This is a genomic window from Stieleria bergensis (assembly GCA_007745635.1).
GTDB lineage: Bacteria > Planctomycetota > Planctomycetia > Pirellulales > Pirellulaceae > Stieleria > Stieleria bergensis.
This window is the reverse complement of record CP036272.1, coordinates 1,460,135-1,517,805: the sequence shown is the minus strand read 5'-3', so window position 1 is coordinate 1,517,805 and position 57,671 is coordinate 1,460,135. Positions and strand designations below refer to the sequence as shown.

General features: G+C 55.4%; 37 protein-coding genes (1 of these 37 cut by a window edge). 17 read left to right on the top strand and 20 right to left on the bottom strand.

Going from position 1 to position 57,671, the window contains the following annotated elements; translation table 11 throughout:
- Positions 1-1,175 precede the first annotated feature (1,175 nt).
- Positions 1,176-2,687 carry a sulfatase family protein gene (locus tag SV7mr_RS05030; RefSeq protein ID WP_145269805.1) on the top strand — a complete coding sequence of 504 codons (1,512 nt, stop codon included), beginning with the start codon at positions 1,176-1,178 and terminating at the stop codon, positions 2,685-2,687.
- A gap of 90 nt (positions 2,688-2,777) precedes the next feature.
- Here SV7mr_RS05030 and SV7mr_RS05025 read toward each other — a convergent pair whose 3' ends face one another.
- Both SV7mr_RS05025 and SV7mr_RS05020 read right to left on the bottom strand, forming a co-directional pair.
- Positions 2,778-5,246, bottom strand: a complete 2,469-nt coding sequence (locus SV7mr_RS05025; RefSeq protein WP_145269803.1) for a DUF1592 domain-containing protein — start codon at positions 5,244-5,246, stop codon at positions 2,778-2,780.
- A gap of 8 nt (positions 5,247-5,254) precedes the next feature.
- Positions 5,255-6,583, bottom strand: a complete 1,329-nt coding sequence (locus SV7mr_RS05020; RefSeq protein ID WP_145269800.1) for a DUF1552 domain-containing protein — start codon at positions 6,581-6,583, stop codon at positions 5,255-5,257.
- A 418-nt stretch (positions 6,584-7,001) separates the two neighbouring features.
- Here SV7mr_RS05020 and SV7mr_RS05015 point away from each other — a divergent pair, with 418 nt between their 5' ends.
- From SV7mr_RS05015 to SV7mr_RS05005, 3 genes are all read left to right on the top strand, one after another.
- Positions 7,002-7,817 (top strand): c-type cytochrome, encoded by an 816-nt coding sequence (locus SV7mr_RS05015; protein ID WP_145269798.1) that lies wholly within the window; start codon positions 7,002-7,004, stop codon positions 7,815-7,817.
- A gap of 152 nt (positions 7,818-7,969) precedes the next feature.
- Complete coding sequence (locus SV7mr_RS05010) at positions 7,970-8,752, top strand: protein kinase domain-containing protein (RefSeq protein WP_419188113.1); 783 nt, start codon at positions 7,970-7,972, stop codon at positions 8,750-8,752.
- Positions 8,753-9,176: 424 nt separating this feature from the next.
- Positions 9,177-10,208 carry an SMP-30/gluconolactonase/LRE family protein gene (locus SV7mr_RS05005; RefSeq protein ID WP_419188112.1) on the top strand — a complete coding sequence of 344 codons (1,032 nt, stop codon included), beginning with the start codon at positions 9,177-9,179 and terminating at the stop codon, positions 10,206-10,208.
- Between the two features lie 111 nt (positions 10,209-10,319).
- Here SV7mr_RS05005 and SV7mr_RS05000 read toward each other — a convergent pair whose 3' ends face one another.
- Positions 10,320-11,561, bottom strand: a complete 1,242-nt coding sequence (locus SV7mr_RS05000; protein ID WP_145269794.1) for an outer membrane protein assembly factor BamB family protein — start codon at positions 11,559-11,561, stop codon at positions 10,320-10,322.
- 400 nt (positions 11,562-11,961) lie between these two features.
- Positions 11,962-12,873: a hypothetical protein gene (locus SV7mr_RS04995; RefSeq protein WP_145269792.1), complete on the bottom strand. Its 912-nt coding sequence runs from the start codon at positions 12,871-12,873 to the stop codon at positions 11,962-11,964.
- 215 nt (positions 12,874-13,088) lie between these two features.
- On the opposite strand from SV7mr_RS04995, the gene SV7mr_RS04990 reads away from it, so the two are divergent.
- Positions 13,089-14,342 carry a hypothetical protein gene (locus SV7mr_RS04990; RefSeq protein ID WP_145269790.1) on the top strand — a complete coding sequence of 418 codons (1,254 nt, stop codon included), beginning with the start codon at positions 13,089-13,091 and terminating at the stop codon, positions 14,340-14,342.
- Between the two features lie 195 nt (positions 14,343-14,537).
- Here the strand turns inward: SV7mr_RS04990 and SV7mr_RS04985 are convergent, their stop codons facing one another.
- The 5 genes from SV7mr_RS04985 to SV7mr_RS04965 are packed head-to-tail and all read right to left on the bottom strand — an operon-like array spanning position 14,538 to position 21,262.
- Positions 14,538-15,503 (bottom strand): rhomboid family intramembrane serine protease, encoded by a 966-nt coding sequence (locus SV7mr_RS04985; protein WP_145269789.1) that lies wholly within the window; start codon positions 15,501-15,503, stop codon positions 14,538-14,540.
- Entirely contained in the window at positions 15,493-16,503 is a 1,011-nt protein-coding gene (locus tag SV7mr_RS04980) for a WD40 repeat domain-containing protein (RefSeq protein WP_145269787.1), read from the bottom strand. Before SV7mr_RS04980 ends, SV7mr_RS04985 begins: the two co-directional genes overlap by 11 nt.
- Complete coding sequence (locus SV7mr_RS04975; RefSeq protein WP_419188111.1) at positions 16,503-17,855, bottom strand: DUF1501 domain-containing protein; 1,353 nt, start codon at positions 17,853-17,855, stop codon at positions 16,503-16,505. Before SV7mr_RS04975 ends, SV7mr_RS04980 begins: the two co-directional genes overlap by 1 nt.
- Before the next feature lie 49 nt (positions 17,856-17,904).
- Positions 17,905-20,157 (bottom strand): DUF1553 domain-containing protein, encoded by a 2,253-nt coding sequence (locus SV7mr_RS04970; protein WP_145269783.1) that lies wholly within the window; start codon positions 20,155-20,157, stop codon positions 17,905-17,907.
- Positions 20,147-21,262 carry a hypothetical protein gene (locus SV7mr_RS04965; RefSeq protein WP_145269781.1) on the bottom strand — a complete coding sequence of 372 codons (1,116 nt, stop codon included), beginning with the start codon at positions 21,260-21,262 and terminating at the stop codon, positions 20,147-20,149. The genes SV7mr_RS04970 and SV7mr_RS04965 overlap by 11 nt, the downstream gene beginning before the upstream one ends.
- A gap of 211 nt (positions 21,263-21,473) precedes the next feature.
- On the opposite strand from SV7mr_RS04965, the gene SV7mr_RS04960 reads away from it, so the two are divergent.
- The 5 genes from SV7mr_RS04960 to SV7mr_RS04940 all read left to right on the top strand — a co-directional run bounded on the left by SV7mr_RS04960 (position 21,474) and on the right by SV7mr_RS04940 (position 30,973).
- Positions 21,474-23,204, top strand: coding sequence for an outer membrane protein assembly factor BamB family protein (locus tag SV7mr_RS04960; protein ID WP_419188110.1), 1,731 nt, complete (start codon positions 21,474-21,476; stop codon positions 23,202-23,204).
- Between the two features lie 153 nt (positions 23,205-23,357).
- Positions 23,358-25,091, top strand: a complete 1,734-nt coding sequence (locus SV7mr_RS04955; RefSeq protein ID WP_145269777.1) for an acyltransferase family protein — start codon at positions 23,358-23,360, stop codon at positions 25,089-25,091.
- On the top strand, positions 25,015-27,600 hold the full coding sequence (locus SV7mr_RS04950) for a DUF1592 domain-containing protein (protein ID WP_419188109.1): 2,586 nt from the start codon (positions 25,015-25,017) through the stop codon (positions 27,598-27,600). The genes SV7mr_RS04955 and SV7mr_RS04950 overlap by 77 nt, the downstream gene beginning before the upstream one ends.
- A gap of 53 nt (positions 27,601-27,653) precedes the next feature.
- A complete protein-coding gene (locus tag SV7mr_RS04945) occupies positions 27,654-29,030 on the top strand; it encodes a DUF1552 domain-containing protein (protein ID WP_145269773.1) in 1,377 nt (458 codons plus the stop codon).
- Positions 29,031-29,155: 125 nt separating this feature from the next.
- A complete protein-coding gene (locus SV7mr_RS04940) occupies positions 29,156-30,973 on the top strand; it encodes a M48 family metallopeptidase (protein ID WP_419188108.1) in 1,818 nt (605 codons plus the stop codon).
- A 124-nt stretch (positions 30,974-31,097) separates the two neighbouring features.
- On the opposite strand, the gene SV7mr_RS04935 is transcribed toward SV7mr_RS04940, so the two are convergent.
- The 10 genes from SV7mr_RS04935 to SV7mr_RS04890 all read right to left on the bottom strand — a co-directional run bounded on the left by SV7mr_RS04935 (position 31,098) and on the right by SV7mr_RS04890 (position 39,834).
- Positions 31,098-31,484 carry a F0F1 ATP synthase subunit delta/epsilon gene (locus tag SV7mr_RS04935; RefSeq protein WP_145269769.1) on the bottom strand — a complete coding sequence of 129 codons (387 nt, stop codon included), beginning with the start codon at positions 31,482-31,484 and terminating at the stop codon, positions 31,098-31,100.
- On the bottom strand, positions 31,484-32,932 hold the full coding sequence (gene atpD / locus SV7mr_RS04930; protein WP_145269767.1) for a F0F1 ATP synthase subunit beta: 1,449 nt from the start codon (positions 32,930-32,932) through the stop codon (positions 31,484-31,486). The genes SV7mr_RS04935 and atpD overlap by 1 nt, the downstream gene beginning before the upstream one ends.
- 152 nt (positions 32,933-33,084) lie before the next feature.
- Positions 33,085-33,963, bottom strand: a complete 879-nt coding sequence (gene atpG / locus SV7mr_RS04925; protein ID WP_145269765.1) for an ATP synthase F1 subunit gamma — start codon at positions 33,961-33,963, stop codon at positions 33,085-33,087.
- Between the two features lie 70 nt (positions 33,964-34,033).
- Positions 34,034-35,554: a F0F1 ATP synthase subunit alpha gene (gene atpA / locus SV7mr_RS04920; protein WP_145269763.1), complete on the bottom strand. Its 1,521-nt coding sequence runs from the start codon at positions 35,552-35,554 to the stop codon at positions 34,034-34,036.
- Positions 35,555-35,742: 188 nt separating this feature from the next.
- Complete coding sequence (gene atpH, locus SV7mr_RS04915; protein ID WP_145269761.1) at positions 35,743-36,372, bottom strand: ATP synthase F1 subunit delta; 630 nt, start codon at positions 36,370-36,372, stop codon at positions 35,743-35,745.
- Positions 36,373-36,460: 88 nt separating this feature from the next.
- Positions 36,461-37,159, bottom strand: a complete 699-nt coding sequence (gene atpF / locus SV7mr_RS04910; RefSeq protein ID WP_145269759.1) for a F0F1 ATP synthase subunit B — start codon at positions 37,157-37,159, stop codon at positions 36,461-36,463.
- A gap of 132 nt (positions 37,160-37,291) precedes the next feature.
- Positions 37,292-37,537, bottom strand: coding sequence for an ATP synthase F0 subunit C (gene atpE / locus SV7mr_RS04905; RefSeq protein WP_145269757.1), 246 nt, complete (start codon positions 37,535-37,537; stop codon positions 37,292-37,294).
- A 99-nt stretch (positions 37,538-37,636) separates the two neighbouring features.
- A complete protein-coding gene (atpB, locus tag SV7mr_RS04900) occupies positions 37,637-38,680 on the bottom strand; it encodes a F0F1 ATP synthase subunit A (protein ID WP_145269755.1) in 1,044 nt (347 codons plus the stop codon).
- 21 nt (positions 38,681-38,701) lie between these two features.
- A complete protein-coding gene (locus SV7mr_RS04895) occupies positions 38,702-39,160 on the bottom strand; it encodes a hypothetical protein (RefSeq protein ID WP_145269752.1) in 459 nt (152 codons plus the stop codon).
- A gap of 236 nt (positions 39,161-39,396) precedes the next feature.
- Positions 39,397-39,834 (bottom strand): AtpZ/AtpI family protein, encoded by a 438-nt coding sequence (locus SV7mr_RS04890; protein WP_145269750.1) that lies wholly within the window; start codon positions 39,832-39,834, stop codon positions 39,397-39,399.
- A gap of 903 nt (positions 39,835-40,737) precedes the next feature.
- Between SV7mr_RS04890 and SV7mr_RS04885 the strand changes: the two genes are divergently transcribed.
- The 5 genes from SV7mr_RS04885 (at position 40,738) to SV7mr_RS04865 (ending at position 48,579) form a co-directional block, all read left to right on the top strand.
- Complete coding sequence (locus SV7mr_RS04885; RefSeq protein WP_145269748.1) at positions 40,738-42,201, top strand: DUF4912 domain-containing protein; 1,464 nt, start codon at positions 40,738-40,740, stop codon at positions 42,199-42,201.
- A 45-nt stretch (positions 42,202-42,246) separates the two neighbouring features.
- Entirely contained in the window at positions 42,247-43,014 is a 768-nt protein-coding gene (locus tag SV7mr_RS04880) for a ThuA domain-containing protein (RefSeq protein ID WP_145269746.1), read from the top strand.
- Between the two features lie 361 nt (positions 43,015-43,375).
- Positions 43,376-43,747: a Na-translocating system protein MpsC family protein gene (locus SV7mr_RS04875; RefSeq protein WP_145269744.1), complete on the top strand. Its 372-nt coding sequence runs from the start codon at positions 43,376-43,378 to the stop codon at positions 43,745-43,747.
- 614 nt (positions 43,748-44,361) lie between these two features.
- Positions 44,362-45,948 (top strand): proton-conducting transporter transmembrane domain-containing protein, encoded by a 1,587-nt coding sequence (locus SV7mr_RS04870; RefSeq protein ID WP_419188107.1) that lies wholly within the window; start codon positions 44,362-44,364, stop codon positions 45,946-45,948.
- Between the two features lie 117 nt (positions 45,949-46,065).
- Complete coding sequence (locus tag SV7mr_RS04865) at positions 46,066-48,579, top strand: YbcC family protein (RefSeq protein WP_145269740.1); 2,514 nt, start codon at positions 46,066-46,068, stop codon at positions 48,577-48,579.
- A gap of 106 nt (positions 48,580-48,685) precedes the next feature.
- On the opposite strand, the gene alaS is transcribed toward SV7mr_RS04865, so the two are convergent.
- Positions 48,686-51,517, bottom strand: a complete 2,832-nt coding sequence (gene alaS / locus SV7mr_RS04860) for an alanine--tRNA ligase (RefSeq protein ID WP_145269737.1) — start codon at positions 51,515-51,517, stop codon at positions 48,686-48,688.
- 624 nt (positions 51,518-52,141) lie between these two features.
- Between alaS and SV7mr_RS04855 the strand changes: the two genes are divergently transcribed.
- A complete protein-coding gene (locus SV7mr_RS04855) occupies positions 52,142-54,949 on the top strand; it encodes a hypothetical protein (protein ID WP_419188106.1) in 2,808 nt (935 codons plus the stop codon).
- A 242-nt stretch (positions 54,950-55,191) separates the two neighbouring features.
- Positions 55,192-57,671, top strand: the 5' portion of a protein-coding gene (locus SV7mr_RS04850; RefSeq protein ID WP_419188105.1) for a DUF1549 domain-containing protein. It continues 79 nt past the right edge of the window; 2,480 of the gene's 2,559 nt are visible here — the first part of the coding sequence; the start codon lies at positions 55,192-55,194; the stop codon falls past the right edge of the window.

Genomic DNA, 57,671 nt, shown 5'->3' with positions numbered 1-57,671 from the left:
CAGCCATTTTTTCGGATCAAGCATTTTCGGTCAACTTTAACGATTAGGACGACGATAACAGTTCCGACACAGATGTACTGGAGCATGCGCAAGCGATCGTGGGAGGCACCAAACTCCCAGCATGGCCGCCGTCGTGCTTTGTGGGCAAACCCTCCTGAATCACGGAATGATTAAGATGTTGCGGCTACAAACTCTGCTTCCATTGGCGTTGTTGGCAATCATGCTGACCGGTTGCGTTGGACCTCGCGGCCGAAGTTTGGTTGGGCGAAGTTTGGTTGGCCGGGGTGGCTGCGATAGCCTCTGTGATGCACAGCCCGGCTGCACCAGCTGCGCGGACAACAAAGCCTGCCTCGGCTGTGGTGATCTGTACGTCGATCCTTGGATCAACGAACCGGCGGACTGCCAAGATCCTTGTGATCAGTGTGGCAACTACAACGGCCAAAGCTGCGGCAAATGCAGAGGCGTTTTTGGCGGCGTGTGCGGTTTGTGGGGCATTTACTGCGGCCACTGCAAGACACCAAACATCCACGCTTCGGATCGTCGCTTCTCCGGCCCTTGTGGCGGTTGCCTGAGCGGATGTCACGAGTGTCGTCCAGAACCAGCCTGTGGTTGCGATGGGCCTTGCTCCTGTGATGGTCTGGGGGCACCGGTGTGTGGGATCGAGCCGGCCTGTGGCTGTGAAGGAGCTTGCTCTTGCGGTCTTGAACCACTCTGCGGCACCGAACCGATCTGCGGACTGGAGCCGGTTTGTGGCTGCGAAGGCCCCTGTGGGTGCGGCGCTGCCGGCCCCGGTTGTGGACTGGAACCCGCCTGCGGCTGTGAAGGGAGTTGCAACTGCGGGTCACCTTCACTGGTGCCCGGTTCGCACATTCACAACGTCCCCATGCAGAGCGCCCCACCGACTCCTTCGGCACTCCCATCTCCACAGCCGGTCCCTTCGAACTCAAGCAGTCGAATGTTCACCCCACGTTCGAACACCAGCTACAGCGCCCAACGCCGCAGCTATCAGCCTCGCGGTGGGTTGCTAGAAAGCATCCAGCGTTGATCGCTGAAGTGAACTGCCCCCGAGCCTAATCGCTTGGTGTAAACTGTTGGCCAACGCCTTTGTCAGTCACTGACGAAGGCGTTTGCGAATTTCTCGCACAGTTTATTTGTCCCGCCAACGGTTTTCATTGATGAACAGTTTGCTCGTCCACCGGATCAAAGCTTCACATTCACTGCGTCTCGCGATTCTCTTCTTTGTCGCTGCTTGCTTGTTGGTTGGCACCGCCAGTCAAGCCCAAGCTGCCAAGCCAAATATCGTGTTCATCTTGGTGGATGACATGGGCTATGGTGACCCCGGTTGTTTTAACCCGGAAAGCAAGATTCCGACGCCGAACATCGATGGTTTGGCGGCTGCGGGGATGCGTTTCACCGACGCTCATGCCTCTGGCCCACTTTGCCACATGTCCCGATACGGCTTGATGACTGGCCGCTATCCGTTTCGAACTGATGTTGGCAAGTGGCCCAAGCAAGCTCTCATTGGACCAAACGAAGTCACGTTACCGTCCTTGCTTCGCGATCAAGGCTACGACACGGCCATGGTCGGCAAGTGGCACCTAGGCTTCAACGAAAAGGGATACGACAAACCACTCAAAGGTGGACCGGTTGACGTTGGCTTTGACTCATTCTTTGGCATTCGGGCTTCGACCGATATCCCGCCCTACTTTTACATTCGAAACGATCAAGCTGTCGATCCGCCTACCGTTCCGATCGAAGCACGCTCAACGGCAGGCTGGTCGCCAATTCAAGGCGCGTTCTCGCGTGCCGGAAAAATCGCTCCCGATCTAAAGCTGAAAGATGTGCTGCCGAAATTCACCGCCGAGGCCTGCCAAGTCATTCGCTCACACGCTGGCAATGAAAAGCCGCTGATGCTGTATCTGGCCTACCCGGCACCGCACACGCCGTGGCTTCCCAGCAAGCAGTTTGCCAGCAAAAGCGGCGCTGGTCTATATGGTGACTTTGCCATGATGGTTGATGATCAAATCGGCCAAGTACTCAAGACACTTGATGACACCGGGCTCAGCCAAGACACTCTGGTGGTCTTCACCAGCGACAACGGCCCGGTTTGGTACGAGCAAGATGTACAGCGTTTTAACCACGACAGCTCTGGCGGCCTACGTGGCATGAAAGCCGACGCCTGGGAATGCGGCCACCGCATGCCAATGGTGATCCGCTGGCCCGGTGTGGTCAAAGCAGGTGCGTCCAGCAATCGCTTGGTTAGCTTTGTCGATTTCCTAGCGACCCTAGATGAGCTGGTCGAAGCAAACATCTACCGCAACGCCGAAGCGATGGCCAACGATGTTGGCCCCGATAGTTTTAGCTTTCTCAGTGAATTGACCGGCAAGCCATCCAATGCACCAAAGCGTCAATCACTGGCCCTACGCAGCGGCAGAAGGCACATGACCATCCGCCGTGGATCTTGGAAATGGATCGAAGGCCTGGGCTCCGGTGGCTTTTCAAAATCGCCCAAGCCCTCCAAGACCGATCCAAAAGCCAACATCGATCGACTCAGCAGCATCGGTCAGCTGTATAACTTAGAAGCCGATTTAGGTGAAACCAAAAACGTCGCTGATCAGCACGCTCGCCTGGTGACCGAGCTCCGCGAACTGGTTCACCAAATTGAACACAATCCTCGCAGTCGCTAAAGCATTTCGTCGCAGTCCGCTAGCCGTGCTGGCATGAAGCGCGGCTAGCGCTCAGTGATGGTGCCAAGCGAGGCAACTGCCCGAGCGCGTTTAGCGTTGCTTGAACATCGGGCTCATCACGATCGCCTCGATCACCTGACGGGTTGGATAATCTTCTGATTCCAGCGGCTTGAGCAAGGCATCGATCTCAATGCGATCGGTAGGCTCCATGCGGCGTCCCAAGGCGTAAGCCATCATCTTGCTGGTGAACGCACGCACGAAGAATCCCTTTCGCTGAAGCAGCAATTGCTTCAATTCATTCAGGTCAGCAAACTCGCTGCCATTTGGCAACTGCCCCGAAGGATCAACGTTAACATTCCGTCCGTACGAAGATCGCATCGCACCGATGGGGTCAAAACATTCCATCGCAAAACCAAGCGGATCGATCTTGCGATGACATCCCGCGCAGGCCTCGCTGGCGCGATGCTTTTGCAACAGATCACGCACCGACTTGGCACCACGAACGTCAGGATCGATTGCCGGCACATCATCCGGCGGACTCGGCGCCGGTGTGCCCAGAATGTTTTCCAGCATCCACACTCCGCGAACCACGGGCGAGGTTTCAATCCCGTTGGCAGAGACTGTCAGCACGCTTGCTTGCCCCAGCAAGCCACCGCGCCGGCCATCAGAGAATTGAAAACGACGAAGCTCCGCTGGCGACTGCGTCCCAAACTGTTCCTGAACTCGATACAAACGTGCCAAATCACGATTGATAAAGGAGTAGTCTGCACTCAACCAACGATCAACGGGAACATTGTCAGCGATCAGATGCCGCATGAACGCATGCGTCTCGGCTCGCATATCGGCTTCCAAGGAAGATGCATAGTACATCCAAAAGCTGCCCCGATCAGGAGGCATTCCACCGAGTTCCGACAAGCCCAACCAAGCATCAGTGAAGCCCGTGATCATCGCATCACTTCGCTCGCTGGCCAGCAATCGCCGTGTCTGTTGCAACAACGCTTTGTCATCCAAACGACCTTGATCGGCCAGCGACCGCAGTTCTGAATCTGGCATCGATCCGGTCAGGAAATACGCTAAACGAGCGGCCAGTGCGTGCTGTGAAATCTGCTCCGATTCAGAATCGCAATCAGGATCCAAGTACAAAAAACTGGGCGAACAGAGAACGGCCTTGACGGTGTCCTTGAAGGCCTGAAACATCGAGTGTCCCGTTTTCACGCGCCGCTGGTAAACTCGACCCAGCGTTGCGTATTCGCGGTCCGTGATCGGACGTCGATAGGCCTTGCTGGCGAATTGCCTGATCAACTGCCCTGCGTCATCAGCACGAAACTCTCCACTGGGAATGATCGCGGCGACACTGGCGGTTGGCCAGTCCTCGACCAGGGGCCCTTTGATGGTGATCTCATGGATCCGAATCTGCGGGACCTTGCCATGTTTTAACATCGCATTTCGATTGGCAACGATCCCTTTGCCTGCACGCACCGATTCGGGCAACGTTTTGTTATAGATGCGATGCAGTCGACCATGTAAACCTCGAACCGCGTTCAAGCCGTTTTCAAACGTGAACCGGGGCGTAAACCCTTGATCCAAGTGCACGCGAAACGTGTACCACTGCAACTGATCATCAGCGACTTCGACCTCCGCCAACAAGGGCTGCAAAGACTGGAGGTTGTGTAGGCTGCCGAGCTCCAGCTTGCCAGGCCGAATCCCCATTCGAAACGGCTGAGACAGATCGATCTGCAAATCGGATTCTTTGTACGGTGTGTCTCGATGCAGTGCCTGAGCTTGCACGCGAATCTCATAGACTCCATCATGCGGCACGCCGTGTTCAAAATCATGAATCGCCCCATAAGCCCCCTCGGGCTTGTCTGCTAGCGGAGCATCGTACAGACACATGTACTGAAAGTCGAAAGCCTTGCGATGGGCACCATCAAGTTCAGGTTGTTGACGAAAGTGACCACGAAACTGCCAGCTTTGCTGCTGCGGTGGCTCGGTTGCAGACAACGCCTTTTCGACCAACTGATCAGCAGCATCCAAGTACTGATCGAGCAAGTAGCCCGAGGTCACTAAAGTGTCACCCACATTATCCAAATGCTGCACCTTGCGTTCGGCCGGAAAAGCGATGGTGGGGTCGACCATGCGAAGATCCAATGCCAGCAGATCGCGAACGGTGGCCAAGTATTCGCGTCGGGTCAATCGGCGCAAGACCGTTTGTCCGCCCGTGCTGTCGAGCTGGGATTGCAACTGCACCATTTGCGCGCTCAAGTCGTCGATCAACTCAGCTCGCTCGCCTGCCGCCGGCTGCTCGGCATCTGGCGGCGGCATGTCCTGCAACGCCAACTGATCGACCATTTCCTGCAACGCGATCAGCGTGTCTAAATGGGGCTTGCGAGGATCAAAGTCCGAAAAGGTACGCTGGCCACTTGGATCATCGTCGTGGTGACAATCCACACAGTATTGATTGACAAAGTCAACGATGCGTTTCTCGTCGGCCCTAGCACTCAGCGACCAACAGGCCATCAAGCAAGCCAACAGGTAGGCTTTGGAACTGGAAAGCAACATGATGTTTTTCAACCGACCATCTCCAATCCGCGCAACGTGCCTGTCCCGGTTTGGAACTCATCGACGGGCAACCCAAAACGCTGCAACATGGACACGAACAGATTATTCATCGGTGGTGTGTCCTTGGCATTGCGATCAAACCCTAATTGCCCCAGGTGCTTGAACCCTCCGCCGGCCAAAATCACAGGCAGATTGACATTGGTGTGCGTGTTGGCGTCTCCCATGCCGCTACCAAACAGCACCGAAGTCTGCTCCAACAGGTTGGTCTCGCCGATTTGAGACGCACGCAACTTTTCCAGGAACCTGGCAAAGTGCTCCACTTGATAGGCTTCGATGGTTTTCAACGCATCGATCGATTCTTGCCGTTTGCCATGATGGGACAGACTGTGGTAGCCCGCTTTAAAACCAAAGTCGCGTGCTTCAAAGTCACCACCGATCTCCAAGGTTGCGATTCGCGTCGAATCGGTTTGCAACGCCAAGACCATCAGATCATAAAGAATCGGCAGGTCATCAACCATGTTCGTGTTCTTTGGTTTTCCCAACGGTGCTTCTGGCTTGGGGACATCAACCCACCGCCGCGTGTTGACGAGTCGCTTTTCAACCTCTCGAATCGACGAGAAATACTCCTCCAACTTTTGGCGATCTTGTGGATTGAGTTCCTTGGCGATACTTTTCGCATCCTCGCCTACAGAATCAAGAATCGAATTCTTCAAGCGAAATCGATCTGCTGCTCGCGCTTTGTCTTTTTCAGCAACACCGATGAAGAGTTTTTCGAATAGTTGCGCAGGGCCAGTGATTGGCGGCACTCGCGTCCCTGTTCGAGTCCACGACATTTGGCACCCGCCATGGATTCCCGTTTCACTGCCAATGGTCAAACTATCAAATCGATTGAAGCCACTGACCTTCTCAGCTGCATACTGATCCAGCGTCATGTTCGCCAGCGGCATCGATTTGGCATCCACGCTTCGCACACCGGAGAGAAATGCATGGATCGAAAAGTGACCGCCGGTCAAACCGTGATCCAAACCGTGAATCACGGTGAAGTCTCCGCGATGTGCGTCCAGCGTCTTGAGCGTGGATGACAATTCCATCGTCCGACTCTGGTCGGTCCCAAACTGATCGGCTGCTGGTGCTTGCGGCCAAAAGGCTCCAGGGTAGAAACCGAGCATGTTGCCAACGCAAACCATCCGCCGTGCATGAGCGTCGTCCGGTGATGTTTTTGCTTCGGATGCTTTCGCCTGCCGCCATGATTCCAACGACGGCAAGGCAATCGAAATCCCAGCCGCACGCAAGAGTGTTCGCCGAGCCAGCGGAGGTCGTTTCAGAGATTGAGTCATTCGAAATGAGCCTTAAGGGAGGAACGTCCGTCGGCAGACTGAACCAGCGATGCGCCAAAAAAAGCGAAGCGACGACTTGCTTGCGAAACACGCAATCAGGGCAGTCGATCATTGAGGCGAGATTCAAAAAGTTGAACCCCATCAGTATAGCAGCAATCACCGCAATTCATAGATTCCCAAGCCATCGCGGTACCCGACGCAGCTGCAGAAGACGCCGACCGTCCAACTTGAATCCATGCGTCCGATCGCAACCGTCGTCCACCAGGGATCGCACTGACGGTTGCAACTGCGGATTTCGGTTCATTTGATTTTTTTCAGACTCAGCATGGGGCTGTCGGACAAGACCTACGGAATCCAATTGCAAACGGACATTGGTGAAATAGGTTTCAATCATCCAATCCTGCCGGAGATCAGATCCATGTCTGCCCACCCTTCATTGCTTTGGCGAGCGTTCACGTCCCTGACCTTCGTCGTGATCGCCTGCAGTTTCGGCACAGTTGCGATTGCTCAAAACACCGACCGACCGGAACTTCCCCACGGCCCACTGAGGCAAACGATTCTGCTTGGTGAGACACTGGTCCGCCAAACCGACACCCATCCGTTGACTCGGGAGTTTGTTGGCAATTCACTGCAATGCAGTTCATGTCATCTTGATGGCGGTCAACATCCCCAGGCAGCAACATTCATTGGCGTTGCAGCAGCCTATCCAGCCTGGGCGCCGCGTGAACAAAAAGTCATCACATTAGAAGATCGCATCTTGAATTGTTTCCTACGCAGCCAAAATGGAACACGGCCTGCTGCGGGAAGCGAACCTTCGGTGGCGATTGCGGCCTACATCACTTGGCTTTCTGAGGGCACCAAGCTGAAAATGAACGCCAAGCAATCCCTGGGCCCTCATCACATCACGATGCTCACCTCCCCCAAACTGCCCGCTAGTATCGATCGCGGCAAACAGCTTTATGCTGATCGCTGCCAAGACTGCCACGCAGACAATGGCTCTGGCACAGACGATGGCCCCGCAGTGTGGGGTGATGAATCCTATAACGACGGGGCGGGGCTGGCTAAAGTCCCGAAACTGGCATCGTGGCTGAAGGTCGCAATGCCACCTGATGAAGCGGACCTGTCGGTGCAAGCATCCTTTGATCTGGCGGCCTATCTGAACTCGCACCCGCGCCCGCATTTTGAGCCGCCTGCGCTCTCTGTCCCCCACATTGAAACGCCCGCAGCTCAATGAAACCTGTTGCAACGCTCGGGTAATTCAAACTGAGTTTAACGGTTATCAATAGGGTTCTTGAAATGCGACCTGTACAGCGCCGATGAATGAGCAGAGAGGCTAGCCACAACAACAGGGAACGCAGCCGAAGGGCTGCCACAACGAGGCACAACATGGATGGTCAGCGACCTAGCCAATTGGGAATCTGGCGTTTGGGGACGCGCATTGCGTCAACCGATTCGTACGCTTTGCATCACGCACAGCCCTGCGATGCCGCGGGTAGTCCGCGCTGGGATTACGTTGCGAAATCCGCCAAGTCCAGCGCCGCGGCCCCAGGAATCTCGCAAACGATCGCTCTGGGCGCGAGTCTCACGCATCCCAACCTGACACCCATTTTAGATGGCAGCTGCGCGGGCAACACAGCCTTTGCCGTCATGCCCTACATCGAAGGGCAAACGATGCAGTGGCATCTGGAACGTGGGGGCGATCAGCCACTTCCCGTTGCGCTGTGGCTGGTTCGGCAAACCTGCCAAGCCTTAGAAGCCATGCATGCCTCGGGCTGGATTCATCGTGACATCAAACCAGAAAACATCCTGGTGGGTAACAACGGTCACGTGACAGTCATTGACTACGCCTTCGCTTATCAGGGCGTCTTGCCCCAACAAGCCAACTTTCAAGGTACGGCACAGTATGCCGCACCGGAGATCCTGCAGAACGCATCCGCAGCATCTCCGGCCAGCGACGTGTTTGCAGCGGGACGCATTCTGTGGAATTGGCTCACCAAAATTCCGGCAGCAGAAGACTCCCTTCTGGTGCCTGTCTGCGCCTTGGTCGAACAGATGGTGCACGAAAACCAGCATCGAAGGATTGACGCCAGCGGCGCAGTGAGAGCATTGCTGAAGCTTGAAATCGACACGCTGGGTCAACACATCGTTCCCGAGCGACGTGCCGCTTAGTCACGTGATGTCAATGTTGAAGATTAGATCGCACCCAATTCGCAGGGTGCGTGCAAGTCATCCCGGATCTCAGTGCAGACGAAGAATAAGTGCGTGATTGCACGCACCAATCGACTCCACGTCGCATCGTTTCTGGGGCAGTGGTGCGTGCAAGCACTAATGAACTGCAAGTTGTCCCTGATCGCAGAGCAAACCAAAGGCATGCACCGTGGCGTGGCAAGGCGGCACCGGCCCACAATCCTCCAACGTCCCCGAAAACAACCCGAACCGCCTCTCGGAACAGAAACACGACGAAAACAATCGCGGTCTCCGCCTGGGGTTGTGAGGTGTGCAATCGCAGGGTGGTAGCGACAATCGATTGAGAACGCGACTATACTGCTGGTTTCCCCTGGCATCGTCACACCCCTCCATCGAAGCAAGCATTGTGAACGCCCATTCCCACTCCTTGGCTCAAACACGTCCTGTCATCCGTTTCCTGATCCCTGCGGCGATTGCCTGGTTTGGGTGGAGTCTGCTTGGCAGCCAAACGTTCGCTCAGGAATCCATTTTTGCTGCGGGCAGCAAGCCCGTTGAACTGATCAAAACGGGTGCCAAAGAGGGCCCAGCGTGGCATCCAGCCCACGGGCTTTTCAGTAGCGGAACAGAGGGCATCACGCTAACCAGCCCATCTGGATCGGCAAAACTCTTTCTGCCCGATGCTGGCACCAATGGACTCTTGATCGACAACGCAGGATCACTGTTGATGTGTCGCCAACAATTTCGCAACGTCGGCCGACTGGATCTAAACACCGGCAAGTTGACGGTTCTGACCAAAGACTATCAGGGCAAGCAATACAACACTCCGAACGACATCACCACGGATTCCAAAGGCAGAATCTATTTCTCCGATCCACGTTATGGCGACCGTCAGTCGATGGAGATGATCGATGCCGATGGGCGTTCCATTGAAGGCGTTTACCGAATTGACCTGGATGGGACGGTGACACGAATCATCACTCACCAAGTCGATCGGCCCAATGGAGTTCTCGTCTCGCCGGATGACAAGTACTTGTATGTTGCCGACAATCACAACAACACCGTTGGCGGAGCCCGCAAGCTCTTTCGATTTGACTTGGATGCTCAAGGCAATCCAATCGCTGACAGCCAGCGTCTGATCTTTGACTGGCACAGCGGACGCGGACCGGATGGGCTAACGATTGATACGCTGGGCCGCTTGTACGTCGCTGGTGGTCGCAACGTTGCCAAGCCGCCCTTTGAAACCGCTGATCAATTCTTGGGAGGTGTTTACGTGCTGTCCCCAGCAGGCAAGCTTCTGCAATTCCTGCCAATCAATCGAGATGAAGTGACCAATTGCACCTTCGGAGGTGATGACTTGAAAACCCTGTACATCACCGCCGGCGGCTCACTGTGGTCGATCCGCACTCATGCACCAGGCGTCAAGCCCAGCGGGCAATGATCTGGCGTGCCGAGATCCCAATCGGCTTGCGGGGGAAATCAGCGATGAATCCACGCTGTGAATCCACGCTGTGAATCCAAGCTGGCAATTCCGCAGATGCCAGATCGGGAACTATTTGGCGATCAAATAGAGGTGCGACTTGCTTCGCAAAACCATTTCGTGCCCCACGACAGCTGGCGAGGCCATGAAACCGTCACCAAGTTTTGACTTGGCAAGTTCTTCGTAGTCTTCGCTAGCCTTAAAAGTAAAGATTTCACCTTCGACATTGAAGGCATAGATCTTACCGCCCGCATAGATGGGTGACGCGGCAAAGGAACCACCAGCGCGTTTCTGCCACAACACGTCGCCTGTCTTGGCTTGGCGGGCGGAGAGCACTCCGTCGTCACTATTCATGTACAAAATGCCATCGATCAGGAGCTGAGATGATTTCTTGGCGACACCTTTTCGGCTAGACCAAGCGACATGGCTCTTGGTGATGTCCCCTTTCCCATCAGGACGAACCGCCACCATGGATCCCATTCCATTGGTGATAAAAACCAAGCCGTCACCGTAAACGGGCCGTGCAGAAGCGTTCATGCCACTGTGATAAACCGTCCACAGCGTTTCCCCGGTCTCTGGTGCGTAGGCGATGGTCGCCACTGCGCTGGGGCACACTAACTGCTCTTGGCCATCGACGGTGATCACATGCGCCGTGCAATAGGCCTTCATCTGATCGCCGTTGTCGGTGCCGTAGTTGATCTCTCGATCCTTCTTCCAAACCGTCTTGCCAGTCTTAGCATCCAACGCCACGACATATTGCACGTCAAATCCATCGTAAGCAACGAACAACTTTCCCTGATGCAGGATGGGCGATGAAGCTGGCCCGCGGTGATGATTGCACTCAAAATCGGTGCGACTCCAGATCGGTTCGGCAGTCTTCGCGTCCAGGCAAGCGGTCAAGTACTTGCCAAAGTGAACGTAAACGCGGTCGCCGTCGATCAGGGGCGTGGGCGTCGCGTAGCTATTCATTTTGTGACAGAAGTCGGGTTGCTCGTTGCGCACCAAGACTCGATCATGAATCACTTTTCCGCTGGCTTTGTCAACACACAGGACGGACATCTCGGTACCGTCTTCGGTTGCCGTGGTCAGCCAAATCTGATTCCCCCAAACGACCGGTGAGGACCACGCTTTTCCATGAATCGGTGTTTTCCAACGCACCACCGATTCGTCAATCGTCACGGGCAAATCCGCCTGATCGGCTCGCCCATCACCCGCCGGACCACGGTATTGCGGCCAGTGCTTTGAATCCGAATCAGCGGCCACGGAAACTGCAGCCAAGACAACACCAAAGATCAACGTACAAAGAGCTCGCATCGCAAGTTTCTTCTACAGGAGGGAAGGGCGGGGGAACGGCAAGTGAGTCCATGTCCATGCCAGCGATATCATAACAGACACTTCTGTTGCTCACAGCGGAGGCTCATCCAACACGCCAACAACAGAAAATGTTCGATCGCCGTCGGGGTAACCAACCGATCGGACGTTGCTCAAACCAAACAGTATAGTCAGTGACTCAGCCAACGAATGCCAGAACCGATCCTCCCAGCAGATCTCTGCACTCGCTCGGCAGGCCATCGCCAGCGATCGATCGCCCTGGCGGCCAGGAGCCACTTGCGACAGAGACAGGCCTGCAAAGAAACAGAGCAGGTGCAGAGGTTGATCTGAAAAAGAACGTTTTGACCGCACACGGCACACGGGGCGAAGACTCTGCGAAACATCAATGGCCGCCGCCAGCACTCGGCGTTTCGATTGCACTGCCGGTCGTCGCTTCAATCATCGCGGGTTTCTGAATGCCCGACACAACTGGTTGCTGAGAGGATGATGACGACTCCGGGGCCGAATCCCCAGCCATCGGGCCAACCGAGTGACCAGCCAGATGCCCAACCAGCGCATTGCATAGCAAGGGGAGACCGACCTGTAAGACTGGGAACCACAGTTTCTCCTCGTCATCGAAATCGAAGTCGATGTAATGCAAAGCGATCCATCCGGCAGCGCATCCCAAGGCCAGGATTGGCAAGGTCAGGTAATAACGCGCTCGGGTGTTCAGGCAATAAGAGATCGAACCTGCAAACCAGCCAAAGAGTGGCAACAGGACAAGCATCGCGATGGCTTGCCAGTCTTCCAATTCGAATCCAAGCTTGGGGATCAGAAAAAAGACGACTGCCGATAGCGCCGTGATGGCCATCAAGGCTCGCAGGGAGGCGACCGGCCGATGCTGGACCTGTTGGTTTGGCAAACTCCAACTCGGGATGCCGAACAACCAGATCGCAGCCGAGAGTAGCATGCCCAGAGAAAACGCCATGGTCAAAATCGCAATGAATAACATCCACTCGATTTCGTCGCCGACCGAATACTCCTCGCCGATCAGCGCCCACACTAAGCTGAACACGAATGTGACGACAAAATAGACACTCTGCCGCCACAGAACATGAATGCCCGAAGCGGTCAAAGCCGCGTAGGTTGACGTAAAAACCCCCGTCAACAAGCCCCAAAACGCCAACACAGCAAGGTCGTCATCACCAAACCAATGCACCATCGCATAGGTATAAAGTGAAGTTCCAAGGTAGAGAAGCACCAAGGCCACGATCACGCGCCAATTGAAAACCACCGTCCGGATGCCAAAATCCATCGCGTTGCCCCACCCTGGAAAATCTAGATTCGCTTGCCCGCAGAGAATCATTACAATATAGCGGTTGCCTGATCACACAGTGTGCACTGGATGCCACCGGTTGACGCAGAAGACGCCCGTTTCCGAATCCCAGTTTTTCTCCACTACAGCGTCCTACCATGCTCTATTTTCGTTGTCTATTTGCTGCCTGTGTAGCCTGTTGCGGCAACTGGATCATGCCAGCATCCGCCCAACAGATCGAGCAATCAGAGGCTGGCCCGGAGATCGAGATTCTGTCCAAAGGACGTCTGGATCAACCGCCGATTGAGTACCTGAAGACCCCGGGACAAAATCCGGTTTCTCGACTGCGCGACCAACTACGAGATGGATCAGTACAGCTTGATTACGAACCGCAGCAAGGTTACGTCAAATCGCTCTTGAAGCATTTACAGATCCCCATCGATTCTCAAATCCTGGTGTTCTCTAAAACCAGTTTGCAAGCGTTCCGAATCTCACCCAGTAACCCTCGTGCGTTTTACTTCAACGACGAAGTGGTCGTGGGCTGGATTCAAGGCAGCTCATTAGTGGAGATCGCAACCGCGGACCCTGAGCTTGGCGTGGCTTTTTACAGCATGCAAATGGGACGCAGGCCCTATCTCTCTCGCGAAAACAATCGCTGCCTCACCTGCCATGAAACCACCACCGGAGCCGGTAAGCACCCGGTGCACATGGTGCGCAGCGTCAGCACTCGTTCCAGCGGCAAGATCAATTTGCTATTGGACATGCATGACACTGACCACACCAGTCCGATCGAAGAGCGCTGGGGAGGCTGGTTTGTGACCGGCGATGCTGGCGGCATGCAGCACATGGGCAACTCGTTTCTTGAAAACGAAACCATGGTCGCCTTTGGCAAAGACTCCAGCGAGACGCTGCAATCTCAGTTTGACACCAGCCTGTGGCCGTCGCCCACCAGTGACTTGATCGCCCTGATGATTTTGGAGCATCAGATCGGCATGCAAAATCGCATGATCGAAGCTAACTATGCCGCCAAACGATTGACCGCCGGTTATCAGGTTGCCGAGGACGGCTCTGTTTCAACGCAAGAAGCGATCAACGAATACGCCTCGTCGATCGTTGACTACATGTTGTTCGCCGATGAGGTCCCACTGACAGCGTCAATCAAAGGATCCAGCAGCTTTACAGAAAGCTTTCAAAAGCAAGGCCTCACCGCCAAGAATGGTCGCTCATTGCGTGAGTTGGACTTGAACACGCGATTGTTTCGCTACCCCTGCAGCTATCAAATTTACACGCCTCAGTTTGATCGATTGCAACCACAGCTGCTGGCAGCCGTGTACCGACAGTTGCATGACGTGCTTTCGGGAAAGAACGCTTCACCACGTTACGAGCACCTTGCCAAGCAAGACCGCGACGCCATTCTGGCGATTCTGATTGAAACCAAAAAGAATCTACCGGATTACTTTCAACCGTAACCCCAGATCACAGCAAGGAACGAAACCGCAGGACTTCGCGCGGCACAAACCTCCGTCCCCTTTTCAAAGGCTTGAGCAGTGATGCCTTCTCAGCGGCGTTGGCGCCAGCCGCCATTCCGCCTGCGAACCGGTCCTCCAACGAGCGGAAACCTTGTTGAATCGGTGGTTCGTCAGCACCCGATTCGTGCTTGTCGGCTACAGGAATGCCGCCGTCCAGGCAGCCAGGGTGAGCACCAGGGCAGCCAATCCTGATCCAAATTGCAACCCTGTCTTACTTGCCCATCCGGTTAAGTAAAGGCGGCAGACGAACCCAACGGCGACGCCCATCAACATCCCGCAAACGTGGGCAGAGACGTCTGTTCGTGGGCCGCCAATTCCCAGGTATGAAAACAGCAACAGGCCCGCAACGACGGGCCGAATGATTCTCCGCAGACCTGTGTCGCGCTGCTTGGCAGTGACAAACGAATCCGCAATCAGCATGCCAAGGATGGCGAAGACTGCGGTGGAAGCGCCGATCGAGGAGTGCTCGGGCGGCTGCACATAGGCATTGAGCAAATTTCCCAAGCCGCCGGCAATCACAGCGACCAACATCGTCAGCCCACCGCCATAGGTTCGACCGGCTAGCAGACCAAACAGGGCACCGAAAACCAAATTGGATGAGAGGTGCCCCGCATCGACATGCAAGTCCAAGGCCGTGATCGTGCGCCAGAGTTCGCCACTGCGCACCGCGGCGCTTTGCATCGCGCCCCATTCAGCCAAGTTCAGATCCATGCCCCAGGGAGCCGTCAGGAATCCAAACAAGAGCATCACCAGGGAATAACCAATCACCCCAGCCCCGGCTCCAACCGCGTTGACGCTTGGCGCCGCAACAACGACCGTCTCGCTGGGATTTTCACTGACATAGGAGTCAATCTCTCGTCCAGCAACGCCAACGTCGGACTGAGAGACGATCAGATAGAACCGGGACTGGAACGGTTCCATCCGTGAAGACAACCCGATACTTGTCAGCAACAAGCGAATGTCTCGGCAGCGTTTGCGCGAGACAGCATCAAACACAACCGCTTCGTCTGACTTCAGACGATGAATGGGAAACGGAGACGGAGCAAGCACATTTGGGTCGTTCAACAGTCGATTCTCTTCCTTGCCCGACTCACTGCTCATCGTGACCGCCAACAGGTATTCGGACCAAATCTCCCTGCCGACCTTCGACAACGATCCAGTTGCCGTCGTTGACAATTGCCAAAGCGTAAGGCCATCCGTCACTGACCTTCCGGCGATCCCTGATGGTGACCGTCAACGGATCAATCCAGTACAAATAACCGTCGTTACAACTGGCAATAACGGTATCGTTTACCGTCGACCAAGCCAGATCGAGCACCGGCGCTGGCAATTTGGCAAACCGCACCATGCGGCCAATCGTTGGCTGCCAAAACCGAACCGTGCCATCGTCGCTGCCTGATGCAAGCATGGGCAATCCCTGACCGCTTGATAAGTCCTGACCGCTGGGTTTGGCAACCAAAGCATTCACTGCTCCGGTATGAAGACTTAAGCTGCGAACCAGGGCTGAAGAATCCAAGTCCCAAATTCGAATGCCCTGATCCAATCCGGATGTGGCAATCAAGCGAGTCTTGCCAATGCCACAGACATCCGTGACGCCTTTGGCATGTCCGTCGAAGGTCGCCAGCGTTTGGCCTGCGGAAATGTCCCACACCTTGACTTGCTGATCCATTGCCACGGTCACCAAACGCTGATCATCCAGCCAGTGCAGCGCCGTGATCACGTCCAAATGCCCGGTCAGACGAACTCGCTTAACACCACTGGACCAGTCAAGCACCAGAGCAGTGCCACTCTCAGCTGGCTCACCACCGGCGACGGCCAATAACTTGCCACTTGGCGAGGGCAGCAGAGCATTCGCTGGAAATCCAATCGCAACCTCACGGCCTGCCATCGATTCAGTGGATTTCAGCGCGGGCATGGATTTCAGCGCAGGCCAAGACCAGCGTGTGAGTCCCGTTTGCGAACTCGACATCAGGTAACCTTCTGCACTGAAATCACAGATCCCTGTCACCGGTGCTTGCGCAACCGCAACGACTTCGCACAACAGCAGCAAAACGCAACACAAGGCAGCAGGGCAGGGCAGCGAACGAACAATCCTTGGCATCACGCATCTCGCTCCGTGACACCGCAGATTTCCCGAATCGGTTCAGCGCCATCGGGCGCCAACCTGACCGGTCGACCATCACTGGTATGCAATTCAAACGCCGGGTCCAGTCCCATTAATGTGTAGATCGTCGCAGCCAGATCCGCCGGAGTGACGGGCAGGTCTGCTGGTCGTTCGCCCAGCGCATCGCTTTGACCAACCACCACACCACGGGGCACACCTCCACCGGCCATCGCGACACTATAAGCGTTGGGCCAATGATCCCGCCCGCCGCCGGCATTGATTTTGGGAGTACGCCCAAATTCGCCCATCACGAGTACCAAGGTCTCGTCCAGCATGCCTTGCGATTCTAAATCCGTGACCAGAGCCGCGAAGGCTCTGTCCATCGAAGGCAGGTGGGCGTTCCGATCACCGGGAAAACGTTCTTTTAAGGTGCGGATATTTTGATGCGTATCCCAGCCTGTGCTGCCAACGGTGACAAAGGGGACGCCTCGCTGAACCAAGCGTCGCGCCAGCAAACAGCTTTGCCCGATCCCAGATCCACCTCCACGTCCATATAAATTGCGAATCGCCTGTGGTTCTTGACTGAGATCAAAGGCCTGCTTAGCTTCCTGGGACGCGGCCAACTGATAGGCCCGTTGCAAAGCACTCTCACCCACCACATCCGCTTGTTGAAGTTTACGATGGAACTGATCAAGCTGTCCGACCATTTGCTTTCGACGCTGCAAGCGATCGAGCGTTAACCCCGGATAGAACTCCAAGTCACGCACCTTAAAGTTCGGTGAATCAGGATTTCCACCGACGGTAAAGGGAGCGGTGCGAGTGGGCAAGAATCCGTTGCCACTGAGTGCATCGTCGAACTTTGGGACGGCGATATGAGCGGGCAAGACACTGCGTGGCTGATGCACTTCGGCCAACGCTGCACCATAAGCCGGATACTCGAGCACGGGAGTCGGCTGGTACCCGGTCAGCATGTAGTGTGTCCCGACAGCATGTTCACCAAGGGGCGATGTCAGGGAACGCACCAAGGTGATGCGATCCATTATCTCTGCGGTGCGTTCCATGCACTCACCCAAGCGGACGCCGGGAACCTTGGTTGCAATGGACCCCAAGGGCCCTCGAACTTCCACAGGAGCATCAGGTTTAGGGTCAAATGACTCCAAGTGGCTCGGTCCGCCGTCAAGCCAAATCAAAATGCATGCTTTGGCGCCAGTCGCTTTGGCTGGCCCCGAATTGTTAGCGATGCTTCGCTGGCTCGCTGACAGGCCAGCAAAGGCACCGGCCATCATGCCCAGTCGCAAAAAATCGCGCCGCGGTCGTCCATCCCAGTTATAGGAAAGAATTGGTTTCATCGGCTGTGCCATCGGGAAAGGACGTTCCGCCCAGGTTTTCCATCACAAATCAGTGATGTTTGAACTCAAAACTGTTCAAGAGACTCCAAACGCAATCATTCAATACTTCACGCTGCAATTGTCGATCTTGACCAACAGCGCGCAGCTGTTGTTGCCAAAACTGCTGTTCATCTGCGTTCGGTTTGCGGTTGTAGGCCGCGATGTAAAACTGATCAATCACATCATCAGCGCGATGACCGGCAGCCAGCAGGCGGTGCAGCCTGCCTTGCGGGGCGTCTAACTTCTGATTCAGGAGCGGCCCGTTCAACAAGTGCAAGTTCTGGGCCAAGGCATCCACGGGCAGGCTGCCTGTTTCGCAACTGTCGCTGCGATCGCACTGTCCCAGCACCTCCAGTGTCCGCGTCCGTACATTGGTCACGACCAGTTCTGTCGCCCGAGTTCCAATCGGCATCTCTGCATAACGTTCAGCCACCCCGGTCACATCACTGATGGCATCCGCCATGACTTCAGCAATCAGAGGCCGCGGCAAAGCGTGAGAATAAAATTTGTCGTCGTGTTGATTGCCGGGCAATACGTCGGAACTTCGAGCATAGGCTTGGCTGGTTGCGATCAACCGTAATGTGTGACGCAAGTCATACCCATTGTCGGTAAAATCACCGGCCATGACGGACAACAACTCAGGATGCGTCGGTGGATTGGTGTCGCGAAAGTCATCGACAGGATGGACCAGGCCACGTCCCATCATGTGATTCCAAAGCCGGTTCACAAATGCCTTTGCAAAGTAAGGATTCTGAGAATCAACCAACCAGCTAGCCAATGCTTGACGTCCTTGATCGCCTTTTAACACGTCCTCGGTCTGTTCTAAAAAACGTTCCCCTGGTAACCGCTGAACCGCTGGCTGCAGGGTTCGCGGATGAATGACTTGCCCAAACGGATTCACTTCGACCATGGGCCGCGTGGGGATTTTGGCAAAAATTGCCGCAAGGCCGTGATAATCATCCTGAGTCCAGCGATCCAGTGGATGATTGTGGCAATTGGCGCAGCGCATCCGACTGGCCATGAAGAACTCGCTAAAGAACTCTGCCTGCAATCGTGGCGACTGAGCAGTGCGATAAAAGTTTGCTGGCCCGATTTGCTGAGAGTTACCGGATGCCAAGATCAACTCGCGAGCCATTTGCTGATAACTGACGCCACCGCGAATCTGATCCGCAATCCAATCGCGGTATTGCCGCACGGCCTGTGCATCGGACAACTGCGGCCGGACGCGCAACCACTGTGAAAACTTGAAGGTCCAGAACTGAACAAACTGAGGTGACTGAAGCAATTCATCGATCACTCGCTGGCGATCATCTGCTTGCGACAAGTCATACTGGTCTTGATCAAGTTCAGTGAACTCTGGCAAGCGACCGGTTAAATCAAGGCACAGGCGGCGCAGCCAGATCTGATCGTTCACCTGCCCCGAGGCTGGCAACCCCAGCGAGTGCAAACTGAGATCGATGTAGCGGTCAACAAGATGTTGCTGTTTCCGTTGTGCAGCGGAAGAGTTGACGGCCGCGGCATTGCCCCCAAAAGGCAAGCTAATTTGCAGCGGCACCACGTGGTTCAAGTAGCGTGCGATGACCACGTGGCGTCCCGGTCGATTGACGGTGATGGTGACCGGTTCACGCTGGATCTCAACGGCGGAAGAATCTTCTGCCGTCAAAACGGTCAGCTCAGTGACGTCGCGACTCTGCCCATTGGGACCTTTGGCAAAGACTTGAATCGACAAGCGATCTGACGTGCTCTTAAGCTCTGCACGACGGGGTTGCACTTCGATTCGCGTGGGCAAGTCGGACTGGCCAAGCTGGGCTCCTTGTGCGATCCAGTCGACCAGGGTTTCGGTTAGAGGATTGTCCCATGACAGCACTTCACCGCCGCCGTGCTGGATACTTTCGGTTGCTTTTCGCAACAGCAAACTGCTCTCGGGATCAGCGAAGTGAATGCGGCGGCCTTTCAAGTGCCGAACGATTGCCTCGTGATCTGCTAAGGGGTTGCCACCGTAAAGCGACAAGCGAAACCCACCGCGACCGCGTGCGGCGCCGTGGCAGGCTCCCACGTTACAGCCCTGGCGAGTCAAGATCGGCATCACGTCATTGCGAAAGTCGACCGGCAGCGAATCGCCGTTCGTCCCCTTTTCAGGCTTTGCAGCGTCCACGGGTGTTTTTGCCGATCGACCTTGGGCGGCAACCGGTGAGCTGTCACCCAGCGACCAGGCAAAGAGAATCAAGCCGACTTGCAGGATGCGATTGCCGTTAGCGATCACTCTGTCCTCGTGTGTTGTTTTCTTCAGCAGGACCAAAGGCCGCCTGCATCAATTCGGCTGCTTCTTGGCGAGTGACTTTGCCACTGCCGACCAAGTTGCCGAGCTTTTCACGGAACGCTGCCTGGCGTCGCTGTTTGTCAGCCTCGGGCCGGGCCACGTCACCCGCCGAGTCATTGGCAGCTCCGTTGGTTCGAGCCGCTTCTGGTCGATCACGCATTGGCTGTCCGCCTCGCATCGCAATGCCAGAATCTTTTCCAGGCATGTCCACTGGAGTCGGGTTCACCCAGGCGGTCATGGTTTCTGCTTTGACATCCAAGGCTTTGGCAATCGCGCCAACCACGTGAGCATCGGGATACAGCATGGGCTGAATGAAGGCAAAGTTATCAAGCACCTTGCCATCTTTGACGACCAGCACGGTCATGCCCACTTGACGATTCAAGCCATAACTCCCTGGACCATCGCGACCATCAGAGGACAAGGTCAGCTGAGTGGTCTCGGGAAGGTAACGCAGGATCAAGCGTGCTTTCTTTTCAGCCGCTTCAATGTCATCCTGCAAGAAGACAGCGGTACACGCCAACGGTTGATCGGTGTGACTAGCAATCAGTTTGAAGACACGCGAGAATGCCAACAGGCCGCGCAGGCCGACTCCGTCGCCTTCCTGAAAGACCAACACGTGGACTCCTTGCTTGGCCGCCGCAACGGGATCATACGCTTCACCGTCCTTCTTGCCGCCGACCCCACGCACCTTCAGTGTCGGCAACGGCTCACCCGGCTGTGGTCCGGAGAACAATGTCTCGTCGGTGGTTTGTTTAAAGCCAGCGGGATCTTTGACATCGATCGGCATCTGCCGCTGCCTGCGACGCGGTTGATCGCTTTGCATCCGCCGATCGGCCGCGGGCTTAGCCCGATCCGTAGCGACGCGATCTCTGGTGGGTCGATCAGCGCCAGGTCGATCAGCGGCTTGGGCCGCCTCACGATCGGTCGCCGGTGCATCGGCCCGGCGATCTGCGTCCTGAGCCATGGCTGTGGCCGTGGCTGAAATCCCGGCGAAACCTAAACACGCGATGGCCAATCGAGCCAGAGTTGTGACCGAAGATCGAAGCATTTGAATCACCGAGTAAAAAAAATGGTTTAGAAGTGTCCAATGAGCAGACTCTAAGAGTGTAACATTCTTAGGCTGTGAAGTGAAACTTCACCCTTTGAGTTCGCAGCGCTTCTGTGTTAACCCACAAACACGCCACACCCACCACTGTGAGTCTTCAATGTCCCTGATTGCCTTGATGCGGAACCCTCTGACGAACGCAACTGTCAGCCTCGTGTTACTTCGACGACCGCAGGCGAGGTTTTTGGCAACATTCGCGTTGCTGGCGGCCATCCTAGCTCCGGTCTGCAGCGGGCAAGACTGGACACGTTTCCGCGGCCCCGACGCGACAGGTGTCTCTGCCGATGACTCTCGTTTGCCAATTCAATGGAATCAGCAGGACAACACACAGTGGTCGGTCGACGTTCCCGGACAGGGCTGGGGCAGTCCGATCGTGGTCGGCAAACGCGTTTTCCTGAGCACCGTGATCGCCGATGAAGAAAACACGCCGCCCCAAAAAGGCTTGTACCTTGGACAGGGCGTGCGAGATCCTGGCAAAGGGGTTCACCACTGGATGGTGTATTGCTTTGACATCGACAGCGGGAAACAACTTTGGAAGCACGAAGCTCATACCGGACGGCCCACCGTTCCGCGTCACCCGAAAAGCTCTTACGCCGCCGAAACACCGACCACCGATGGACAGCGTCTGTATGTCTTGTTCGGCGATCTGGGACTGTACTGTTACTCTCTGGAAGGCGAATTGCTGTGGCAGCAAGACATTGCCCCCAAGAAAACCAATCTCGACTACGGTGCCGCGGCGTCACCGGTGATCTGTGACGGGCAGGTCATTATGGTCTACGATAATCTTGAATCCTCCTGGATCGCAGCCTTCGACACCGAGACCGGTCAAGAACGCTGGCGCACCAAACGAGATGAGACGCATAGCTGGGCAACGCCATTCGTCTGGAAACACGATCAGCGGACAGAGATTGTGGTGCCGGGGCGCGTCGAAAACCGCAGCTACTCCCCGCAAGGTGAATTGCTATGGCACTTCAAGGGACGCATGTCCGTGCTGGTGATTCCGTCACCGTTTGCCGCTCATGGCATGTGCTATGTTGCCTCGGGTTATGTCGGGGATTTCCACCGTCCAACCTTTGCCATTCTGCCAGGCGGATCAGGCGACATCGCGCCCTCAGGCGAGTTTGCTGAAAACGAATTCATTCAATGGTATCAACCCAAAGCATCGCCGTACAACACCACTCAAATTGTTTATGGGGACAACCTGTACACGATCTACGATCAGGGCATCATCACCTGCCATCATGCCAAGACGGGCGAAGAAGTGTATGGCAAACGCCGCATCTCACCGCGCGGATCGTTTACCGCCAGTCCCTGGGCGTACAACGGCTACCTGTTCTGCCTCAGTGAAGACGGGCTGACCTATGTGATCAAAGCCGGTGACGAATATGAACTGGTGCACACCAACCCACTTGAAGAGCTTTGCATTGCCACCCCATCGGTCAGTGATGGCAAACTGCTCGTTCGTACTCTGACAAAGCTTTACTGTATCTCGGGCAACGATCCGGTTAAGTCCACTGGCACCAAACTGACGTCCCAGGACTTAATCGACGCATGCATTCAAGGAAACCTCAAACTTGCGACCGCATGCCTGGAGGCCGACGTCGACGTGAATAGCCGCGAGCCTCAGGGTTCGACGGTGCTGCACGTGGCGGCCTTCTTTGGTCACCAGGAGATTGTCGAGTTACTGATTCAGCAGCAGGCCGATCGAACGGCATTAAACCAGAATCAGCAGACCGCGTTGCAGGTGGTTTCGCAGCCATGGAATCAGCAACTGGAACAAACCTATACCCGTCTGGCAAACATTTTAAGCCTTGAACTGGACATGGAACGATTGCAAAAATCACGTGAAGAAATCGCTGCCATCCTTCGAAAGGCTCAGCAGTGAAAGCGATGATGAGGCTGCAGCGATGAGAATTTTTCTGGATTTACAGCGTCCAGATTGAATCCAGCTCGGCAGTGAATAGGTAGACCATCCAAGTGGCGATAAATTCCTTCGCCGCTGCGACGACTGTCTGCAAATTGTTCACCTGGCTGTTTAATGTCTGCTGATTCTGTCCCATATTCTACCGGCCGAATTGATCGCCGGCATGATCTTGATGCTCTGCGCGCGATCGCGATGTTACTGGGCATTGTCTTGCACGCGATTCTGGGCTTTCTTCCCATCCCCGGAGCCTGGCCAGTTCAAGACAGCATGCCCAGTTCCAGCATGGGCTTGCTGTTGGCAGTGATCCATGGATTTCGCATGCCACTGTTCTTTGTGATCAGCGGATTTTTCACGATGATGCTGATTCGTCGGCGAGGACTGCGGGCAGTCCTCTGGCAACGTTTCAAGCGAATTTTTTTGCCGTTTCTGGTCGGCATGATCACAATCATTCCATTGAACTGGGTGTGCTACGGCGTCCTCGCACAATGGCAGCAACAACGTGCCGCCGCCCAGTCGTCCCAAATCGAAATGCGGGAGAAAACCCCATCAAGCAAACCTTCAACAACAAACTTGACATCGGGCTGGTACGTCGCTGCATCGGGCAATGTCGAAGCCGTTGACCAATGGCTTGACAGTGGTGGCGACATCAACCATCGCGAAAAAGATGGTGCAACGGCTTTACATGGTGCCTTTCTATTCGGCAAACCAGAGACCGCCGAATCATTGATTCAAGCGGGCGCGGATCCGCAATCTAAGAACAACCGCGGTGAGAGCTGTGTTCAGATGCTGTACGCCCCGTGGGGGATCACGAAAACGATCAGCAACCTTGTCAGCATTGAATTAGATCATGACCAAGTGCTCGCGGGCCGTCGGCAGATCGCGCGGATGGTCAACATTCCACCGGAAACAATCCAGTTGGACAAACCATCCAAGAGCGGCAATCAACGAATCGAGTTTCTGTTTGCATTTCCAGCCACTGGACACCTCTGGTTCTTATGGTTTCTGTGTTGGCTAGTGAGTGGGTTAGCGATCGTTTATGCCCTTGGGCGAGCCGCTGGCTTGCCGCGACTGCCAGCGTGGTTTTCCAGCACTTCGTTTCGCTACGTCTGGTTAATTCCCTTGACCGCGATTCCCGCCTTCACCATGCACGACGCGGTCAGTAATTTTGGCCCGGGAACCTCGCTGGGGATCCTGCCGCTACCCTCAGTCCTGCTTTATTATGCCGTTTTCTTTGGTTTTGGAGCGTTGTCTTTTGACGCCCACTACACCGACTCGTCCCCTGAACAACACGCTCAGCGAAGCTCCCCCAGCGGAGTCATCGGATTGATCATGATGGCGGCTGGCTGCTTGGTGCTGTATCCCAGTTGGCTTTACCTCAGCAAGCAAGTCTCCGGCCCACGGACGGTGATCGTCTTGATCGAGTCGACGTATACATGGCTGATGATTTTTGCATCGATCCGGATATTCGCGTGCTGGTTCAGTCGACCGAGCGCGTTGCTGCGATACCTCTCCGATGCTTCCTACTGGATGTACTTGATCCATATTCCTCTGATATTTTTTGTGCAGTACTGGATCGCGCCATTTGCCATCAACCCGTGGATCAAACTGCCAATTGTCTGTGTGTTGACGGGACTTATCTTGATGATCAGCTATCATGTATTGGTCCGCTCGACCCCGATTGGCTGGTTCCTGAATGGGCGACGCTATGAATTTCGTTTCTCGTTTTCAGCAAGCCCGATCTCAAGTGCCCCCCAAGAAGAAATTAGCCCCAATGAGCCTTCCTCATCAATTGCTGATCGTGTTGACGCTGGCACTGACTGTGATCGCGACACCAGCGCAAGTTCGTAGCCAGGAAGCTGCCGAGAATCCTTGGCTAGAAGAACTGGACGAGCGTTTGCAAGAAGCCAAGCAGCGTGCTAGTGAACTTGATCGACGCAGAACCCAAGTCCACCGTCGGATCGAACTGCTTAGCGAGATTCGCCGTGCAGCCATTCAGATCATCCGCCTCGAACGTCAACTTGAAGCCGCAGAAGAATCGGGCAGTGAGAACGCTGAAGCTCTGGAGGACCAACTGCGACGAGCGGAGATTGACGTCGAGTGCAAAGAAGAACGCTTGGACCTTTTCAATCGTCAAGCTGAATTGACCGAACTGCAACAAGAACTTCGCCACGCCGAACAAGACGATGGCGTCCAGGAAGTCACAGAACTACTCCAGCAATTGGCAGAGTTGATCGAATCAATCGACGGCCAGCAACAAGCTCGGGAAAACGAAGACGAAGAACGGCTTGAGCGATTTGAACGACAGCGTGAAACATTTGAACGCGCCGCCGATCACATCGGCGCCATTGCTGAACTCCGCTTGGGCATCTTCTGGGCGGAAGAGGAAGACGCCTACGAAGAAGCTGAAGAACTCGAACGTGAACTGAAGGAGCGACTCAAGGAGCGTTCAAATCCAGACCGCACCGAGAAACCCGCTGCCAAAATTCCCGATGCCAGCTTTCAACCGGTTAAACTGCGCGACGAAGACTTCGCAAACGTCAAAGACTGGACGTTCGCCGATCATGTTGCACCTCAACTAAGAACGCTTTGTGCAGAATGCCATAGCGGGAAAGAATCGCGAGGTAGCTTCAACGTTGACACGCTGGTCTCACAGTTGCCCTTGGTCGTCAACGGCGAGCATTGGAACAACGCGATCCAACAGATCAAAGTCCGCTCCATGCCACCGGCGGATGCCGAACCGATCCCCGACGCCCAGCGGCGCGAATTGCTGGCCTGGCTAACGGCCTACTTTCGCGACTTTGATTACCAATCGATCGATCGCCCGGGCAACGAACCCGCACGACGTCTAACCCGCCAACAATACAATCACACCGTGCGCGACCTGCTGGGCGCTGACGTTCGCCCAGCGGACCGGTTCCCGGCAGACATGAGTGCGAGCAGCGGTTTTCGCAATAGTGCTAACAGCCTGTTTTTTCAGCCGATCACATTGGAACGCTTTGTTGGGGCTGCCGAGTTTGCTGTCGATTCAGCACTGCCTCTGATTCCTAAAACCGCCGAACACAAACAGGCTTGGCAACATCTGCTACAAAACGATCCCACGCTTCGCTCGCCGGAAAGCGTGATCAAACGGTTCGCGAGCCGTGCGTTTCGTCGGCCTGTTTCTGAGGAACAGTTGCGACCGCTACTGAATCACTACCAAACCAAACGGCAACAGTCTCAGCAACCGCGACAAGCTCTTCGCGATGTACTGAAGGTGATTCTGATCTCGCCAAACTTTTTGTTTCATAGCGAGCAACCGGCCGACGACGGCACGCTCTCTGGATATGAATTCGCCAGTCGCTTGTCTTACTTTCTCTGGGCATCGATGCCTGATGATGAACTGCTCTCGTTGGCAGAGCAGGGCAGGTTGACGGATCCGAAGATCCTGGCGCAGCAGGTCGACCGTATGCTTGATGATCCGCGTTCGAAAACGTTGGGGACGCTGTTCGCAGCGCAATGGTTAGGCACCGATCACTTAGATCGGGTGCGCCCCGACCAAATTGATAATCCCTGGGCAACAGACAGCCTCGTTGCTGCAATGAAGTCGGAAACAGCGATGTTGTTTTCGGACCTGATTGCTAATGACCTGCCCATGGAACGTTTGCTGGATGCCGACTTTACATTCTTGAACGAGGAACTTGCCAAGCATTATGGCATGCGGGATGTAATGGGATCGGCGATGCGCAAGGTCTCGCTGACCGAGAGCTCGCGGCGAGGTCTGCTTGGCCATGGCAGCGTGCTGGCAATCACTTCCTTTCCCGGCCGAGCCAGTCCGGTTGTTCGAGGCAACTGGATTCTAAGCACCTTGCTGGGAACACCACCACCGCCACCTCCACCGAACGTCAGCGAATTCGACGAACGGATCGCGGACCGAGACAATCTAAGCCAACGAGAAAAACTGCAACTGCATCGCAACAACCCCAACTGTTACGCCTGCCACAGCCAGATTGATCCGCTGGGTTTCTCCCTGTCCCAATTTGATTGGTATGGACGGTATCGACCTGGCCGCCGCCATCAGGACACCAAAGGCACCCTGCCTGACGGGACGGTTGTTGATGGCTTGGCAGGACTCAGCAAAGCCATCAACGAGACGCGATTGAATGATCTGAATCGGCAATTGACCACCAAGATGCTGTCATATGCTTTGGGCCGTCAACTGGAATACTACGACGAAGCAACGATTCGGTCGTTGGTGGCTGATCTTGAAAACAAGCAATACCGAATCCGCAGCCTGATTCACTTGATCGTCCAAACGGAATGCTTTCAAAAGAATGATCAGCGCAGTGAACTGCTGGCCGATCAAGCATCGATTCGATAAACAGGCCATGCTGCTAGCCGCATCCTTTCATCCGCTAAACCCAACGATCTGAAATGCCATCCTCACGCCGTCTCTCGCGTCGAACGATTCTCAAAGGTGCTGGCATTGGTGGTGCTGCCGCCGCGATGTCGCTGCCATTGCTAGAGGCCATGAAGAACAAGGCGGTCGCCGCTGCGCCGGAGTCGGGCTCAGGCAAACAGACTCCGGGGCGCGTGGCGTACCTGTACATTCCCAACGGAGTGGCGGGCGGTGCCTGGCAACCGGAGGCCGTTGACCAGCAGGGAAACTTGCGAAAGCTAAACCCCTGGATGCAGCCGTTGGAAAAACATCGCCAGGACATCACCGTGTTTCGCAACCTGTGGACGCCGCGCGGCAATGGCCACATTGCGGGCACGGCAACTTGGCTCACAGGCGGCGGCTTTGATGGACGCGAAATCAACGCCGGCGGCACCTCTGTCGATCAAATCGCTGCCAGACACTTTGACGGACAAACGTTACTGCCATCACTCGAACTCTCGGTGCGCGGTGAAGGCATCTTCACCAGCAGCCTGCCGCGAAACGCAATCTCGTGGGCCAATGCAACCACACCGGCTCCGCGAGACATCGAACCCAGAATCGTCTTTGATCGCATGTTTCGAAGTGGTCAATCCGGCTTGGGCGACCCAGCCGTCGTTGACTTGGTTCTGGAACACAGCAAGAGCTTAAAACGCCAGCTCGGCCAATCTGACCGGCATCGCATCGACGAATACCTCCAGTCCGTGCATGCACTGGAACAGCGCATCAAGTTTGCCGAAAAGCAGAAACAGCGTGCTGCCAATCTGCCCGCCCTACAAAACGCCTTGCGACGTCCCGAGGCTGGCATTCCGGATGACCATCAAGCGTACATGCAAAGCATGATGGACATGATCGTGCTGGCCTTCTGGAGCGATGCCACACGCGTTTGCACGTTCATGATGGATCATGGACAAAGCAATCGCTACTTTAACTTCATCGACGGAGTCCAAGGCACTTGGCACGCGCTGTCCCACTGGAAGGACATCAGTGGCAAAACAGAAGACGATGATGGCATGACGTCATGGAATTCGCGAGACGAAAAACGTGACATGTACAACCGTGTCACACGTTGGCACACGGAACAAGTCGCATATCTCCTGACGCGTTTGGCAGACATTAACGAGCCCGAGGGACGCCTGTTAGACCACAGCATGATCGTCTACGGATCGAGTCTTGCCGATGGCCATGAACACGAAGCTCGCAATCTGCCCGTGTTGCTTGCAGGCGGTCGAGAGCTAAGCATTCGGCAAGGTAAACAGCGAGGCCAGGGCCGCGCCAGCTCGATGTCACAGTTGCACCTTTCGATCTTGGATCGGTTAGGCGTGCCACAGAAACGATTTGCTGAAGCGAGTGAGTCGATGGAACTGGACAGCTAACAGCACGTCCGTGGAGAGTCTCGTTTTTGGGGCATTCGCATGGCAGCGCTGACTCAGTTATATTGAGCAAAGCCTCCTCCCCCAAACGCTTCTTTTCCAGACTTCTCTCCGCCTTCGTGACAACGATGCAAGACCAGCCCTTTAGCTTTACCAAAAGCTTTGTTCTGCCTGCCTTTCTGCTATTTCTAATCCCTCTGATTAACGGCGCGTTTTTCTATCACGCGCAGTCGTCAATGGACGACGAGTACCGTAACTTCGCCCTGAAACAAATTGCTACAAGCGCGGATCTGACGGCGGAACAGAAAACGCAACTGAGTGAAGTGTATCGCACGATTCCTTTGTCAACTCTGGCCCAGGACCCTGAGTTTGCCGCCGAACTTCCGTCTCAGACCGTCTTTGACCTGCAATTCTATCGCTGGTCAATCCTCACCTCGGTGGTTTGCGTTGTATCGGCAGTTGGCATGATCGTCCTGGGACTGGCCAGTGTGGTGGTCTCGCTGCGATCCCAGCGGATGCAGTACCTGAGCATGAAATGGGGCTGGAATTTGCTACGATTGTTCTGCACATTTCAAACCATCGCCCAAATGCTGATGCTCGTATCATTGTCATACTGGGTGACGGCGCTGTGGATGAACATCTTCATTCCCAAGTTAATTTTTGTGGTCGGCCTGCTAGCCTTGGGTGCCATTGTGGTGATGATCAAGGGCATCTTCACACGCATCGATGATACCTTCGCCATGAACGGCACGGTGATTGGAAAAAATGAGGCGGCACCTCTGTGGCAAGAACTTTCATCGATCTGCAACCGCGTGGGCACTGAGCCACCGGATCAAATCGTCGCTGGCATTGACGACAGCTTTTTTGTCACTGAACATCCGATTACGTTGACCGATCAAGTCGTCACCGGCCGATCGCTATACGTCAGCCTGTCACTGCTCAAGCACCTAAAATCATCTGAGGCGGACGCGATCTTGGCTCACGAGATGGCGCACTTCAGCGGTGATGACACGACCTATTCAAAGAAGATTGGCCCGTTGCTGACTCGGTTCGATCATTACCTGAACGCCTTGTATCAAGGCGGCATTACAATGCCGGTCTATCTCTTCATGCTGTGCTTTCGTGGCCTGTATGAACTAACGCTGGGGCACCAACGTCGTCAGCGTGAATTCCGTGCTGATCGTATCGCTACAGAAGTCACTTCTGCCAACGACTTGGCCAGCGGAATGCTGCGTTTGATTGCCTTTTCCACTTATCGAGCTTCGATCGAAAACAAGCTGTTCGATGAAACCAAGGAACTGGAATCCATTGATATCTCCCAACGCATTGAAGAAGGCTTCACTGAGTACGCGGCCACGTTTGTGCAGACGGAAGATCTTCGCAACATGTCGACCTCGCACCCCTTTGATTCGCACCCGCCACTGGATGCTCGCTTACAAGCGGTTGGCACATCCGTTGACGACCAAATTCATTTCAACCGCCTCTCATTGGCCGGCGATGGACGCTGGTACCATCTGATCGGTCGCGCCGAACAGGCTGAACGCGAGCAATGGGATGCCTACGAAGAAGAATTCCGGCAGATCCACCAAACGGTGCTGGCCTATCGGTACCTTCCCAACACGGACGCCGAACGCGAATTTGTGGAGCGTCAGTTTCCGCCGGTTGAATACGACGGCAAAAAGGGAACGCTTTCCCTCGATTGCCTGAGCATGAACTTCAGCAAGTGGAAGCAACCGGTTCGCTTTGCAGACGTCAATTCTATGACCATGAATGACAACACCTTGATCGTTGCTCACAAAGGAGGTTCGGATTCGATCGTCATCACTAAACTGCCAGACAAAGGCCAGGAAGCGATGGGAGCCATAGAGAACTACTATGGCCGATACCTGACCGCGAGCGACTATGCTAAATCGCAAACCAAATGGGCTAGCAGCGACGCGACTTGAAAGACGACCGCTTTCAGAGCGAAAGCGAGCCAAATCCGCGCGGCAAGACTTGCCGCGTCTGGAACAGAGCAATCAGCAAATGCGGCGTGCGGGCCGCTTTCACTTTTGCATTCAGAGAGGGTGACTAGCGAGCCGAACGCAGCTGGCAACGAGCTCGCAGAACGGCCGTGGCCTTAATGGCCGCCAGTTCAGGAGTGTTGCTGGGCAGTTCCAGTGCTTCAAGGAGCACTTTTTCGGACTCGCCAACGTCCAGCATATCCACTGGAAGCGCTCGTTCGGTCAACAAGTTAACGACGTTGTCTTCGACTTGGGCAAAGCCACCATCAACGAAGTATTTTTGCGGACCAGCAGCGGTTTCCAGCAGCAAGGTACCGAATCCCAACCGACCGATCATTGGTGCCCGACCAGGCAAGACGCCAAGGGAACCATCAAACATCGGCAGGTTGATCGCGTTGGCTTCACAGTCCAACTCGGTCTTCTCTGGAGTGACAACGATGCAGCGAAGCGACATTATTTTTGCTCCATCTTCTTGGCTTGCTCTTCAGCTTGCTCAATCGTACCAACGTACATGAATGCTTGCTCAGGTAGGTGATCCCACTTGCCGTCACAGATTTCTTCGAAACTGCGAATGGTGTCTTCCAGTGAAGTGATCTCACCGGCCTTACCGGTGAAGACTTCAGCAACCAGGAAGGGCTGCGACAGGAAGCGTTCGATTCGGCGAGCTCGGTGGACGACAGTCTTGTCATCTTCGTTCAGCTCATCGACACCCAGAATCGCGATGATGTCCTGCAGTTCACGGTAACGCTGCAGAATGGTTTGCACACGACGGGCGATCGTATAGTGGCGATCACCGACGTACTGTGGATCAAGAATCCGCGAGTTCGACGCCAATGGATCGATCGCAGGATAAATTCCCTTTTCCGAGATCGAACGTTCCAGATAGATAAACGCGTCCAGCTGACCAAACGCCGTAGCAGGTGCAGGGTCAGTCGGGTCATCCGCAGGAACGTAAACGGCTTGAACCGATGTAATCGCCCCTTGCTTGGTCGATGTAATGCGTTCTTGCAAGGCACCCATTTCGGTGGCCAGTGTTGGCTGGTAACCCACCGCCGAAGGCATCCGTCCTAGCAACGCCGACACTTCTGAACCCGCTTGACTGAAGCGGAAAATGTTGTCGACAAACAACAGCGTGTCAGCACCGGTGGTATCACGGAAATACTCAGCCATGGTCAGTGCTGACAGAGCAACACGTAGACGAGACCCGGGTGGCTCGTTCATTTGTCCGAAGACCATGCAGGTTTGCTCGATCACCTTGCGACCGGTTTGACCGATCTCGGTTTCCTGCATTTCCAACCACAAGTCAGTGCCTTCACGGGTTCGTTCACCGACACCGGCGAACACGGAATAGCCACCGTGGCTGCTAGCGATCCGAGCGATCAACTCGGTCAGAATCACGGTTTTCCCCAGACCAGCACCACCGAACAGACCGGCTTTACCACCACGCACAAACGGGGTCAAAAGGTCAACAACCTTGATCCCTGTTTCAAACAACTCAGTGTTGGTCGACAGTTCGTTGACGGGCGGAGCTTGACGGTGGATGGGCCAGTGATCTTCGGCAACCACATCACCGCGTTTATCGATCGGCTTGCCAAGAACGTTGAAGACGCGGCCCAGAGTTTCTTTGCCCACGGGAACTGAAACGGGGCTGCCGGTATCAACAACATCCATGCCTCGCATCATGCCGTCGGTACTGCCCAGAGCGATTGCTCGAACGCGGCCACCGCCAAGGTGCTGTTGAACTTCGCCCACCAAGTCGATGGTCACACCTTTGTGCTCGCTTTTGATTGCCAAAGCGTTGTAAATCGCAGGCAGTTGACCTTCGGGGAATTCGGCATCGAACGTCGACCCGATGACTTGCGTGACTTTGCCGACGACACGAGTTTCGGTAGCGGTGGACATGCTTCTATTCTTCGTTGAAACGTGGATTCGATTGCTGCCGATCAATCGGCTTGCCGTGCCTCAAAGGCGAGCAACAATCTGGAATTGGATGATGTTTACGTAATGCTGTTTGCTGAATCGTGATCGTCGGGCGATGCGATGGTTGGTTTGGATCAGCCTTCCAAAGCTTCCACACCGCCGATGATTTCCATGATCTCGCCGGTGATCTGACCTTGGCGAGCTCGGTTGTACGTCATGGACAGTTGCTTGATCATATCGCCAGCGTTTTCGGTGGCTCCCTTCATCGCGATCATTCGAGCAACTTGCTCGCTGACTGCGGCGTCGAGGAAGCACTTGAACAAGCGAGCTTTGAAGCTGGCGGGAACAATCTCTTCCAAAATGCTTTCTGCCGAGGGCAGGAATTCGTATTCGGTAATTCCACTTTCGCCCACGTCGTCACCCTCGTCCAATGAAGCGAGTGGCAAGAGTGTTTCCACCTTGGCGATCTGCTTGCTGGTGCTGATGAACTTGGTGTAGGCGATGTCCAGCCGATCCATTTTGCCGGTGATGAACAGGTTCAAGTAGTGCGAGGCGATCTTGTCGACCTCATCGAACGCTGGCTGATCTTCGAAGTTCCGGAACTGTTGATCCGTCTCCACCCCTCGGAACGCCAAGCCATCAATGCCGCGTTTACCACTGCAGTCGACGACAACGTCGGGGATGTTCTCGCGAAGCTCAGCGATCCGTGGCATCACTTCACGCAGGACGGAACCGTTGTAACCGCCGCAGAGACCGCGATTACTGGTCAGCACCAACATGCGAGCATGGTTGGTTTCGGGACGCTGTTCCAACAGTGGATGACTGACCTGCAAACCGGCCGCCGCCAATTGGCTGACGATCTTTGTCAGCTGATCGGTGTAGGCGGTCGCGGCATGAGCGCGATCCATTGCTTTCTTGTAGCGAGCGGTAGCAATCAATTCCATCGTCCGCGTGATTTTGCGGATGTTGCGAATCGACTTACGTCGCTTATCGAGTGCTCTTGCGTTGGCCATGAACTATCAAACGGAGCCGAAAGGGTAGTGGAGGGGCCACGGAAAACGGGACATTAGTGTACAGGCTGAATTAGCCTTCTTCAGTTGGGCGATAGCCGGCTTTGAACTCGTTGATCGCTGCTTCAAGCATTTCAACGACTCCTTCGGTCAACGCGCCTTCTTCTTCCAAACGGCTTAGCAACTTGTCGTGCTTGTCGCTCAAGAAGCTGAGGAAGGCTTTTTCCCACTGCTGAACCGTTTTGATTGGCACATCGTCCAGGAAGCCCTTGGTCCCGGCGTACAAACTGCACACCTGTTGTGCTTGGTTCAGTGGCTGGTACTGAGGCTGCTTGAGCAATTCAACCATGCGGTAACCACGGTCGAGCTGTGCTTGAGTGGCTGGATCCAGGTCGGTACCAAGTTGAGCAAACGCTTCCAAAGCACGGAAGGCCGCCAAGTCCAAACGCAAACCGCCGGAGACTTTCTTCATCGCCTTGGTTTGAGCCGCACCACCGACGCGAGAAACCGAAATACCGGGGTTCATCGCGGGCCGGACACCGGAGAAGAACAAGTCAGGCTGAACGTAAATCTGACCGTCGGTGATCGAAATCACGTTGGTTGGGATGTACGCCGAGACTTCGCCTTCAAGTGTTTCAATGATTGGCAAACTGGTGATCGAACCGCCACCGAGTTCGTCGCTAAGTTTACTGGAGCGTTCCAGCAGACGACTGTGGCAATAGAAAACGTCACCGGGGAACGCTTCACGTCCTGGAGGACGACGCATCAACAAGCTCATTTGACGATACGCGGTGGCTTGCTTGGACAAGTCATCGTAGACGACCAACGCATGCTCGCCGTTGAACATGAAGTGCTCGGCCATCGCTGTTCCCGCATAAGGAGCAACGTACTGCATCGTCGCAGGTGCACTGGCACCGGCGTTGATGACGGTGGTGTATTCCATCGCACCGTACTTTTCCAAGACGTCGACGACACCTGCAACCGCACTGTCTTTCTGACCGACAGCGATGTAGAAGCATTTAACGCCGGTGTCTTTTTGGTTCAGGATCGCGTCGATCGCAATCGCCGTTTTACCGGTTTTCCGGTCACCAATGATCAACTCACGTTGACCTCGTCCGATCGGAGTCATCGAATCGATCGCTTTGATCCCGGTCTGCATCGGCTCGCTCACCGGTTGACGCTCGGCAACACCGGTTGCGATGATTTCGACAGGGCGAGTGACGTCGCTTTGCACGGGGCCTTTGCCGTCCAGTGGGTTGCCCAGTGGATCGAGCACGCGGCCGACGACCGCGTCGCCGGCGGGAACGCTCAACAGCGTGCCCAGAGCCTTGACTTCATCGCCTTCACGAATCGTCAGGTAGTCACCCAGAATGATGACACCGACACTATTTTCTTCCAGGTTAAAGGCCAGGCCGATTGCCCCGTTGGGGAATTCAACCATTTCACCGGCCATTACGCCGGAGAGACCATAAACACGTGCGATGCCGTCACCAACTTCCAGGACGGTACCGACTTCACGAACGTCGATCTTGCTATCGAAGTTTTCGATTTCCTGTTGCAAGACCGATGCAATTTCGTCGCTGCTAAATTTCATGGCAATCTAATGCGTCAGTTATGGTGTTTGTTTGTCTTGGTAATGACCGTCTGGTGCCGGGCAATTCCAGCCGCGATTTCCAAGCCCTCTGGCCCACCGTCCCCGCATCAACGGAGTCGACAGAGCAGCGATTTGAAAGTGATCATTGGCCGATGGATTTCGCAATCAGCCAGTGCGATTGATTGTTCTTAGTTTGCAGTCATCTGATCGAAGTGTTCGACCAGTTTGCTGGAGAAGCCACTGCGCAGTCGTTTTCCGGCAACGTCCAACTGGTTGGCAACGCTACTGTCAAAGACCGTGTCACCGACTCGAATGACCAAGCCACCGAGCAAGCTTTCGTCGACGGATTCCTCCAACCGAACGGTTTTGCCAAGTGCCTTTTCCAAGGTCTGCGTGATCGAACTTCGCGACGCATCGTCCAGAGCGACAGCGCTGGTGACTTTGGCTAGCACGCGGCCAGCCATCTCGTCATAGCGAGCAATCGCACCACTGCTAACAGCTCCCAAGAACCCCAGCCGTTCACGGCCCGCCATCACTTTCAAAAAAGTGACCAGCAAGGGGTCAAGGCTTTCTCCAAACAGCTTATCAATCACGCTGCACTTCTCTTCGACCTCAATTCGAGGTGAAGCAAAGGCAGCCGCCAGTTGGGGATTTTCTGCCAACACCGTGTCAACAAGCTGAACCAACTGGTCAACGACCAAGTCGATCTTGCCAGCTTTTTCAGCAGCACTCAACAAGGCCTGGGCATAAGTTTTGCCCAGCTGTTCAGCACCGGTGTCCATCACGGTTTCGTGTTTTACTGCGTCAGGATTATCCATCGCTTCTTCCGAACGTGCTTTGACGTTTCCTACAAATCTGTTTGACCGGGACAGTTGCCACAGCAACGTCCCCGACAATTACGAGGGCTTAGCTATCGCCAGGGACCTGCTTCAAAGCCTTGCTAATCAAATCGGCGTGATCGTCCGCTTTGATTTCACGTCCCACGACCTGCTTGGCAACGCTAATGGCGATGCCCGAGGTTTGGTCGGCGATTTCAGCAAGAGCCACTTTCTTAGCCGTTTCAATATCAGCCAGGGCACGGTCGCCTTGTCGTTTCGCGTCTGCTTTCGCTTCGTCAACGATTTTGGCGGCACTGGTTTCGGCGTCACGTCGAGCATCGGCCAGAACAGTCTGTGCCTCCGTCGCCGCTTCGCTTAGCTTGGCTTCGTATTCAGATTGCGACTTAAGTGCTTCTTCACGGGACTGCTCTGCTTGGCGAAGATCAGAAGCAATCTTCTCTTCACGAGCTTGCAGGCCGCCCAGAATCACGGGCCAGACGAACTTTGCCAGCAACGCGAACGTCAGCAAAAAGATCGTCAAGTTAACAACCGCGGAGCCTGGATTAGCCGACAGAATCGGCGGCAACTCATGATCAGCATGAGCGTCATGCTCGATGTGCGCGTCAGCTTTGTCGTCGTGATTTTCACCGGCAACGGGCTCTTCATGCTCGGCTGCAGCTTGTTCATCTGCAGCGGCATAAGTTGCCTTCGCTGGCGAAAGCACGAAACAACCAACAAGCAGCATGCCGAGCAGGCTGGTGGTCATCGTGTTACGAAAATAGGACATGTCTGATACCTAAACATTTCGTTGAACTGGTTCAAGGCAAGGGCAGCGTCAGCTTTCGAACCGACCAGCAACTTCACGCTGCCAAACCGATCCCAGTGAACACAACCGCCCGCTTTAAGGCGCCAATCCGACTTACTTCAGGAACATCAAGACCAATGCGATGACGGTCACACCTTCGATCAGAGCCGCAGAAATCAGCATCTGAGTACTGATGGTACCGCCAGCTTCTGGCTGACGAGCAATGGCGTCTACAGCGCTGCTACCGATCTTCCCGATGCCAAGTCCAGCACCAAGAATGACCAAGCCCATACCAATACCGATGCCCATGACGCCCATGGTGGAAGCTTCTTGTGCAAGCATCATTGCGAAATCGATCATCTTTTCTCGCTCCTAGGTTTCTATCGTTGCCCGCACCAACTGCGGCGTCAGACAATCTCAAAAGGAAAAATTCAAAGGGTTAGGTTCGGCCTCGACAAACTAACTGGACAATCCAGCTAGCCGTGAAGGCTCAACAATTTTATCGAGGTCCATTTGAGCCTCATCCGTGAACGGATCAGCCTCGTAGTCTATTTCTTCATCATGATGGTGATCGTGAGCTGTCGCGGAGATGAACAGCACCGTCAGGAAGGTAAAAATGAACGCCTGCAACATGCAGATAAACAGTTCAAGCAAGGTCAAAATCACACACCCAAGCACCACAACCACCGAGACCCCGTAGCCGAGCATATGTGACACCTGGCCCGCCTGACTGACCAACTGCACAATCGCAGCGATCACCAAGTGGCCTGCCAACATGGTCCCGAACAAACGCATGGCCAATACAACGGACTTGATCACCAAGCCCATCCACTCCAAGCCAAACATTGGCAACCCGATCCCGAAGGTCATCGCCTTCGGACCGTCCCAGCCCATGGGGTTGAAGTGGGCAAAAAATGCCTTCACGCCAGTCTCTTTAATCCCGACGTAAATCACGCCGATGAAACTGCACAACGCCAACACTAAGTTCAGGGACAAGTTGCCGGTTGCTGTGCCGCCTAAATGCGACCAACTCTGGGCATCTTCCTTGGTTTGCCAAATCATGGAAACCAACTGCGCCGAATAACCAAACGGCACCAAACCTAAAATATTGGCGAACAGAATCAGAAAGAAAACTGTCCAGACATAGGAAATGTATTTATCTGTTTTCTCGTGCAGGTTTGGACGCACAACTTCGTCACGAATAAACCAACACATCGCTTCGAAAAGCTGCGCCACTCGGCCCTTGGTCTGGTAAGCCTCCAGACCGTCGCCTTTGACACGCACCTTTGACGCGACATAACTGAAAACTAAAATCACACTCACCGCCGCGACGAAGGTCATCATCAGGTGGTTCGTGAGATAAAACTCGTAGATTCCGCCTTTGATAAACAGGGCGGGAACATCCAGGTCAGGGCCGCCGACGGTGACCGTAAACAACGGCCCGCCAACGTTATGCGGCACAACGTGCGAGAGAATATCTTCTGCGAGAAGTAACGAATTCATCGATGTCTGCCGAACGTAATTCTAATTTCCTGAATGATGACGTTTGTCGAGGCGAGGCAAAACCAAAGCCAACACCACGACATCAACCGACGTCAGGTACACATACCACACCAAAATCAGCGCCGCGATCTGCACCTTCTCGGCGGGCATTTGATAACCATAGATCACCACAACTGCAACAGTCCCAACGAGCCGAATCGATGATGCAACCAAAATATTGCTGATCGATCGCTCAACCGGACTGGCTTGTGGCTGACACCATTCCGAAACCACTCCCGGAACCACGGCCATCACGCCAACGCCTCCACCAATCAGACTGGCAAACATCCAATCCACTGGCGGTAATTCACCTCGCGGTGCAACTCCAATCCAAACCGCAAACCAAGCCACTGCCAGACCGAGCAACCAAGCAACGACCAGCACCAAACCACAAACGGTAAACGCTCGGGCCGGATTATGGTGTTGTAGGAACCCAATCATCAAGGGACCTCGCTCCAAGCTTCGACTGCACTGTGGTACAGCTGTACAACAATACAAAGGGACGGTTGTCCTGTGATACGGTTGTACTGCGGCACCGGTGCACTGCCGAGACCTGTTCGCTGCCGAGCCGACCATGCGTTTGTGTTCACCGCATTGCCAACCCTGGGCCGAAAGTTAGTCCAAGGAATCACTACTGTGCACCTTGGTTTTCAACTTCAACCTGCGACCAATCGTCCTTATGGCCGATCTTCGCCAATTTCCTTCACCTGCTGACCTGGATCCAAAGTCGTTTTTCGTAAACGAGCCTCATCGCTGGCACGCCGAGTTGCCTCAATGGCTTGCTTGATAAAGCGATACATCGCCAAGGCAAAACCTGCCAACCCGACAAACACCAATCCAAGCGACTGCGTGGACTGCAACCAGCGATCCAACCCGGCGCCGATTGCTCCAAAGACCAACACGGTCGCCGCCAACTCCAATCCGGCTCCGGACATCACCATCACGCGGCCAGCCACGGCACCACTGGATCCTGCGGAACCGAGCTGTTGTTGCGTCGAGCCTGAATCTTCAGCCGGCCGCTGCGGATTGAACTCCGCTTGCGAACCTGCTTGCACAGGATCGGCATCAATTGGACCTGCATCAATTGGATCTGGGATCGGCTCTGAACCTGTCATGAATCTCCCTCACAGAGGCCCACAAACGCCAATGACCGAACCGAACAGAGACACCTGAATTGCCGACAGCGTTTCGGTCGGCCGTGTGTGCAACGCCCAAACCGAGTGTCTGCCTCAATTTGGCGTCGAAACGATCCCAAACGTGACAAAACACTCCAATTTCAGACGACTGACTCCCGTCGCGATCGAAGTGCGGTAAGTGTGACAAACTAAGCCAACACGGAAAGGTGCAGCGACCGATCGCCGCACCAAACTCTTACCCAGCCGGCAGAACGAGGCGTCCAACCGACACCATCGCACCAACTGTCACCCCCCAAACGAAATTCCTAGCCCCCAAAATCAGTGATTCTGCGCCGAAATGGCTTTGATTGCCCGCCGCTCCCGAGTTTCTTTGACTCAAGCTATGGACGGATGCCCAAGGCCTGACATAATGAGCTGGGGAAAGCAAAGTTCCATTAATGGCCACCAGCGTCCAGATCAGCGGCAAAGAAACCGCCCAAAGAACCGTGCGAATCACCCAAAGGGACGGCTTGCGAAGCCTCGCGACCATTTCCTTGCCAAGCACGGTGGCGACTGACCACTCACCAGGACACTGACCACTCACCAGGACACTGACCACTCACCAGGACACTGACCACTCACCAGGACACTGACCACTCACCAGGACACTGACCACTCACCAGGACACTGACCACTCACCAGGATTCAGCGGCCAACCACCAGGATCCCTCAGCAAGCTTGCCAACCCTTGGAATTTTCTTCCTCACCACCTGATCACCCTATCCACAACCAGCCTCTTTCACCCGCTCGAACCATCCATCTTATCCCGCCTTGCGATGGTTCAACGGTCACTCCCGCCTACCGACAGCTGGTTACTCCGCAACTCCGGAGCAGATTGACGCCATGAAAACCGCCGAATTGAAAGCTCAAACCCGACGCGAACTGGCCGCCATTGCCAAGGATTATGGAATCACTGGCTGGCACGGCATGCGCAAAGACGAATTGGTCGACGCGATCAGCAAGACTCATCGTCGCCTTGCGCGGAAAGCCAGCCGCAAAGCCCGCGAGAAGGGCACAAGCGAGAAAGCCGCTGCCAGCAAATCCAAGCCCAGCGCTCGCCCCAGCGCCAGGAAATCCGCGAGCGATAAATCCAGCGTCACCAAGAGCCGCTCGGGCGCCAAGACCACTCTGGAGAACGATAAAAAATCGAGCCCACAGAAATCCAAACCCAAACGGGCCACCAAGAACACTCCCCCGCAAGCAGCCTCGGAAAGCAAACGCAGCTCCGCCCGCAAACCAGCCGAAGCCAAATCATCGGCTGCCGGCGGATCAACGTCTGTGAGCAACACAAAGTCTGCGTCAGGTGCTCGTAAAGGCAAATCTCGGGGCAACATCTCCCTGAACGATCGGCCGCTTCCCGAAATGCCGGCCCCACGGGTGTCAGCCAAAACCGCACGCATTCGAGCACAACTGCGACGTCAGCGCGAACAGGCGCAGCGAAACCGCGACCTGTCTACGGGAACGCTGGTTGGCGGAACCGCCGTCAATCGCGGTGGCAATGGTGCTCGCACCGGACAACCGCATAGCGATCGCATCGTGCTGCTGGTTCGCGACGCCTATTGGCTGCAGGCGAACTGGGAAATCACTCGTGCGACCGTCGCCCGCGCCGAGTCATCGCTGGCCGAGCGTTGGCTGACGTCGACCCCCATCCTGCGACTTCTGCACGTCGAAGGATCGGCGAACAATAACGCAGAAACGGTGCTGCGCGACATTCCCATTCACGGCGGCGTCGACAATTGGTACATCGACGTTCAAGACCCGCCGTCGCGATTCCGAGTCGCCATCGGCTACTTGGTCGACGATGACCAATTCCACTGCATCTGCCGCAGCAACATTGTCGAAACGCCCAGCCCCGGCCAATGTGAACGATTGGACGAACACTGGAATGACATCGCCGACGACTACGAACGCATCTATGCACTCAGCGGCGGACTGGAAAGCAACAACACCGACCTGAAAGGCGTCTTTGAACAGCGTCTGCAACGAGCAATGCCCACCGGCGGAAACGCTCCGACCAAGGGCACGAACCCCCCGCTGGCCCGACAAACCAACCTACCTTTTGAAGTCGACGCAGAACTGATCGTCTTCGGACGCTCGGCGATTGGCTCCAACGTCAGCTTGGATGGCAATCCCATCAAGCTGAAAGAAGACGGCACCTTCACGCTGCGGATGAAACTCCCCGATAAACGTCAGGTGCTGCCGGTGACGGCTGAGAGCCGAGACGGGCTCCGCCAGCGAGTGACCGTGATCACGGTCGAACGCAACACCAAAGTCCTCGATGCCGTGGACGTTCGAGACAACTACTAGAGACACCGCGTCCCCGATTCCTGCTTTCCCCACCGATTCACTTCCATGATCTCTCGACGCTCACTGCTAACCAGCCTCGCCACTTGTTTTCTGTTCTGCGCCACTCAGCTCACCCAGGCTGATTCCGCAACCGCTGACGATCGACGCCCACTGAACATCCTGCTGATCACCAGCGGATGCTGCCATGATTACGACTTCCAAACGAAGTCCATGCAACTGGCGTTCAAGGAAGCCGGAGTCGATGTGAACTGGACTGTCGTCAACGAAGGCGGCAAAGGCACCGAAGCTGAGATTGACTTCTACGGGGACCCCAATTGGCCGAAGGGATTCGACGTTTGCATTCACAACGAATGCTTCGCCGACACCACCAACCCCGAATACATTCGCACAATCACCAAACCGCACCTCGAAGGTTTACCCGCAGTGGTGATTCACTGCGCCATGCACACCTATCGCAACGCGGACATCGACGACTGGCGGCAAATGCTGGGCGTGACCAGCCGCCGCCACGATCACAAAAGCGCTTACCCGGTGACGGTCAAAGCCAAAGATCACCCCGCCATGAAGTCCTTTCCCGACGGGCATGTGATCGAATTTGATGAGCTTTACATCATCGAAAAGGTTTGGCCGAACACCACCGTCCTGGCAACCAGCAAGAGCGAGCGAGATGGCAAGGAACATCCCGTCGTCTGGGCCAACCAATACGGCAAGGCACGTGTGTTTGGCACCACGTATGGCCACAGCAGCAAAACCTTCGAAGACAAAACGTTTTTAAAGCTGCTGGTCGACGGCACCTTATGGGCCGCCGAATAGAACGGCCCCTCCGGACGGTCGACACGCCGGACACTCTCTGGCGACGCCGACAACAGGCCAGCCGTCAGCCGCTAGTACCTTCTCGCTCTGGGCGGGGCCGCGTTTGCACTTGGCAAACGTGGCCACTGATTCAGGGACACAGGCTGGACCAGACCTGCGTCAGACGATCACGGCAAGCTGAGCCGGCGGACGCGTAGCATCACCGCGCGGCGGCCGAATCGCCAGCTCGAATCATCTCTTGGCTGCTCTTCAGCCGACCGACTAGGCTATTGACGATTTGCCCGGGCCCGATAGTCTGGGAGTGCCGTTTGCGCCTAGCCCACTCTTTGCTCTGTTGAGTCCATCGCCCGTCATGCCAACGATGAAATCCAAACGCGAAACTGAACGCGATATCAGCCAGGCCATCATTCGCTTTGAAAAGGAGTTCATGGGTCGCGGCCCACTGGAGACCAGAACGTACATCGTTGATGACATGATTTTGGTGCGGCTCAAAGGGGTCCTGACACCAGCTGAACTGAAACTGGCCGAGGCCGAAGAACGCGATCGGGGACGCTACTTGATCAAACAAGTCCGACAGGAACTCATCCAGCATGGCAGGCCTCTGCTGGACGCAGTGGTCAAAGAAATTCTGGGCAGCGATCCCATCAGCTTGCACACGGACATTAGCGCCAAAACCGGCGAACGCATCATCGTCTTTACGCTTGAGAATCCGCCCAAGTTTCGCGATAGCTGAACGTTAATCACCACTCCAGGCCGATCGCCCATGATTGCCGGGCCTGGTGATGGCGGCCGCGACTTGGAATTCAAGCCCGCGTTGAATTGCAAATTGACCGTCGGCAGTCAGGACCAGTGCAACGTTTTCGGGTTTGCCTCTTGACTGAGGCTCAAGACGTGCTTAAGGTTATGACAATTCACGACAGAAGACTGAGTTGAGTCTTGATGATCGGTTCGCAAGTTCCGATCCACGCAGGAAACAGACAGTTGCCGTGAAAACAGGTTTTGGTTGCCGAGATTAAATGCTCGTGCGAAGAAGGCCGAAAAGCTACATGCGTGTGGCTTTTCGGCCTTTTTTTGTGCGCTCATCGATCGCGGCAGCAAACTCCATCGCTGCGCTACCGATGCGCGCCAATAGAGAGTGCGAGTGGGACAGTGTGCCACTGGCAAGCTCGACCCTTTAAACAAACGCCTATGCCGTAGCGATCCATTGGGTTGCACGGACAAGCCGGTTGCAGAATCAGTTGAATGATTCGCAATCGGCTTTTTTTGTGCACCAACGATGGGCGTCGTCACGGGATTCGTATCACGAAACAACATTCAGTTGCATTTTCATCTGGGAGTCTTTGTGCAATGGAATTGATTCTTTTTCTACTGCTCGCGCAAGCCTTTGCGGCCTTAGCGATCGGGACACGAATGAGTGGTGTCGCTCACGTGAACGGGCCCAAACTAGGACGCATTGTCTCTGGATTGGTCGGCGTTCAATTGGTGTTGGCGGTCCTCCTGAGCGTTTGGTTTGCAATCGATGACCGCAACCCGATCGAGTTTGCGCTCTCTGCCAGCGCCGCCGATTTTGGTTTGAACAAACTGGTTTACTACGACGGCGTGAGTGCTTTCATGCTGCCACTGGTCAGCTTCATCGGTTGGGTCGTGACGCGATTCTCAATCCGCTATCTAGATGGCGAATCCCAACAAGCACAGTACTTTCGACGACTCTCGTTCACCATCGGCGCGGTGTCTCTGATCAGCCTCTCTGGCAACCTGGCATTCTTCTTTCTGGGTTGGGTCTGCACCAGCGTCGGACTTCACGGCTTGTTGATGCACTACTCTGATCGACCAGCAGCGGTGGAAACGGCCTGGACAAAGTTTGTGACCGCACGCTGCGGTGATGCGTTGCTCTTGGTGGCGATTGTCTTGATCTATCAAGCCTTTGGCACACTTGACATCGCGTTCGTCTTAGCGGGTGCGAAAGAACTGGCAAACCTGGGCAAGGTCCAACCGATCCATGCCTCGATCGCTTGGCTGCTGTTTGGCTGTGCGATGCTCAAGTCGGTCCAGTTTCCATTCCACGGCTGGCTGCCCCGATCGATGGAAACCCCCACTCCTGTTTCGGCTCTGATGCACGCGGGCATCGTCAATGCCGGTGGCTTCCTGATCGTTCGCTTCAGCCCACTGGCCTTGGCGAGCCCATCGGCGATGGCAACGACGGCCACGATCGGGGCGCTGACGGCTTGCTTTGCCGGCCTCGCGATGATGACTCAAACGAGCATCAAACACTCACTGGCTTATTCAACCATCGCCCAGATGGGCTTCATGATGATGCAGTGCGGCTTAGGTGCGTTTAGTGCAGCGATGCTGCACCTGGTCGCGCACTCGATTTACAAAGCTTATGCGTTCCTTAACAGCGGCAACATTCTTGATCAAGCTCCATCACGCAGCACCGCCAACCCCGGTTCCCGATGGAGTGCTGGTTCCCAAGTCGTTACCGCTGGACTGGCTGCGGGACTATTCGGGGCCCTGGTTTACGCCGCCTGCTGGTTGCTGGGCATGAACTTGAGCGAAAAACCATCTGGATTCCTGCTGGCAGCCATCTGGTGCATGGCGATTGCCGTGATGCTCTGGCACTCGTTCGCCCAATCTCGAACATCGACCTGGAAAGCTGGCCTCTTCGCAACACCGCTGCTGTTCTTGGTGTACCTGTCAGGTTACGCAGCGGTCAACTGGATGACGGCAACGTCGATCGGCACCGCTGCAACAGGACTGTCCCCCATTGCAATGTGGTCACTCGGTGCGCTGTTCATCGTGGTGTTCTTGGCTAGCTTCACTCTGGTTCGGCAAAAAAACACTGCCCTGGCAGCAGCCATTCGAGTCCATGCCAGCAACGGGTTTTACGTCGACGACCTCGTCCGCCGTATCGCGATGCCAATCGCTAAATCCTAAGGGCGCCAAATCCTAACGGCACCGATGGTGATCAAACCAACTTCCAGTCAAGCCAAACGCACACCGCAGCACACCGCAGCACACCCCCAAGCCACACTTCACACGCATTAAAAACACATGAATCCATCATTGAATCACGAATCGTCTGCCAGCACTGACCTGGCTTCCGGACAAGCGGACCACACCGGAATCTACTCGGTGATCGACAGCGTATGGCAACGCATCATGCCGGTCTTTCCACTTCAGGACTTTGTTGCCGTCAATCCGTACAGCGGCTATTCCGAGCAAACGTTCCTGCAGGCCACCGGCTTGCTGGGCACGATCAGTAATCACCAAACATTGCTACCAGTGGATCACTTTGCGGCTCAACTGCAAGACGGCAGTCTGCAAAAGCAGCATCTCAACACAGCCATCGACGAGATGGTGGCCGATGGCGTGGAGGGCGCTGAAAGCGTCGACGTCAATCAGATTCTGGCTTGGCTCAACCACCCAGAGCAACCGGCTGATCCTCACCCGGCTGCCGCTTCGCCTGCTCAACATCGAATCCTGTTCATGACCAGCGAATCGATTGATCGCAACACGGGCAGCGACTGGGCGGCAACGATCGTGAACGAAATCACCAAGCACTGTTCAGCGCATTACGATCAAGGCCAAGCCGCATGGGCCAGCCCCTATCAAGACTTGCCGCTCTACCAAGCATGGAAGTCCGCTGCCAGCCTTGATCGCAGCATCGAAATCATCGGCTTGTCAAACTTCCGTCGCCTGGTCAAACAACTGCCCGCAACTCCCGAAGCAGCCATCGAAGCCTTGCTCGATGAACTTGGCGTGCCAGATCAACTGTGGGACGACTACCTGCTGTGCGTTGCGTTGACGATCCCCGGGTGGGCCAGCTGGACAAAGTACCGTCATCGACAGGACACCCACCAAGGGCTGGAAAACAACGACTTTGCGGCGCTGCTGGCGATGCGATTGGCCTATGAAACCGTCTTGAGCAAGAAGCTGAAATGGCAGACACACTGGCCTTCGCTGGCCAACCGACTTGCAGAAGCCAAGGCAGCCTCCCCCAGCAATCTGCAAAACTTGATCTGCCTGACGCTGCAACGCGCGGCCGAAATCGCGTACCGAAGTCAATTGTTACAGTCGATGGACAGGCAACCCAATGACAACCAGAGCACGCGAAAGCTCGCTCAGATGGTGTTCTGCATCGACACTCGAAGCGAACGCTACCGAAGACATCTAGAAAGCTGCAGCAATGAAATGGCTACCTACGGATTCGCAGGTTTCTTTGGTGTCCCCATGGAATACGAAAGGCTGGCAACAGAGCAGGGCAGTGTGAATGTTCCAGCCCTGATACAGCCCAGCTTTACAGTCAAGGAAGGCAGTGACGAAGCGTCTGTAGAACAAACGGTCACCCAGCGACGATTGAATTGGCAAAGCCTTTGCCAGGCCTGGAAAAACTTTCAGTGCAGCGCCGTTGGAATGTTTGGCTACGTCGAATCACTGGGCTTGCTGTACGCGCCAAAACTGGCCAAGAAAACCCTGGCTCGCTTTAGCAAAGATGCTTATTCAGCCACCGATCGACTGGGGCCAACCTTTCGGGGACTGGGTCCACAAGGCATCAACAAGAGCGACCAAATCAACCTCGCCGAATCCATCCTTCGTGGGATCGGCATTGTGGACTCCTTTGCTCGACTCGTCGTGCTCTGCGGCCATGGTTGCCAAACGGACAACAACCCACTGCAAGCAGGCTTGCAGTGCGGTGCCTGCGGTGGTCACGCTGGTGACGCCAACGCTCGCTTTGCTGCCAAACTGCTGAACCAGCCGATGATTCGAGAAGCACTTGCCAAACGCGGCATCGAGATTCCATTGGACACGGTGTTCGTCGGGGCACTCCACAATACGACCACGGACCAAGTGCAACTGTTTGAGACGGACCAAGTGCCTGACAGCCATCAAGTCGACATCGATGACCTGCAAGAACTGATGGCCCCTGCGTCCGCGAAAACCAGACGCGAACGAATGGCAGACCTGCCAGGCAACCAGGCTCAGGATCTCTTCCGACGAAGCGCTGACTGGTCCGAAGTGCGACCAGAGTGGGGCCTCGCTGGCAACGCTGCCTTCGTGGTCGGATCGCGAGACCTAACCAAACGAGCCAACTTGTCGGGACGAACCTTCTTGCATAGCTATGATCAAACCAAGGACCCTCAATCAGCGGTCTTGGAACAGATCATGACGGCACCCTTGATCGTCGCTCACTGGATCAATTTGCAATACTACGCCTCGGTGGTGAACCCGGTGTACAACAGCAGCGGATCGAAGACCGTGCACAACGTCGTCGGACGCTTTGGGATCCTGTCGGGCAACGGCGGTGACCTGCAAACCGGATTGCCGTTCCAATCAGTGCACGATGGCAATCAACTGCAACACCAACCGCTGCGACTGCTGGGCGTGATCGATGCGGCCCCAGAAGCGGTGTTGAGCATCATCAAGCAACACGAATCGCTGCAAGACTTGGTGCAAAATGGCTGGTTGAACTTGGTCGTCTTACACGATGAAACCTTCCATCGTTTAACGGGCAAGTTGCAATGGGAGACCTTGGAACCGATCGTGCAAGAAACCAGCCTGGCTTAGGGTAAACAAGTGGTTCAAGCAGGGTGGGTTCGAGGTGATTGGTGCGTGCAAGCACGGCGGCCTACGGCATTGGTGCGTGCAAGCACGGCGGCCTACGAAGGTGCGACTAGCGTGCCAATTGCTCCGCCATGGATTGCTTGGCGGTGGCCAAGGCATCGGTCAACTTCGCGGGATCCTTGCCGCCGGCCTGTGCCATGTCTGGCCGTCCGCCGCCGCCGCCGCCAACGAGCTTGGCGGTATCGCCAACCCACTGTCCCGCTTTCAAGCCGCTGTCCACCAAGCCATGGCTTAGACCACCGACCAGCATGACTTTGTCGCCCGAAACGGTCCCCAGCAACACGGCGGTTTCGCCGTCGGCCTTTTTACGAATCTGGTCAATCCAATTGCGCATCACATTGGGGTTCGCACCAGGAACTTCGGCGACCACCAGCAGATGATCGCCGACTTTTTCACCTTGCCCGATCAAGTCATCGGCACTGACTTTCCCGCCGGCAGTGGCTTGTTTGAGCTGCTGAATCAGAGCGGCCCGTTCCGCGAGCAGAGCATCGACTCGCTGCAGCACGTCATCCTGGGCGACGTTCAGTTTCCGAGCCATGTCACGGACCACGGCACGCATGCCACTGTACTGAGACACATCAACGGCGGCACAGTCACCGGCAACAGCAAACGTTTCAGAATGGTCGCCCGGTTTACCGCTATTGAGTTCTTTCTTTAATTGACGCACATCGCCAGCCAATTGCTCAAGAGCCCCGGCAGCCTTGTCACCGCTGGTGCCCAAGCGCTGGGCGATCTGCTCCAACAAGGCCTCGGTGATTTGACGTTGCTGCTGAGCACGCGATCCGGTCAACGCAATGATCCGGCGAGTGCCCGCGCTGACGCTTTCTTCAGCCAACAATTCAAAGGCATCGATGTCTTTGGTGTTATCAACGTGGGTTCCAGCGCACAGTTCTTTGCTGTAGCCACCGATGGAAACCATTCGGACGGGGTCGGGATACTTTTCGCCGAACAACATCATCGCCCCTTGCTGGCGTGCCTCAGTCAGCGGCAATGTTTCCCAGCCCACGGCGTCACCGGCACCGATGAACTGCACCACGTCGGCTTCGATCTTCTGCAAGACCGAATCATCGATTGGCTTTTGGTTGGTAAAGTCAAATCGCAATCGATCTTCTTCGACCTTACTGCCTTGTTGCTGAGCGTGATCGCCAACGTGGGTGTGCAATGCATGATGCAGAATATGGGTCGCGCTGTGAGCACGCGCCAAGGACTGCCGCCGCGTCGCATCCACCACAGCGTGGCACTGGCCGCCTTCGGTGACTTTTCCGCTGATCAGTTTGCCAAGGTGAACAATCAATCCGCCGTGCTTCTGAGTGTCGATCACTTCAAATTCGAATCCATCGCCGACGATCTTCCCAGTGTCACCAATTTGCCCACCAGATTCACCGTAGAACGGAGACTGGGCCAGAACCAATCGGTTTAATCCATCGCCCGCCCGCTCCAGCTTGCTAAGCAACTGGCCTTCATCGTCCTTTTGGTGCCCATCTCCGGTGATGATGCCTTTGACGGTGGTGTTGGCTTCGATGGAGTCATAACCAACGAATGGCGTCTCACGAAGCGCTTCTTTCAACGTTTCCAGAGGACCGGTTTGGAACAATTCCACCTGTCCAGCACCGCTGGCGATGGCGTGCTGGTGCATCGCATCACGATACCCAGGCCAATCAAAGGTAAAGTTCTTTTCGGCGGCCAAGGTTTGCAGCAATTCAGGCGGCACACCATAAGTTGTGTTCAGTTCCGCGGCATCGGATCCGGGAACCATCACGGCGGATCCATCTTGCATTTGCTCGAACAATTGCCCGATCCGTTTCATGCCGCCATCGATGGTTCCGAAGAAAGCTTTTTCCTCTGATTCAATGACTTCAGCGACCCGCTGCATGGTTTCGCCAAGCTCTGGATAAGCAGCCTGACTTTGTTCGGCCACAGCGCCGACCAGCTGATACAGAAACGGATCGCGCAGATTCATCTGATAGCCATCGAGTACCGCTCGGCGAATCAAACGGCGCACAACGTACTTGGCTTTGTCACGACCGGGATAGACGTTTTCGTGAATCGCAAAGGTGCAGGCTCGCGCGTGATCGGTGATGCGACGCAGTCGTCGACCGTTATCGGTATCGGGCTGGTAGTGCACTCCGACCACTTCGGCGGCAGCATCAACTATGGGACGCAGCGTGTCGATGTGGTAATTGGTCGTCACGCCCTGCAACACGCTGGCGATTCGTTCCAAGCCCATGCCCGTGTCGATGTTTTGGCTGGGCAAGGGTTTCAAGTTATCCGGTGGATCACCGAGACGATTGTACTGAGTGAAGACCAGATTCCAGATCTCGACATCACTGCCGTCTTCAAGGTGATAATAGATTTCGCTACAGGGGCCACAGACACCATCGGGACCTTCGCTGGGTGCCGAGGCTGGCCAGAAGTTTTCATCTTCGTCCATACGAACAATTCGGGCATCGGGAAGCCCAATCATGTCGCGCCAGAAGTTGTAAGCTTCGTCATCGTCTTTGTAGACCGTGACCGAAAGACGCTCACCGGGAATTCCCAGCCACTTCTTTTCCGTCAAAAACTCCCAGGCCCAAGCGATCGCATCTTTCTTGAAGTAGTCACCAAAAGAGAAATTGCCCAGCATTTCAAAGAACGTGTGGTGGAACGCCGTGCGCCCCACATTGTCAATGTCACCGGTACGCAAACACTTCTGGCACGTCGTCGCGCGGGTGAAGTCCAGCTTCACTTTGCCCAAGAAGTGGTCCTTGAACTGGTTCATTCCAGCAGGGGTGAACAAGACCGAGGGATCCCAAGTCGGCACCAACACGTCGCTGGCTATCTGCGTGCAGCCCTTGCTGACAAAGAATTCCAAATACTTTTCGCGTAGTTCGTCGGTTTTCATAGGTTCAAGGCACAAAAATTGGTGCGTAAGTAGATCGACTGCGGATCATATCCAATCGGTCCACTCTCGCCAATGATCACCCCTCTGCATTCCAAGATAGTGGGGCGTCTAACCACCCTTAAATAGGAAAACCGAGGCGTAGGAAAATGTTTTCCAGCCTCGAATTCCGATTGGCGACCATTTTTTTGAGCCCAATTCGGTGTACGAAGCGTTCCTCACGCAGGTGGTTTTCCGCAAGAAACCAACCAGGGGATCCCGATTCGGTTAGAATCCACTCCACTCACTCGGCAGCACACTCGCTGCTGACCCACCTAAAGATGCCACCGCATCGACATGCTTTCCTGGCGTTCGAGCTTGCTTGAACCCGGCAAAGCCCCACCTATTCCAACGTCCAGGCCTCCGGCACCAGCGACTCCTCAGTTGCCGCGACCTTGACCTTTGCCAAAACGAAATCCATCCGGCTAAACCCACGCAACTGATCGGGCCATCAGCTCATCGCTGCAACGCTTTAGCTGACCGATCGGCGAGCCGATGCATTTGACTGCACATTCTTTCGTTAGGGACTTCTGTCGGGACAACTTCCCAACAGCGCTTCGTCGCGTTGTCCTGGGATTTTTTCTATTCTTGCCAATCCTGCTGTGGCAACCTGCCAGCGATGCGCAAACACCGGTCGCCAATCAAGCGGGAACCATCCAGCAGCCACTGACTTTGCAAGGTCACTATTCGTCGGTGACCATGGGAGCTCTGTCCCCCAAAGGCGACCAAGCGATCACAACCAGCACGGACCAAACCGCTCGACTGTGGGACTTGGCCACTGGCAGGCAATTGCGTCAATACGACGGGCACACCGGACCGATTTTCTGCTTGGCGCTGAGCAAGAATGGCCGGTTGCTGGCGACCGGAGCGCAAGACAACACCATTCGCTTGTGGGATGTCCCTCAGTCCAGCCCGATCATCAAGATCCCCGCCCACACATCAGCTGCCCTGGCGCTGTCCATTAGCAGCGACAATCGGAACCTGATCTCAGCGGATGCCGATGGCAATGTACGATTGATCGAGATCAGCCAAATCGCCTCGGCCGATCCAGCCACGCTGGCCACCTTGAAGAATCCGACCGAGCCCACCACACGTCGCGGCCACGCGGGATCCGTCACGCACACTGCCTGGCGAAACGATGGTGTTCTGTTTGCCACAGCCGACTCCACCGGCCAGATCATGCTTTGGAGTCCGTTTTTGACCTCACGCCAAGGGAGCCTGGGTCAACATGTTGGCGGAGTCACTGGAATCAGTTTTTCGCCCAACAATCAGCAGTTAATCTCCACCGGCAAGGATGGCAGCATTCGCACCTGGCAGTTGCCTGTTACCGAAACACAAAACTTGCCGAGCACAAAATCACCGATCGCCCAAATCTGCGTCCCTGTGAATCAGAACATCGGTTTGGTTGCCAGTGCCGATGGCTGGCTTCGCCAGTTTGATCTAGTCAGCGGCACGGTCACCAAGGAGTTTCCCAAACTTCCAGCCGGCATCACCGCCGCCGCTCTGCAGCCAAGTCGCGGAATGTTCGCCGTTGGCAACCACTCAGGGACAGTGGACTTGATCGACTTTGGCGATGGAAAGAAGATCGCAAGTTTTTCGATTGGCAAAGGCCCCGTCGTTGACTTGGTGTTTCATCCCGACAACCAACGCATCGCCTGCGTCGGTTCTGACGCAACGGTGACGCAGTGGTTACTTAGCTCCATTGTTTCGCCCAACGAAAACGCGACACCCGAACCGGAACAGACTTGGCCACAAGCGGGCAGCAAAGCGGTCACGCTGTGCTATTCAAACGACGGCAGCCAACTATTTGCTGGCACCAGCGATGGCAACATCCTGCAGTGGAAAACCAGTGATCGCTCACTGGTCAACACCTTCAAGGGACATAGCGATGCGGTCGCTGAACTGGCCGTGACTGCGAACAACCAACTGCTGGCCAGTGTAGGCGCAGACGGCGTGCTGAATCTCTGGCAGATCGCTGACGGTCACCGACTGCATTCCATAGAGCATCCTGGGGCGATCAACAGCGTGTCGATTCGCAGTGACGGACAGCGTGCGGCCACTGCATCGAGCGATGGCGTGGTCAGAGTCTGGGAACTGGCGACCGGCGCTTTGCTGCAAACCTTCGGCACTGCAGACACCGCCGCGGTTCAAACACGCTGGCTGAGCGACGGCAAACGCTTGATCACGGGCACCAACGACGGCAGACTGTCCATTGACAAAGCTGCGATCATTCGCAGCATCCAAGTGAGCGACACAGCGATCGATGGCATGACGACACTCAACAGTGGCGCTCAAGTGGCCACCTTCGGCAGTGATCGCGGCGTCACCATCACGGACATCAACACTGGCAAAGCGATCCGTCAGCTCGATCCCTTGCCAGCCCAAACCACCGGCATTGCCGCCAGGCATGACAACCAACGTTTGGCCATTGGCACCGTGAATGGATCAGTCGCGATCTACAACCCCGGCAGTGGGCAGTTGATGCAAACGATACCCGGCGTCCCCGATTCACAGTCTCCAATCACCTGCCTAGCTTATTCGCCGGATCACAAGCTCTTGGCCGTCGTCGATCAACAACATCGACTTCGTTTTTATGGCCCCGCCGCGCCCGGACAGTCGGTCGAACCGGGACAGGAACTTTTCCTGCATCAACAAACACAGTCCTCCGCGCCCATCACTTCGCTGAAATTCACAGCCGACAGCCGCGGTGTTTGGGCGGCACAAGCCGATGGACAACTCGCGCTGTGGGCCTATGCTTCGCCCATCCAGCTACGCCAGCTCAATCATAGCGGCTCGGTTTATTCGTTAGCCTTCACTCAGGATGGCAACACGCTGGTCTCTAGCAGCGCAGATCAGTCGATTCGCATCTGGGACCCACAGACCGGGCAGCAGCGTTTTCAACTGCGCGGTCACACTGGCGGAGTGTTGGCGTTAGCTCTAAGCCCTGATGACTCGCTGCTGGTTTCCTCGGGCGAAGACAAAACATTGCGTTTATGGGATGTCACCGGAGGACGCCAACTGAAACAACTGGCCTCATTGAACGAAGCGATGTACAGCGTTGCAGTGCACCCCAACGGACAGTCCTTAGCTGCAGCGGGCGCTGACCGAGCCATCCACCGCTATGACTTATTGACCGGAAGCCCAGCAGAAAAGCTAACCGGCCACAGCGACTACATTCACAGTCTGACCTTTGACGCCACAGGCAACAGACTGTTGTCTTACGGCTATGCCGGCCAGCTAAAACTCTGGAAGACCAGCGACGGATCTCTGATCTTAGAACAACAAGTTGGCAAAATCGGCAATGACGCCAAATTTTCCCAAGACGGATCTGCTGTCCTGCTGTCAAACGGTGACGCGACCGCTCGCTGGTTCAAACTTCCTGAACAGGCAAAGTAATCCGCGTTCAAATCCTGTGACACGCCCGAATCTGAACACTCAGGCAACCTAGGCAATTCACGACAATGTGACTGACCGAAACAGCGCGCAGAACAAGACCTCAGAGAACCAGCCAGGACAGCGCCACCAAAACAGTGCATCACGATTTTCGCCAACATCGTGATGTCGCACTCACCTACAATGGCGAGATGACGCAGAAGCCAACGGGCTTCTGATGATGACAAATCCAAATCATGGGGATCATGATGAATCGGGGCACTCAACAACGCCTGCCAGAAACACAGTCGCCGATGCTGCAAAAGCTGACTGCGGTTCGAGCGCGTTTCACCGTTTTGGTATGCATCACTGCCTTCCTGTCGAGCTGTTGCTGGCACACCGCGTCCCCTGCTGCGGACTTTCCGGGCCTGGGCCCCGCCGGTGACTTGCAAGGCTTGTCGTTTCAATCCACCGGACCCACTGTCATTCGTGGACGAAACGCGCGCAAGCAGTTAATTGTCACTGGCTCCTATCGCAGTGGCCAGCAACACGATGCCACGCATGATGTGACCTACAGCATGAGCGATCCCAAGATTGCCAAGGTCGATGCAGACGGCCTTGTCACTCCACTAAGTGATGGGAACGTCAGCATCACTGCCAAGAGCAACAATGGCAAGACGGCAACGATTGAACTGACAATCGCGCAATGCCAACAGGAACTGCCCGTCAACTTCGTCGACGAGGTCGTGCCGATCTTCACCCGACTGGGCTGCAATGCTGGCGGCTGTCACGGCAAGTCGGATGGCCAAAATGGCTTCAAGCTTTCCTTGTTGGGTTTTTACCCCGAAGACGATTACGAGTACTTAGTACACGAACAACAGGGACGGCGAATTTTCCCAGCAGATCCCGAGTTCAGTTTGCTGCTACAGAAACCGGCCAACCAGGTTCCCCATGGCGGCGGCAAATTGATGGAGCCCGGTTCTTACGAGTGGGAACTGATTTCCAACTGGATTGCGCAGGGATCCCCCAACAGCTCCGAAGAGGACCCCACGATCCAACGCATTGAAGTTGTGCCGCCGGTTCGAGAAATGAACACCGGTGGGCAACAGCAACTGTCTGTTGTGGCTCACTATAGCGATGGATCTTTGCGGGACGTGACGCGACTGGCTGCCTACGAAGCGAATCAACCCGACATGGCACACCCGGACCCCAGTGGCCGCGTCACCATTTCGGACACGCCCGGTGAAACCGCCGTCATGGTTCGTTTCCAAGGTCAAGTGGCGGTCTTCCGCGCAATCATTCCGCAAGGCTTGCCTGTCGAAACCCTGCCACCGGAACAAACGTTCATCGATGGCATGGTGTTCGCGCGGCTTAAGCAACTGGGCATTCCAGCCTCCGGTCTTTGCGACGACGCCACCTTCATCCGCCGAGCAACGATCGACATCACCGGTCGGCTGCCAACGGCTGACCAGGCTCGCCAGTTCATCGACGATCCGAGTGCCGATAAACGCGATCGCTTGATTGACCGCCTGGTCGACAGCCCTGGCTATGCGGACTACTTTGCCAACAAGTGGGCTTCGGTTTTGCGCAACAAGCGACGCAACACCAACGACATTCGCTACACCTATCGATTCCATGATTGGATTCGCAACCAACTGGACAAGAACACTCCTTACGACGAATTCGTCCGCTCGATTCTGACCGCCAGTGGGACCGCCGAAACTCATCCACCGGTTGCCTGGTATCGAGAGCTGCGAACCTCGTCGGTGCAAATGGAAGACACCGCGCAGCTGTTTTTGGGAATGCGTTTGGGATGCGCCAAGTGCCACCACCATCCCTTTGAACGCTGGAGCCAACAAGACTACTACGGCTTTGAAGCCTTCTTCACCCAAGTCTCGATGAAGGTCAGCAACTACAACCCGGAGACCAATCGTCCGGACTCGGTGTCTCTCAATGGCAAGTTGGCCCAAGCCAGAAACCCACGCACCAAGTTGACTGTCAAACCGACTGGTTTGGGCGGTCAGCCGCTCGACATTGCAGAATGGGATGATGCCCGACATCACTTGGTCGACTGGATGGCCGCCCCCGAGAATCCGTTCTTTAGCCGAGCGCTGGTGAACCGTTACTGGAAACACTTCTTTGGCCGCGGCATCGTGGACCCTGAAGATGACTTGCGGGTCACCAATCCGCCCAGCAATCCAGAATTGATCGCAGCACTGGAGAAGCACTTCATCGACAAGGGCTTCGACATGAAGGACTTGGTTCGCACGATCTGTAAATCAAGCGTTTACCAGTTGAGCAGTGAACCGACCGAATCAAACAAAGCCGACGCGCAGAACTTTTCGCGATTCTATCCTCGTCGACTGCCAGCTGAAGTGCTGTATGACAGCATCAATCATGTCGCCGATGTCCCAGCCAGTTTTAACGGTGTGCCACGGGGGACACTGGCGATCCAATTGCCAGACAATGGCTTTGACAACTACTTTCTGCAAGTCTTTGGCAAGCCTGAAGCGGAGAGTGCTTGTGAATGTGAACGCAGCCCGGAGGCCAACTTGGCTCAGTCGCTGCACTTGCTCAATTCCAGTGACGTGCAGAACCGTCTACAAAGCGGCACCGGTCGTGCAGCGAATTTTGCCAAGGATAGCGACACCGAAAATCAAGCCAAAATCACCGAGCTTTACCTGTGGGCATTTTCACGCAAGCCGACGGTCTCCGAACGTGAGTTTGTGCTGTCCCATGTCAGCGA

Excerpts from the sequence above, each read along its gene's own strand:
- SV7mr_RS05030 (WP_145269805.1), top strand. The coding sequence starts at position 1,176 with ATGAACAGTTTGCTCGTCCACCGGATCAAAGCTTCACATTCACTGCGT.
- SV7mr_RS05025 (WP_145269803.1), bottom strand. The coding sequence starts at position 5,246 with ATGTTGCTTTCCAGTTCCAAAGCCTACCTGTTGGCTTGCTTGATGGCC.
- SV7mr_RS05020 (WP_145269800.1), bottom strand. The coding sequence starts at position 6,583 with ATGACTCAATCTCTGAAACGACCTCCGCTGGCTCGGCGAACACTCTTG.
- SV7mr_RS05015 (WP_145269798.1), top strand. The coding sequence starts at position 7,002 with ATGTCTGCCCACCCTTCATTGCTTTGGCGAGCGTTCACGTCCCTGACC.
- SV7mr_RS05010 (WP_419188113.1), top strand. The coding sequence starts at position 7,970 with ATGGATGGTCAGCGACCTAGCCAATTGGGAATCTGGCGTTTGGGGACG.
- SV7mr_RS05000 (WP_145269794.1), bottom strand. The coding sequence starts at position 11,561 with ATGCGAGCTCTTTGTACGTTGATCTTTGGTGTTGTCTTGGCTGCAGTT.
- SV7mr_RS04995 (WP_145269792.1), bottom strand. The coding sequence starts at position 12,873 with ATGGATTTTGGCATCCGGACGGTGGTTTTCAATTGGCGCGTGATCGTG.
- SV7mr_RS04990 (WP_145269790.1), top strand. The coding sequence starts at position 13,089 with ATGCCAGCATCCGCCCAACAGATCGAGCAATCAGAGGCTGGCCCGGAG.
- SV7mr_RS04985 (WP_145269789.1), bottom strand. The coding sequence starts at position 15,503 with ATGAGCAGTGAGTCGGGCAAGGAAGAGAATCGACTGTTGAACGACCCA.
- SV7mr_RS04980 (WP_145269787.1), bottom strand. The coding sequence starts at position 16,503 with ATGCCAAGGATTGTTCGTTCGCTGCCCTGCCCTGCTGCCTTGTGTTGC.
- SV7mr_RS04975 (WP_419188111.1), bottom strand. The coding sequence starts at position 17,855 with ATGAAACCAATTCTTTCCTATAACTGGGATGGACGACCGCGGCGCGAT.
- SV7mr_RS04965 (WP_145269781.1), bottom strand. The coding sequence starts at position 21,262 with ATGCTTCGATCTTCGGTCACAACTCTGGCTCGATTGGCCATCGCGTGT.
- SV7mr_RS04955 (WP_145269777.1), top strand. The coding sequence starts at position 23,358 with ATGTCTGCTGATTCTGTCCCATATTCTACCGGCCGAATTGATCGCCGG.
- SV7mr_RS04950 (WP_419188109.1), top strand. The coding sequence starts at position 25,015 with ATGAGCCTTCCTCATCAATTGCTGATCGTGTTGACGCTGGCACTGACT.
- SV7mr_RS04945 (WP_145269773.1), top strand. The coding sequence starts at position 27,654 with ATGCCATCCTCACGCCGTCTCTCGCGTCGAACGATTCTCAAAGGTGCT.
- SV7mr_RS04940 (WP_419188108.1), top strand. The coding sequence starts at position 29,156 with ATGCAAGACCAGCCCTTTAGCTTTACCAAAAGCTTTGTTCTGCCTGCC.
- SV7mr_RS04935 (WP_145269769.1), bottom strand. The coding sequence starts at position 31,484 with ATGTCGCTTCGCTGCATCGTTGTCACTCCAGAGAAGACCGAGTTGGAC.
- atpD (WP_145269767.1), bottom strand. The coding sequence starts at position 32,932 with ATGTCCACCGCTACCGAAACTCGTGTCGTCGGCAAAGTCACGCAAGTC.
- atpG (WP_145269765.1), bottom strand. The coding sequence starts at position 33,963 with ATGGCCAACGCAAGAGCACTCGATAAGCGACGTAAGTCGATTCGCAAC.
- atpA (WP_145269763.1), bottom strand. The coding sequence starts at position 35,554 with ATGAAATTTAGCAGCGACGAAATTGCATCGGTCTTGCAACAGGAAATC.
- atpH (WP_145269761.1), bottom strand. The coding sequence starts at position 36,372 with ATGGATAATCCTGACGCAGTAAAACACGAAACCGTGATGGACACCGGT.
- atpF (WP_145269759.1), bottom strand. The coding sequence starts at position 37,159 with ATGTCCTATTTTCGTAACACGATGACCACCAGCCTGCTCGGCATGCTG.
- atpE (WP_145269757.1), bottom strand. The coding sequence starts at position 37,537 with ATGATCGATTTCGCAATGATGCTTGCACAAGAAGCTTCCACCATGGGC.
- atpB (WP_145269755.1), bottom strand. The coding sequence starts at position 38,680 with ATGAATTCGTTACTTCTCGCAGAAGATATTCTCTCGCACGTTGTGCCG.
- SV7mr_RS04895 (WP_145269752.1), bottom strand. The coding sequence starts at position 39,160 with ATGATTGGGTTCCTACAACACCATAATCCGGCCCGAGCGTTTACCGTT.
- SV7mr_RS04890 (WP_145269750.1), bottom strand. The coding sequence starts at position 39,834 with ATGACAGGTTCAGAGCCGATCCCAGATCCAATTGATGCAGGTCCAATT.
- SV7mr_RS04885 (WP_145269748.1), top strand. The coding sequence starts at position 40,738 with ATGAAAACCGCCGAATTGAAAGCTCAAACCCGACGCGAACTGGCCGCC.
- SV7mr_RS04880 (WP_145269746.1), top strand. The coding sequence starts at position 42,247 with ATGATCTCTCGACGCTCACTGCTAACCAGCCTCGCCACTTGTTTTCTG.
- SV7mr_RS04875 (WP_145269744.1), top strand. The coding sequence starts at position 43,376 with ATGAAATCCAAACGCGAAACTGAACGCGATATCAGCCAGGCCATCATT.
- SV7mr_RS04870 (WP_419188107.1), top strand. The coding sequence starts at position 44,362 with ATGGAATTGATTCTTTTTCTACTGCTCGCGCAAGCCTTTGCGGCCTTA.
- SV7mr_RS04865 (WP_145269740.1), top strand. The coding sequence starts at position 46,066 with ATGAATCCATCATTGAATCACGAATCGTCTGCCAGCACTGACCTGGCT.
- alaS (WP_145269737.1), bottom strand. The coding sequence starts at position 51,517 with ATGAAAACCGACGAACTACGCGAAAAGTATTTGGAATTCTTTGTCAGC.